This is a genomic window from Franzmannia pantelleriensis, from assembly GCF_900102875.1.
Classification (GTDB): domain Bacteria; phylum Pseudomonadota; class Gammaproteobacteria; order Pseudomonadales; family Halomonadaceae; genus Franzmannia; species Franzmannia pantelleriensis.
The window spans coordinates 1-55,119 of sequence record NZ_FNGH01000005.1 but is presented as its reverse complement, the minus strand read 5'-3'; the positions used below and the strand labels follow the sequence as shown (position 1 = coordinate 55,119).

56 protein-coding genes (1 of these 56 only partly in view) are annotated in these 55,119 nt (G+C 65.2%); 13 read left to right on the top strand and 43 right to left on the bottom strand.

The annotated features are described in order from the left end of the window. Together gdhA and BLT16_RS07425 are read right to left on the bottom strand one after the other, a co-directional pair. A protein-coding gene (gdhA, locus tag BLT16_RS07430; RefSeq protein ID WP_089657908.1) for an NADP-specific glutamate dehydrogenase crosses the window boundary here: on the bottom strand, positions 1-864 show its 5' portion. It extends 489 nt beyond the left edge of the window; only the first 864 of its 1,353 coding nucleotides appear in the window; its start codon is at positions 862-864; its stop codon lies off the left edge, out of view. Between the two features lie 235 nt (positions 865-1,099). Next, entirely contained in the window at positions 1,100-1,828 is a 729-nt protein-coding gene (locus tag BLT16_RS07425) for an ABC transporter substrate-binding protein (protein ID WP_089657907.1), read from the bottom strand. A gap of 165 nt (positions 1,829-1,993) precedes the next feature. Between BLT16_RS07425 and BLT16_RS07420 the strand changes: the two genes are divergently transcribed. Beyond that, positions 1,994-2,800 (top strand): sulfite exporter TauE/SafE family protein, encoded by an 807-nt coding sequence (locus BLT16_RS07420; protein WP_089657906.1) that lies wholly within the window; start codon positions 1,994-1,996, stop codon positions 2,798-2,800. On the opposite strand, the gene BLT16_RS07415 is transcribed toward BLT16_RS07420, so the two are convergent. From BLT16_RS07415 to BLT16_RS07355, 13 genes are all read right to left on the bottom strand, one after another. Continuing rightward, a complete protein-coding gene (locus BLT16_RS07415; protein ID WP_089657905.1) occupies positions 2,792-2,998 on the bottom strand; it encodes a DUF3820 family protein in 207 nt (68 codons plus the stop codon). The two genes, BLT16_RS07420 and BLT16_RS07415, sit on opposite strands and share 9 nt — an antisense overlap. 78 nt (positions 2,999-3,076) lie before the next feature. Continuing rightward, positions 3,077-3,793: an ABC transporter ATP-binding protein gene (locus BLT16_RS07410; RefSeq protein ID WP_089657904.1), complete on the bottom strand. Its 717-nt coding sequence runs from the start codon at positions 3,791-3,793 to the stop codon at positions 3,077-3,079. Then, positions 3,786-4,550: an ABC transporter ATP-binding protein gene (locus BLT16_RS07405; RefSeq protein ID WP_218124425.1), complete on the bottom strand. Its 765-nt coding sequence runs from the start codon at positions 4,548-4,550 to the stop codon at positions 3,786-3,788. Before BLT16_RS07405 ends, BLT16_RS07410 begins: the two co-directional genes overlap by 8 nt. After that, complete coding sequence (locus BLT16_RS07400; RefSeq protein WP_089657903.1) at positions 4,543-5,790, bottom strand: ABC transporter substrate-binding protein; 1,248 nt, start codon at positions 5,788-5,790, stop codon at positions 4,543-4,545. Before BLT16_RS07400 ends, BLT16_RS07405 begins: the two co-directional genes overlap by 8 nt. Beyond that, a complete protein-coding gene (locus BLT16_RS07395) occupies positions 5,787-6,761 on the bottom strand; it encodes a branched-chain amino acid ABC transporter permease (RefSeq protein ID WP_089657902.1) in 975 nt (324 codons plus the stop codon). Before BLT16_RS07395 ends, BLT16_RS07400 begins: the two co-directional genes overlap by 4 nt. Further along, positions 6,758-7,615, bottom strand: coding sequence for a branched-chain amino acid ABC transporter permease (locus tag BLT16_RS07390; RefSeq protein ID WP_176817185.1), 858 nt, complete (start codon positions 7,613-7,615; stop codon positions 6,758-6,760). Before BLT16_RS07390 ends, BLT16_RS07395 begins: the two co-directional genes overlap by 4 nt. 70 nt (positions 7,616-7,685) lie before the next feature. After that, positions 7,686-8,492 carry a phosphoenolpyruvate hydrolase family protein gene (locus BLT16_RS07385; protein ID WP_089657900.1) on the bottom strand — a complete coding sequence of 269 codons (807 nt, stop codon included), beginning with the start codon at positions 8,490-8,492 and terminating at the stop codon, positions 7,686-7,688. Positions 8,493-8,515: 23 nt separating this feature from the next. After that, a complete protein-coding gene (locus tag BLT16_RS07380; protein WP_089657899.1) occupies positions 8,516-9,736 on the bottom strand; it encodes a Tm-1-like ATP-binding domain-containing protein in 1,221 nt (406 codons plus the stop codon). Between the two features lie 9 nt (positions 9,737-9,745). Then, the gene (locus tag BLT16_RS07375) at positions 9,746-10,180 is read right to left on the bottom strand and encodes an SRPBCC family protein (RefSeq protein ID WP_089657898.1); all 435 of its coding nucleotides are present in this window, start codon (positions 10,178-10,180) and stop codon (positions 9,746-9,748) included. Positions 10,181-10,205: 25 nt separating this feature from the next. Next, positions 10,206-11,033 carry a phosphoenolpyruvate hydrolase family protein gene (locus tag BLT16_RS07370; RefSeq protein WP_089657897.1) on the bottom strand — a complete coding sequence of 276 codons (828 nt, stop codon included), beginning with the start codon at positions 11,031-11,033 and terminating at the stop codon, positions 10,206-10,208. 34 nt (positions 11,034-11,067) lie between these two features. Continuing rightward, positions 11,068-12,066 (bottom strand): branched-chain amino acid ABC transporter permease, encoded by a 999-nt coding sequence (locus tag BLT16_RS07365; RefSeq protein WP_089657896.1) that lies wholly within the window; start codon positions 12,064-12,066, stop codon positions 11,068-11,070. A 2-nt stretch (positions 12,067-12,068) separates the two neighbouring features. Beyond that, entirely contained in the window at positions 12,069-12,956 is an 888-nt protein-coding gene (locus tag BLT16_RS07360; RefSeq protein WP_089657895.1) for a branched-chain amino acid ABC transporter permease, read from the bottom strand. 83 nt (positions 12,957-13,039) lie between these two features. Further along, positions 13,040-14,272 (bottom strand): ABC transporter substrate-binding protein, encoded by a 1,233-nt coding sequence (locus tag BLT16_RS07355; RefSeq protein WP_089657894.1) that lies wholly within the window; start codon positions 14,270-14,272, stop codon positions 13,040-13,042. 121 nt (positions 14,273-14,393) lie between these two features. Between BLT16_RS07355 and BLT16_RS07350 the strand changes: the two genes are divergently transcribed. After that, positions 14,394-15,239 (top strand): helix-turn-helix transcriptional regulator, encoded by an 846-nt coding sequence (locus tag BLT16_RS07350; protein ID WP_245701524.1) that lies wholly within the window; start codon positions 14,394-14,396, stop codon positions 15,237-15,239. Between the two features lie 6 nt (positions 15,240-15,245). On the opposite strand, the gene BLT16_RS07345 is transcribed toward BLT16_RS07350, so the two are convergent. The 5 genes from BLT16_RS07345 to BLT16_RS07325 form a co-directional block, all read right to left on the bottom strand. Next, positions 15,246-15,974, bottom strand: a complete 729-nt coding sequence (locus BLT16_RS07345) for an ABC transporter ATP-binding protein (RefSeq protein WP_089657892.1) — start codon at positions 15,972-15,974, stop codon at positions 15,246-15,248. Next, positions 15,967-16,722 carry an ABC transporter ATP-binding protein gene (locus BLT16_RS07340; protein ID WP_089657891.1) on the bottom strand — a complete coding sequence of 252 codons (756 nt, stop codon included), beginning with the start codon at positions 16,720-16,722 and terminating at the stop codon, positions 15,967-15,969. The genes BLT16_RS07345 and BLT16_RS07340 overlap by 8 nt, the downstream gene beginning before the upstream one ends. A 193-nt stretch (positions 16,723-16,915) precedes the next feature. After that, positions 16,916-17,854, bottom strand: a complete 939-nt coding sequence (locus tag BLT16_RS07335) for a 5-oxoprolinase subunit C family protein (RefSeq protein ID WP_089657890.1) — start codon at positions 17,852-17,854, stop codon at positions 16,916-16,918. Beyond that, on the bottom strand, positions 17,851-18,555 hold the full coding sequence (locus BLT16_RS07330; RefSeq protein WP_089657889.1) for a 5-oxoprolinase subunit B family protein: 705 nt from the start codon (positions 18,553-18,555) through the stop codon (positions 17,851-17,853). The genes BLT16_RS07335 and BLT16_RS07330 overlap by 4 nt, the downstream gene beginning before the upstream one ends. Next, complete coding sequence (locus BLT16_RS07325; RefSeq protein WP_089657888.1) at positions 18,552-19,304, bottom strand: 5-oxoprolinase subunit PxpA; 753 nt, start codon at positions 19,302-19,304, stop codon at positions 18,552-18,554. Before BLT16_RS07325 ends, BLT16_RS07330 begins: the two co-directional genes overlap by 4 nt. Positions 19,305-19,634: 330 nt before the next feature. Here BLT16_RS07325 and BLT16_RS07320 point away from each other — a divergent pair, with 330 nt between their 5' ends. From BLT16_RS07320 to BLT16_RS07305, 4 genes are all read left to right on the top strand, one after another. Beyond that, positions 19,635-20,621: a LysR family transcriptional regulator gene (locus tag BLT16_RS07320; RefSeq protein ID WP_089657887.1), complete on the top strand. Its 987-nt coding sequence runs from the start codon at positions 19,635-19,637 to the stop codon at positions 20,619-20,621. A 17-nt stretch (positions 20,622-20,638) separates the two neighbouring features. Then, complete coding sequence (locus BLT16_RS07315; protein WP_089657886.1) at positions 20,639-21,628, top strand: TRAP transporter substrate-binding protein; 990 nt, start codon at positions 20,639-20,641, stop codon at positions 21,626-21,628. A gap of 77 nt (positions 21,629-21,705) precedes the next feature. Further along, positions 21,706-22,269, top strand: coding sequence for a TRAP transporter small permease (locus BLT16_RS07310; RefSeq protein WP_089657885.1), 564 nt, complete (start codon positions 21,706-21,708; stop codon positions 22,267-22,269). 30 nt (positions 22,270-22,299) lie between these two features. Next, a complete protein-coding gene (locus BLT16_RS07305; RefSeq protein WP_089657884.1) occupies positions 22,300-23,604 on the top strand; it encodes a TRAP transporter large permease in 1,305 nt (434 codons plus the stop codon). Here the strand turns inward: BLT16_RS07305 and BLT16_RS07300 are convergent. Further along, entirely contained in the window at positions 23,601-24,173 is a 573-nt protein-coding gene (locus BLT16_RS07300; RefSeq protein ID WP_089657883.1) for a hypothetical protein, read from the bottom strand. The genes BLT16_RS07305 and BLT16_RS07300 overlap by 4 nt on opposite strands. Before the next feature lie 226 nt (positions 24,174-24,399). On the opposite strand from BLT16_RS07300, the gene BLT16_RS07295 reads away from it, so the two are divergent. From BLT16_RS07295 to BLT16_RS07280, 4 genes are all read left to right on the top strand, one after another. Continuing rightward, the gene (locus BLT16_RS07295; protein ID WP_089657882.1) at positions 24,400-26,100 is read left to right on the top strand and encodes a methyl-accepting chemotaxis protein; all 1,701 of its coding nucleotides are present in this window, start codon (positions 24,400-24,402) and stop codon (positions 26,098-26,100) included. Between the two features lie 89 nt (positions 26,101-26,189). Beyond that, on the top strand, positions 26,190-26,618 hold the full coding sequence (locus tag BLT16_RS07290; RefSeq protein WP_089657881.1) for a hypothetical protein: 429 nt from the start codon (positions 26,190-26,192) through the stop codon (positions 26,616-26,618). Positions 26,619-26,711: 93 nt separating this feature from the next. Then, positions 26,712-27,962 (top strand): zinc metallochaperone GTPase ZigA, encoded by a 1,251-nt coding sequence (zigA, locus tag BLT16_RS07285; RefSeq protein ID WP_089657880.1) that lies wholly within the window; start codon positions 26,712-26,714, stop codon positions 27,960-27,962. Positions 27,963-28,321: 359 nt separating this feature from the next. Next, a complete protein-coding gene (locus BLT16_RS07280) occupies positions 28,322-29,650 on the top strand; it encodes a D-alanyl-D-alanine carboxypeptidase family protein (RefSeq protein WP_245701523.1) in 1,329 nt (442 codons plus the stop codon). Positions 29,651-29,660: 10 nt separating this feature from the next. On the opposite strand, the gene BLT16_RS07275 is transcribed toward BLT16_RS07280, so the two are convergent. From BLT16_RS07275 to BLT16_RS07250, 6 genes are read right to left on the bottom strand one after another with little or no spacing between them, the layout of a single operon-like run. After that, positions 29,661-31,118, bottom strand: coding sequence for an ABC transporter ATP-binding protein (locus tag BLT16_RS07275; RefSeq protein WP_089657878.1), 1,458 nt, complete (start codon positions 31,116-31,118; stop codon positions 29,661-29,663). After that, positions 31,115-31,945: an ABC transporter permease gene (locus BLT16_RS07270; protein ID WP_089657877.1), complete on the bottom strand. Its 831-nt coding sequence runs from the start codon at positions 31,943-31,945 to the stop codon at positions 31,115-31,117. The genes BLT16_RS07275 and BLT16_RS07270 overlap by 4 nt, the downstream gene beginning before the upstream one ends. Next, positions 31,942-32,925, bottom strand: coding sequence for an ABC transporter permease (locus BLT16_RS07265; RefSeq protein ID WP_218124421.1), 984 nt, complete (start codon positions 32,923-32,925; stop codon positions 31,942-31,944). Before BLT16_RS07265 ends, BLT16_RS07270 begins: the two co-directional genes overlap by 4 nt. Further along, positions 32,922-34,454 carry an ABC transporter substrate-binding protein gene (locus BLT16_RS07260; RefSeq protein ID WP_089657876.1) on the bottom strand — a complete coding sequence of 511 codons (1,533 nt, stop codon included), beginning with the start codon at positions 34,452-34,454 and terminating at the stop codon, positions 32,922-32,924. The genes BLT16_RS07265 and BLT16_RS07260 overlap by 4 nt, the downstream gene beginning before the upstream one ends. A 29-nt stretch (positions 34,455-34,483) precedes the next feature. Next, positions 34,484-35,353, bottom strand: coding sequence for a metal ABC transporter permease (locus BLT16_RS07255; RefSeq protein ID WP_089657875.1), 870 nt, complete (start codon positions 35,351-35,353; stop codon positions 34,484-34,486). 10 nt (positions 35,354-35,363) lie between these two features. Continuing rightward, complete coding sequence (locus BLT16_RS07250) at positions 35,364-36,032, bottom strand: DUF1826 domain-containing protein (protein WP_089657874.1); 669 nt, start codon at positions 36,030-36,032, stop codon at positions 35,364-35,366. Between the two features lie 180 nt (positions 36,033-36,212). Here BLT16_RS07250 and BLT16_RS07245 point away from each other — a divergent pair, with 180 nt between their 5' ends. Then, the gene (locus tag BLT16_RS07245) at positions 36,213-37,088 is read left to right on the top strand and encodes a DMT family transporter (protein WP_089657873.1); all 876 of its coding nucleotides are present in this window, start codon (positions 36,213-36,215) and stop codon (positions 37,086-37,088) included. 11 nt (positions 37,089-37,099) lie between these two features. Here the strand turns inward: BLT16_RS07245 and BLT16_RS07240 are convergent, their stop codons facing one another. The 10 genes from BLT16_RS07240 to BLT16_RS07195 all read right to left on the bottom strand — a co-directional run bounded on the left by BLT16_RS07240 (position 37,100) and on the right by BLT16_RS07195 (position 47,993). Next, entirely contained in the window at positions 37,100-38,797 is a 1,698-nt protein-coding gene (locus tag BLT16_RS07240) for an ABC transporter permease (RefSeq protein WP_089657872.1), read from the bottom strand. Further along, positions 38,797-39,762: an ABC transporter substrate-binding protein gene (locus BLT16_RS07235; protein ID WP_176817184.1), complete on the bottom strand. Its 966-nt coding sequence runs from the start codon at positions 39,760-39,762 to the stop codon at positions 38,797-38,799. The genes BLT16_RS07240 and BLT16_RS07235 overlap by 1 nt, the downstream gene beginning before the upstream one ends. Before the next feature lie 36 nt (positions 39,763-39,798). Next, a complete protein-coding gene (locus BLT16_RS07230; protein ID WP_089657870.1) occupies positions 39,799-40,899 on the bottom strand; it encodes an ABC transporter ATP-binding protein in 1,101 nt (366 codons plus the stop codon). Between the two features lie 127 nt (positions 40,900-41,026). Then, positions 41,027-42,493 carry an OprO/OprP family phosphate-selective porin gene (locus BLT16_RS07225; protein WP_089657869.1) on the bottom strand — a complete coding sequence of 489 codons (1,467 nt, stop codon included), beginning with the start codon at positions 42,491-42,493 and terminating at the stop codon, positions 41,027-41,029. A gap of 333 nt (positions 42,494-42,826) precedes the next feature. Next, on the bottom strand, positions 42,827-43,627 hold the full coding sequence (phnE, locus tag BLT16_RS07220) for a phosphonate ABC transporter, permease protein PhnE (protein ID WP_089657868.1): 801 nt from the start codon (positions 43,625-43,627) through the stop codon (positions 42,827-42,829). Then, complete coding sequence (phnC, locus tag BLT16_RS07215; RefSeq protein WP_089657867.1) at positions 43,584-44,387, bottom strand: phosphonate ABC transporter ATP-binding protein; 804 nt, start codon at positions 44,385-44,387, stop codon at positions 43,584-43,586. Before phnC ends, phnE begins: the two co-directional genes overlap by 44 nt. 11 nt (positions 44,388-44,398) lie before the next feature. Beyond that, positions 44,399-45,253 (bottom strand): phosphate/phosphite/phosphonate ABC transporter substrate-binding protein, encoded by an 855-nt coding sequence (gene phnD, locus BLT16_RS07210; RefSeq protein ID WP_089657866.1) that lies wholly within the window; start codon positions 45,251-45,253, stop codon positions 44,399-44,401. 146 nt (positions 45,254-45,399) lie between these two features. Then, positions 45,400-46,266, bottom strand: coding sequence for a metal ABC transporter permease (locus BLT16_RS07205; protein WP_245701533.1), 867 nt, complete (start codon positions 46,264-46,266; stop codon positions 45,400-45,402). 43 nt (positions 46,267-46,309) lie between these two features. Next, positions 46,310-47,089, bottom strand: coding sequence for a metal ABC transporter ATP-binding protein (locus BLT16_RS07200; protein WP_089657864.1), 780 nt, complete (start codon positions 47,087-47,089; stop codon positions 46,310-46,312). Beyond that, positions 47,082-47,993 (bottom strand): metal ABC transporter substrate-binding protein, encoded by a 912-nt coding sequence (locus BLT16_RS07195; protein WP_089657863.1) that lies wholly within the window; start codon positions 47,991-47,993, stop codon positions 47,082-47,084. Before BLT16_RS07195 ends, BLT16_RS07200 begins: the two co-directional genes overlap by 8 nt. Before the next feature lie 147 nt (positions 47,994-48,140). Between BLT16_RS07195 and mntR the strand changes: the two genes are divergently transcribed. Continuing rightward, positions 48,141-48,620, top strand: coding sequence for a manganese-binding transcriptional regulator MntR (mntR, locus tag BLT16_RS07190; protein WP_089657862.1), 480 nt, complete (start codon positions 48,141-48,143; stop codon positions 48,618-48,620). Here mntR and BLT16_RS07185 read toward each other — a convergent pair. After that, positions 48,617-49,117 (bottom strand): C40 family peptidase, encoded by a 501-nt coding sequence (locus BLT16_RS07185; RefSeq protein ID WP_089657861.1) that lies wholly within the window; start codon positions 49,115-49,117, stop codon positions 48,617-48,619. The genes mntR and BLT16_RS07185 overlap by 4 nt on opposite strands. 86 nt (positions 49,118-49,203) lie before the next feature. On the opposite strand from BLT16_RS07185, the gene gloA reads away from it, so the two are divergent. Further along, positions 49,204-49,737 (top strand): lactoylglutathione lyase, encoded by a 534-nt coding sequence (gloA, locus tag BLT16_RS07180; protein ID WP_089657860.1) that lies wholly within the window; start codon positions 49,204-49,206, stop codon positions 49,735-49,737. Between the two features lie 65 nt (positions 49,738-49,802). On the opposite strand, the gene BLT16_RS07175 is transcribed toward gloA, so the two are convergent. From BLT16_RS07175 to BLT16_RS07155, 5 genes are all read right to left on the bottom strand, one after another. After that, positions 49,803-50,147: a DUF6482 family protein gene (locus BLT16_RS07175; protein WP_089657859.1), complete on the bottom strand. Its 345-nt coding sequence runs from the start codon at positions 50,145-50,147 to the stop codon at positions 49,803-49,805. Between the two features lie 155 nt (positions 50,148-50,302). Beyond that, positions 50,303-51,325 carry an asparaginase domain-containing protein gene (locus BLT16_RS07170; RefSeq protein WP_089657858.1) on the bottom strand — a complete coding sequence of 341 codons (1,023 nt, stop codon included), beginning with the start codon at positions 51,323-51,325 and terminating at the stop codon, positions 50,303-50,305. Next, on the bottom strand, positions 51,310-52,728 hold the full coding sequence (locus tag BLT16_RS07165) for an aspartate ammonia-lyase (protein ID WP_089657857.1): 1,419 nt from the start codon (positions 52,726-52,728) through the stop codon (positions 51,310-51,312). The genes BLT16_RS07170 and BLT16_RS07165 overlap by 16 nt, the downstream gene beginning before the upstream one ends. Positions 52,729-52,794: 66 nt before the next feature. Continuing rightward, positions 52,795-54,270, bottom strand: coding sequence for an alanine/glycine:cation symporter family protein (locus BLT16_RS07160; protein ID WP_089657856.1), 1,476 nt, complete (start codon positions 54,268-54,270; stop codon positions 52,795-52,797). Positions 54,271-54,504: 234 nt separating this feature from the next. Continuing rightward, the coding region (locus BLT16_RS07155; protein WP_281243296.1) for a tripartite tricarboxylate transporter substrate-binding protein at positions 54,505-55,119 on the bottom strand (615 nt) is incomplete at its 5' end.

Genomic DNA, 55,119 nt, shown 5'->3' with positions numbered 1-55,119 from the left:
CTCCAGGGAGACGCGCTTGACCTCCTTGAGCTCCTTGAGCAGTTCGAGATCGATGCCGCGCGGGTCGTGGAGCGTGCCACGCGAGTCGGAGCAGGTGACCGGGGTGGCGCCCAACTCATAGAGCTTCTCGATGGTGTAGATGGCCACGTTGCCGGCCCCCGACACCAGGCAGGTCTTGCCTGCGATGCCCTCGCCGCGGGCCTCGAGCATATTCTGCGCGAAGTAGACCGCGCCGTAGCCGGTGGCCTCCTTGCGACCAAGCGAGCCGCCCCAGCTCAGGCCCTTGCCGGTGAGCACGCCCTCATAGCGGCCGGTCAGGCGCTTGTACTGGCCGTACAGGTAACCGATCTCGCGGGCACCCACGCCGATATCGCCGGCCGGCACGTCGGTGGCGGGGCCGATATGGCGATAGAGTTCGGTCATGAACGACTGGCAGAAGCGCATGATCTCGGTGTCGGACTTGCCCTTGGGATCGAAGTCCGAGCCCCCCTTACCGCCGCCGATGGGCAAGCCGGTCAGGGCGTTCTTGAAGATCTGTTCGAAGCCGAGAAACTTGATGGTGCCGGAGGTCACGCTGGGGTGGAAGCGCAGCCCGCCCTTGTAGGGTCCCAGCGCCGAGTTGAACTGCACCCGATAGCCCTTGTTGACCCGTACCTTGCCGGCGTCATCGGTCCAGCAGACGCGGAACATGATCTGGCGCTCGGGCTCGACGATGCGCTCGATGATGGCGTGGTCGTGGTAGTGGGGGCTGCGCTCGAACAGCGGCCTCAAGCACTCGAGGACCTCTTCGGCGGCCTGGTAGAGCTCGTTCTGGGCGGGGCTGCTCTTGCGTAGGCGGGTAATGGTGTCGTGGACGTAGGGCATTGGACGTTTCCCTCATGCGTAACATTCATTGACAGGGTAGTGGCTAATTGCACCATTATGCGGCACGCGCATGACCCATGTTGAAAATGAACGTCGATATGAGGCGAAATTCTGAAAAATAGAGGCAAGTCGAGCACCAAGACGGTGCAGAGCAAATGTCGGACAAACGCTTAATAAGCGCCCTGGAGGTTGTCTTCCTCCAGGGCGACCATGGGCTGTGGCAACGCATGGCGTGTCAGGGGGCGACGCTGGCGCCCTCGATGCCGTGGCGTTGAAGGGCCTGTTCGACGAAGCCGCTGGCCTTCATCTCCTCGACGAACTCGCGCAGGCAGTCGGCGGCCTGCTCACCGCGGCCTTTGGGCAGTCCCATGGCCTGCTGAATCACCATGAAGCGGCCCGGCAGCAGGCGCAGGCCGCCATGCTGCTGGCTGTCCTGTTCCAGCTGCTGCTTGACCCCGGCGGCAACCTCCAGCTGCTGCTCGACGAACTGCGCCACCACCGCGGTGGAGGTCGGCGCGCGGACGATCTCGGCCTGCTGTAGCTCGCGGCTAAGGTAGAGATCGTAGGCGCTGCCCTTGCCGACCACCACCCGATTACCGGCACGGTCGACCTGGTCGTTGTCGGTCAGCGGCGAGTCGTCGCTGACCAGATAGCAGCCTTCGATCAGTACATAGGGGGCGGTGAAGTGGATACCTTCGCCGCGCAGCGGATCGACGGCGAAGAAGCCGATATCGGCGCGCTCGGCGGTGACGGTCTCCACTGACTGGCCAGCGGAGTCGAAGGCCAGCAGTTCGATCTCGACGCCCAGCCGCTCGGCAAAGGCCCGCGCCAGGTCGACCGAGACGCCGCAGGGCTCGCCACTTTCAGGGTCGCGGCCAGCGAGGATCGGGTTGCCCAGGTTGATGGAGGCGCGCAGCACGCCGGTAGGGGCAAGGGTGTCGCGCAGGGAGGGAGAGATCTGCATGGAAGCCTCGTGGGTCTGTCAGTGGTCGATAAGCGTTACGTTAAGCAATCCGCGTCGCAGGGGGAAGTCAGACGTTGTGCGAGGGTGTTGGGGCCCAGCGCGGGGCGGTTTTGCTCTACACTAGCCGACTTTGGTCATGTGTGATGCGACAGAAGGAGTGAGACCTTGGATCTCGTTTGGTGGTTGGCCTATATGGCGCTGGGCGGTTTCGTCGGCCTGATGGCAGGGCTGCTGGGTATCGGCGGTGGCGGCATCATGGTGCCGGTGCTGACCTCGCTGTTCGTGCTGCAGGGCGTGCCCCACGAGCACCTCGCCCACCTGGCGCTTGGCACCTCGATGGCCGCCATCGTGCCGTCGTCGCTGTCGAGCCTGCGCTCGCACCACCGCCATGGGGCGGTGCGCTGGCAGGTGGTGCGCTATATCACCCCGGGCATCCTGGCAGGTACCTTTCTGGCGACCTTCGTCGCGGCACTGATTCCGACCCGGGGGCTGGCGATCTTCTTTGCCTGCTTCATGCTGCTGATGGCGGCGCAGATGATGATCAACCTCAAGCCCCAGCCGTCGCGTGGCCTGCCGGGCCCACTGGGGGTCAGCGCGGCGGGGGCCGGTATCGGCGGTATCTCGGCGCTGGTGGCGATCGGCGGCGGGGCGCTTACCGTGCCGTTTCTCACCTGGTGCAACATCAAGGTCCAGCACGCCATCGGCACGTCCGCAGCGGTGGGGCTGCCGATCGCGCTGGCCGGGGCGCTGGGCTACCTGATCAACGGCTGGAGCGTCAGCGGTCTGCCGAGTGCTGCGCTGGGCTATGTCTACCTGCCGGCGCTGCTGCTGATGGCGCCGCTGAGCATTGTCACCGCCCCGCTGGGGGCGCGGCTCGCCCACCGCCTGCCGGTGGCGACCCTCAAGCGGGTGTTCGCGGTGATGCTGGTGATTCTGGCCATGCAGATGGTCTACACGGTTTCCTCAGCGTAGCGGGTCGAGCAGTTCGCTAAGCCCGTTATGGTCGATCTCGTGCATCAGCGCCAGCAGCCGGCCCAGTTCGCCCTGGGGGAATCCCTCGCGGGCGAACCACGCCAGGTAGGGGCCGGGCAAGTCGGCGATTAGGCGCCCGGCGTACTTGCCGTAGGGCATCTTCATGCTGACCAGGGTCTGCAGATCTTCGGGGTGCATCGGCGGCGTTCCTCTACGGGCAAATCGCCGCTACTCTACGATGCCTGCCGCGCCAAGACCATTGCATCAGCGGCCTGTTTAAACCGAGACGCCCAAATAGCGGCCTAGCGTCGCTTCATCGGACATCGACTCGCCGTCGGCGGTCTCATGCACGATCTGCCCCTCCGACATGAAGTAGGCGCGGTCGGCCGCCAGCATCGCCGCCTTGACGTTCTGCTCGATCAGCAGCACGGCGACCCCCTCGCGGCTCAGCTCCTTCAGGCTCGCAGCGACATCCTCGACCACCGCCGGGGCCAGGCCCTCGGTAGGTTCATCGAGTATCAGACAGCCCGGGTTAGTGACCAGGGCGCGGCCGATGGCCAGCATCGAGCGCTCGCCACCGGAGATCTGATCGCCGTAGGCCCGGCGGCGTCGGCCCAGCGAGGGGAACAGCTCGAACACGCGGCTGGTCGTCCAGCGCTGGCCGGTGGGCCCCTTGCGGGTGTTCAACTGCAGGTGCTCGTCGACGCTGAGCGAAGGAAACAGACGCCGCCCCTGAGGCACATAGCCCACTCCCAGGTGGGCGATACGCTGCGGTGACCAGCCGAGCACCTGCTGCCCGAGCAGCGTCACCGAGCCGCTTGCTCGGGGAGGGGTAAGTCCCATCAGCGCCCGCGCCAGGGTGGTCTTGCCCACCCCATTGCGGCCCATGATCGCGACGCACTCCTTCCCGACGCTGAAAGTCAGATCCTGTAGCGCCAGGCCCAGCCCGTAGTGGGCCTCGAGGCGCTCGACGCCTATCATCGTGTCAGCCATTGGCACGCCCCAGATAGATATCGCGTACGCCCTGGTGGGCGGAAATTTCCTCAGGCGTCCCTTCGGCGAACATCTCGCCCTGATGCAGCACCGATATGCGATCGCTGAGTGCCAGCACCATCTCCATATCATGCTCGATCATCAGCAGGGTCACCTCCTGTGGCAGATCCTGCAGAATGCCCTGTAGCACTTGGCGCTCGGCATGGGAGAGGCCTGCAGCGGGCTCATCGAGCAGCAGCAGCCGCGGTTTCTGCGCCATCACCATGGCCAGTTCCAACTGACGCAGGGTGCCGTAGGAGAGATTGGCCACCGCCTCATCGAGCACGGGCGTCAGCCCCAGCTGGTCGGCGGTGGTCATCAGGTCGTCGTCGAGGCGAGACTGCCAGGGCTGCCACAGCGACGGCAGTCGGCCGTCTCCCCTGGCCAGCGCCAGGTTCTCCCGGACGGTGACCGAGGGTACCAGCGTGGATACCTGATAGGTGCGGCCGAGCCCCTTGAGGGTACGCTGGATGACCGAGTCGCGGGTGATATCCTCGCCGAAGAAGCCGATAGATCCACGGTCGGGCTTGAGCTCGCCGGCGATCATGTTGAACAGCGTGGTCTTGCCGGCGCCGTTGACGCCAATCAGCCCGCGCCGCTCTCCGGGCGTGACGCGCAGATGGACATCGCTGGCCACCATCAGCGAGCCGAAGGACTTGGCCAGGCCGGCGACCTCCAGCGCCGGCACAGGGCTCATCTCGGGTTGTGCGTCAGTCATAGTAGGGGTCCGCACAGCTGCCCGGCGGGAAGTCGCGGCTGTCGGGTTCGCCGGCCAGGTATGCCTCGGCCTCGAAGGGGCCGAACTGGCTGACGCTCTCGTAGGTCTTGATCGGCACGTTGACCAGCCGGCCGTCCACCTCCTGCACCTCGTTGATGTAGATGTTCTGTACCGGGTTGCCGTAGTCGTCGAGGTGGAAGGGGCCGCGCGGTGCGTCCGGCATTTCGGTGGCGCGCAAGGCGGCAATCACCGCGTCGCGGTCGCCGCCGTTGGCACTCTCGAAGGCATCCACCGCCATCTTGAAGGCCACGTAGCCGTGCTCGGCCGGGGCCAGCGGCATCACCTCATCGCCGTGCATCGCCCAGAAGGCATCGCGGAAGGCCAGGAAGGTGTCGCTCTCCAGGCCTTCGGCATACTGTAGCGCCGAGAGACCGCCGATGGCCTGCTCGCCCATCTCCGGCAGGTCGCCTACGGCGAAGAAATTGGAGCCCCCCAGCAGCGGCATGCGCGCGTCGATACCGAAGTCGTGATACTGCTGGAAGAACGCCAGGCCATCGCTGCCGGCGCCGTTGTAGAGCAGCGCATCGCCATCCGGGAGGGTGGCCAGAATGGAGCTGTAGTCGGAAGTGCCGGTGGGGTGCCAGATGCGCTCCACCGATTCCCCGCCCGCGGCGCAGAAGCCCTTGAGGAAACCGCCCAGCTGGTTGTAGGGGAAGGAGTAATCCTGCCCCACCATGACGATGCGCTGGTGGCCCAGCTCCTCGGCGACGTATTCGCCGAAGGCGAACATCGGCTGTGCCCCGGTCCAGCCGGCACGCACCACGTTTTCGGCGCGGTCGCGCATGGTAATGTCCTCGGGTGCCGAGTAGGAGATCACCGTCGGCATGCCCGAACCCTTGGCCCACTCCAGGCCGGCCAGGCCGGTGCCGCCCAGCACCGGTCCCACCACCAGATCGACGTTATCGCGGGACTCCATGGCCCGCAGCCGGTCGACGGTGGTCTCGGCATCGCCCTGGGAGTCGTAGAACTCGACCTCTAGATTGAGTGCGTCGAGGCGCTCGGCAAGTTCCTCCATGGCCAGCTCAACGCCCATGCGTTGCTGTTCGCCAAAGAAGGAGAATACTCCGGTGGTGGGGCCGATCACCCCGATACGCAGCGTGTCGTCGGCTTGCAGGTGGGCAGTGGCGCCTACCGCCAGGGCGGATACGCTGCCTATGATGAGCGTCTTGGCGTACTTCATGGCTCTTCTCCTTGGGTTGTTGTTGTCGCGGAAGCCTGTGGCTTCGATTTGCGTTTGAAACGCTGCTCGAGCACGTCTGCCAGCCCCCGGGGCATCAGCAGAATCGAGAGCAGCAGGACCAGGCCGATCACCATCATGTGTCGGTCGGTGTACTGGGCTACCAGAGTTTCCAGGGTGATCAGGACGGCCACCCCGAGAGCAGGGCCCAACAGGCTGCGATAGCCGCCCAGTACCGCGGCGGTCAGCACCCACACGGCGTGCCCCAGGCCCAGCGGTGACGGCGACATGATGCCCATGTCGTAGACCAGGAAGACCCCCGCCACCCCGGCGATGGCCCCGGCCAGCACGAAGGCGCTGAAGCGGGCCAGGGCAACCGGATGGCCCAGGGCGCGCATGCGCTGCTCGTTCTCCTGTATCCCCAGCAGCAGTAGCCCGAAGGGCGAACGATACAATCGCCACACGGCGAGGAAGATCGCCACCGTGACCGTCGTGACCAGTACGTAGAAGACCCGGGTAGCATTGAAGTCGATACCGCCATACACCGGCATGCGTACCCCGGCGATGCCGTTGTAGCCGCCGGTGACGTCGACCCACTGGAACGACAGCGCCCAGACCATCTGCCCCAGAGCCAGCGTCAGCATCAGGAAGCCCACCTTGCGTGAGCGCACGGTCAGCAGGCCGAAGATCACGGCGCTCAGCGTGGTGAGCAGCAGTGCCAGCGTGACCACCAGCGGAAAGGGCAGGCCGAAGCGCACTCCCAGAATGGCGACGGTATAGCCGCTGATGCCGGCGAAGGTGGTCTGGCACAGCGAGAACCAGCCCAGCCGACCTGCCAGCAGCGAGAAGCTCAGCGCCGCCAGGGCATAGATCATCGCCCGGTTGGCTTGGGAGACCGCATAGTTGCCCATCAGCAGCGGCCATGCCACGAGGACGGCGAGTAGCGCCAGAATGATCAGGTATTCGCGTTTCATGCAGCCCTCCCGAACAGCCCTTGAGGGCGGAAGACCAGAATCAGCGTCATCGGCAGGAACAGAAAGAACAGCGCGAACTGCGGCAGATAACCGGTGGCGAAACTCGACACCATGCCGGTGATCAGCGCACCGACCGCGGCGCCCTTGAGTGAGCCCATGCCGCCGATGATGATCACCACCAGCGACAGCATCAGCACCCGCACGTCGAGCCCTTGGGTCAGCGACATGTAGGAGGTACCCACCACGCCGGCCACGCCGGCCAGGAAGCTGGCCACGGCAAACACGCCGCCGAACAGCAGCGGCACGTTGATGCCCTGGGACATGGCGGTTTCGCGATCATCGACGCCGGCGCGGATGGCGGCACCGAGGCGGGTATAGGTCATCACCAGCCACAGCGCGATGCCCAGCAGCACGGCAAAGACCATGATCAGCACCCGGAAGTAGGGGTACATCATCACGCCGAGGTCCACCGGTGCACGCAGCTCGCGGGGCAACGGCAGGCTCACCGGCTGCCCGCCATACACCACCAGCAGGGCGTCGGCGATGATCAGCCCCACGGCAATGGTCAGCAGCGCCTCGGAGAGATCCAGGCCGCGCACCCGCTGCAGCAGGAAGCGTTCCATCAGCAGGCCGACCAGCAGGGCGATGGCACCGCCGGCCAGCAGGCCCAGCGTCAGACTACCGGTGTCGCGAATCACCTGGACCCCGACATAGCCGCCCAGCAGATAGAAGGCGCCGTGGGCCAGGTTGACCACGCGCATCAGCCCGAAGGCCAGGGTCAGGCCGCTGGCCATGATGAACAGCAATGCCGCCATGGTCAGGCCATTGAGGGTCAGAAAGTAGAAGGTGTGCACGGACGCACCTCCCATTTGATCGAGCGTGGCGTTGCCAGTCGGCTGTTATTATCGTTACAACACATGGCGATCAGCCCCGCCGGACGTTCTTGAAGGCTCGGGTCTGTTCGGTCAGGGCGCGCTCGGTGGGCAGGCGCTCCATGCTCGAGGCACCGTAGAAGCCATGGCAGTCGCGGCAGCGGGCCAGGATGTACTCGGCATCCTGTGGGTCGGCAATCGGGCCGCCGTGGCAGAGTATGATGACGTCGTCACGCACGGCTCTGGCCGCTGCCGCCCAGTCATTGATCGCCGCCACGCAGTCGTCAAGGCTCATGGCGGTCTCGGCGCCAATGCTGCCCCCGGTGGTCAGGCCCATGTGGCAGACGATGATGTCGGCACCGGCTTCCGTCATGGCACGTGCGTCGTCGGCGCTGAACACGTAGGGGGTGGTGAGTAGCCCCGCCTCCCGCGCTTGCCGGATCATGTCCACTTCCTGGGCATAGCGCATGCCGGTCTCTTCCAGGTTGGCGCGGAAGGTGCCGTCGATCAGGCCCACGGTAGGGAAGTTCTGCACGCCGGCGAAGCCCATCGCCTTGAGCTCGGCCAGGAAGGGCTCCATGAACACGAACGGGTCGGTGCCGCATATGCCCGCCAGCACCGGGGTGTTCTGGGTGACCGGCAGTACTTCCCGGGCCATCTCCTTGACGATCTCGTTGGCGTTGCCATACGGCATGATCCCTGCCAGCGAGCCGCGCCCGGCCATGCGGTAGCGCCCGGAGTTATAGATCACGATCAGGTCGATACCGCCGGCTTCCTCGCACTTGGCCGATAGGCCGGTCCCGGCGCCACCACCCACGATGGGCTCGCCGCGTGCCACCATGGCCTGGAAGTGCGTCATCAATGCTTCTCTATTCCAATGTCTCAATTGTCTTTCCTCGGAGCTGTCGTCATGACGTCCTGAAAGTGCTCGACCAGGGCGGCGGCAAACTCGGGATCGTTGATATTGAAGGGGTAGCGGATCAAACGGCGCTCGGGGGTCTGCTCGACGGTGGCTTCGAGAGCCTCGAACAGCGCCGCGTCGGCCTCGGGGTCGTGGAAGGGCTGGCCCGGCGCGTCGAGCGCCGAGACGCCGCCTTCAGGAAGTAGAAAACGCACCGGCCCGCGGCTGCGGTTGAGCTTCTCGCCGATCCAGCGGCCCATGCGCGCATTCTCCTCGGCGGTGGTGCGCATCAGGGTGATCTGCGGGTTGTGCTCATAGAACAGGCGCTGGCGATAGGCCGCCGGCACCGTGTCCGGTGCGCCGAAGTTGACCATGTCCAGCGCCCCCACCGATCCGACATAGGGCAGTGCTTTGCGGGCGATGACGTCGAGGCGCTCTGCGCCGGCGCTGAATACGCCGCCCATGAACAGATCACAGATCTCGGTGGTAGTGACATCGAGCAGGCCTGCGATCATGCCGCTGTCGGCGAGCTTCTCCAGCGAGCGACCGCCGGTGCCGGTGGCGTGGAACACCAGGCAGTCATAGTCGGCCTCGAGAGCACTACTGAGTTGATTGACGCAGGTCGTGGTCACCCCGAACATGCTCAGGCCGATGGCCGGCTTGTCCTCGGCGACCTCGGGCACCTGGCCTTGCAGCATGCCGGCCAGGGCATGGGCGGCGTTGCCGAGTACCCGCCGCGAGATGCGGTTGAGGCCAGCCACGTCGGTGACCGAGTAGAGCATGGCGATGTCGCTGGGGCCGACATAGGGCGCCACGTTGCCGGAGGCGATGGTCGAGACCAGCAGCTTGGGCACGCCGATATCCAGCTCGCGCAGCGCCGGGGCGATCAGCGCGGTACCGCCGGAGCCGCCGATCCCCAGCGCGCCACCGAGATCCTGACGGCCCGGCAGCCAATGGCGCAGTGCTTCTGCCATGGCCGCCACGGCGCGGCCGCGGTCGTCGACGAACACCGCGGCGGCCCCCTCGGGGTGGCAGGTAGCCACCTCGGCGGCGCTTACGTCGGCGACCCCTTGGGCGTCGCCTCGGGTGCCGACATCGACGACGCAGCTGGCGACGCCGGCGGCCGTCAGGCGCTCGCGCAGGTAGCGTAGTTCGCCGGCCTTGGTGTCGCAGGTGCCGATCAGATAGGCGATGGGTTGCATGAGTGCCTCCTAGCTGGCGCGCTCGGCGGCCCCTTCGAAGGCCAGGCGGAAGGTGTCGCCGACGCGCTGGACCACGTCATCATGGTCAGCGTCGTCGACCTCGAACTCCGCCCACCACTCGCCGAAGCAGTGGCCGCTGGTGGTGATCGGCTTGAGGCGCATCTCCGACACATAGCCACGCACCGGCAGCGCCGGGGCGTCGAGGATCCGATAGCAGCACAGATGCTCGCGGTCGGAGAGCGACAGCAACTCCTCGCGGATGGCGTTGCCGTCGTGGTCGTGGAAGTGGCGCACGCAGCCCACCTGGTCGGCGGGCTTGCCGTCCTCGATATAGCTCTTGGCGAAGAACGGGTGGTAGTCGGGCAGGCCGTTGAAGTCGCGCAGTACGCGCCAAGCTTGTTCCAGGCTGATCGGCATGACGGCACTGACATAGACGCGGGTCATGGTGTGCTCCTTGTTATGGTGTGGCTTATGAGATGGCCTTGAACTGGCGGATCTGCTCGGTGAGCGCGATCTCCGTAGGCAGGCGCTCCATGCTCGAGGCGCCGTAGAAGCCATGGCATAGCTTGCTCTCGCGCATCACATAGGCGGCGTCTTCGGGGGTGGCGATGGGGCCGCCGTGGCACAGCACCAGCACATCGTCGCGTACCTCGCGCGCCGCCGCCGCCCACTCATCGATCAGCCGCACCGACTCGTCGAGTGTCTTGGCCGAGGCGGCGCCAATGGTGCCGCCTACCGTGACCCCCATATGCGCGACGATGATGTCGGCGCCGGCCTCGGTCATCGCCACTGCCTCCTCGGCGGAGAACACATACGGCGTGGTCAGCATGTCCATCTCATGGGCCTGGCGGATCATCTCCACCTCGTCGGCGTAGGTAATCCCGGTCTCCTCCAGGCTGATGCGGAAGGTGCCGTCGATCAGGCCCACGGTGGGGAAGTTCTGCACCCCGGAGAAGCCCAGGTCCTTAAGCTCGCGCAGCAGCTTGGGCATGATTACGAAGGGGTCGGTGCCGTTGACCCCGGCCAGGACCGGGGTGTGCTTGACCACCGGCAACACCTCCAGCGCCATCTCCTGGACGATCTGGTTGGCATTGCCGTAGGCCAGCAGGCCGGCAGAGGATGCGCGGCCGGCCATACGGTAGCGCCCGGAGTTGTAGATCACGATCAGGTCGATGCCGCCGGCCTCCTCGCACTTGGCCGAGATGCCGGTGCCGGCGCCGCCGCCGATGATTGGCTGGCCGCGTGCGGCCATGTCGCGAAAGCGGGCCATCAGGGTGGTTCTATCGAGCTGGGCCATGCTGGCCTCCTTGGTTGTGAGGTTCGAGTAGGGTTCAGCGGTGGCTATCGGCATGCGCGCTGGCGTGAGGCGTCGTGTCAGGCGGCGCTGTGGGCGACCGACGTGACGCCAACAGCTTGCCTAGCTCGCCCACCACGCCCTGGCGGAACATCAGTACGCAGGTCATGAACACCACGCCGATGATCACCGTGACCCAGGCACCGAACGGGTCCAGGTAGTGGTTGAGGGTGGAGACGATGGCCGCGCCCACGGCGGGGCCAAACACGGTGTTCATGCCGCCCAGCAGGGTCATTAGGATGACGTCGCCGGAGGTGTGCCAGTGGACGTCATAAAGTGCTGCCAGCTGGAAGATGATCGCCTTGAGCGAGCCGGCGATGCCCGACAGGCCTGCGGAGAGGGCAAACACCAGCACCTTGTAGCGGGCCACCGGATAACCCAGCGAGATGGCGCGCGGCTCGTGTTCGCGGATCGCCCGCATTACCTGGCCGAACGGCGAGTTGACGGTGCGCCACACGACCCACAAGCCGGCGCCGACGATGCCCAGCACCACGTAGTAGAGGGCGGTATCGTTGTTGAGGTCGAGTACCCCCAGAAAGGTGCCGCGTGGAATCCGCTGCAGTCCGTCCTCGGCGCCGGTGAAGGGCGCCTGTAGAAAGAAGAAGAACACCAGCTGTGATATCGCCAGGGTGATCATCGCCAAATAGATGCCGCTGCGGCGAATCGCCAGGGCGCCGATCACTGCCCCCAGAAACGCAGCCACCAGGCCGCCGGCAAGAATCCCCAGTTCGGTGGGCACGCCATAGGCCTTGACCAGCTGGCCGGTGACATAGGCGCCGCTACCGAAGAAGGCGGCGTGGCCGAAGGAGAGAATGCCGGTATGCCCCAGCAGCAGGTTGAAGGCGCAAGCGAACAGCACGAAGCACAGCGTCTTCATGATGAACACCGAGTACACCAGCTGTGGGAAGAAAGGCACCGCCAGCAGCGCTAGCAGGCCGACGATCAGCAGCGGCCAGGTCAGGGAGCGAAGTTGCATGGTCAGCCCTCCTCTCGGCCGAACAGACCGGCCGGGCGTAGCAGCAGTACCAGCACCATGACCAGAAACACGATGGTCGAGGAGAACTCCGAGTAGAACACCCGGGTGAAGCCCTCCACCACGCCCAGCCCCAGGCCGGTGACAATGGCGCCCATGATCGACCCCAACCCGCCGATGACCACTACCGCGAAGATGATGATCACCAGGCTCGAGCCCATCGATGGATTGACGTGAAAGATCGGCGCGGCGAGCACCCCGGCAAACGCTGCCAGGCCCACGCCGACGCCGTAGGTCAGGGTCACCAGACGCGGCACGTTGATGCCGAAGGCCTGGGTCAATTCGGCGCGCTCGGTGGCGGCGCGCAGGTTGGCGCCCAGCGAGGTGCGTTCGATCACGAACCAGGTCACCAGGCACACCAGTAGTGCCGCGACGATCACGAACCCGCGATACATGGGCAGGATCATGAAGCCAAGGTTAAGGGTGCCGCGCAGCGCTTCCGGAGTGGCAAAGGGTTGGCCGGAGGAGCCGAAGGCGACCCGGAAGCCGCCCTCCAGCACCAGTACCAGGCTGAACGTCAGCAGCAGGCCGTAGATCGGGTCGAGCCCGTACAGCCGGCGCAGGAACAGCCACTCGAACAGCATGCCGAACAGTGCGACGGCCAGCGGTGCCACCAGCAGGGTGGTCCAGTAGTTGGCGCCAAGGTGCTGGGCCAGCAGGAAGGCGGTGAAGGCACCCAGCATGAAAAAGGCACCGTGGGCGAAATTGACGATCTTGAGCACGCCGAAGATGATCGCCAGGCCGAGGCTCAGGACGGCATAGAAGGAGCCGTTGACGATACCCAGCATGAGCTGACCCATCAGGGCCTGAATGGGTACACCGAAGATATCCATGATTGACTGCTCACAGAGAGAACAAAGGGACGACGGTCGGTATCACGGTGCTGCCCGGGGGAGTCCCCGGGCAGCGGCGTCACTTACTGGTCGTTGTCAAGCAGATGGCAGGTGCTGTTTTCCAGCGGCTGGAAGGCTTCCTCACCGGGGATGGTGGTCAGCAGGCGCAGGAAGTCGTAGTCATACTCCGACTCGTCTGGCGACTTGACCTCCCACAGGTACTGGTCGTGGACCATGCGGCCATTGGGGCGGATATAGCCGCCGCTGGCGAAGAAGTCGTTGATTTCCAGTTCGCGCATCTGCTCGGAGACCGCGTCCGGGTCGTCCGTTCCCGCGGCTTCCACGGCGTTGAGGTAGTGCATGGTGGAAGAGTAGTTGCCGGCGTGAGCCATGTTGGGCATGCGCCCGGTGCGCTCGTAGAAGCGCTCGGAGAACTCGCGGGTCTCGTCGTTGGCGTCCCAGTAGAAGGCATTGGTGAGCATCAGGCCTTGAGCGGTCTCCAGGCCGAGGCTGACGATGTCGTCGTACCACAGCAGCAGGGCCGCCGGGCGCTGGCCGGGCGTAACACCGAACTCGGCCAGCGCGTTGATGGCGTTGATGGCATCGGCGCCGGTCGAGGCGATGCCGATGATCTCGGCGCCCGAGGCCTGGGCCTGCAGGGCGTAGGAGGAGAAGTCGGTGGTATCCAGCGGGTGGCGGGCCGCCCCCACGACTTGACCGCCGGCCTCGCGCACCACCTCCGAGACCTGTTCTTCGAGCCCGATGCCAAAGGCGAAGTCGACGGTCAGGAAGAACCAGGTATCGCCGCCGTCCTCGACGATCGACTTGCCGGTACCGTGGGCCAGCGAGTGGGCGTCGTAGGTGTAGTGGGTCACATAGGGCGAGCAGTAGTCGTTGGTCAGACCGATATTGGAGGACGAGTTGACGATGGCGTGGCGCTGGCGCTCTTCGGCAACCGCCGCTACCGCCAGGGCAACCCCGGAGTTGGAGAGGTCGTTGATCATGTCGACGCCGTCGCTGTCGTACCATTCACGGGCGCGGCTGGCGCCGGTATCGGCGCGGTTGCGGTGGTCACCGTAGATGACGTCGATGGGGACGCCACCGACCTCGCCACCGAAGTCCTCGACGGCCATGCGTACCGCCTCGACCGCGGCTTCGCCGGAGAGGTCGGTGTAGATACCGGACATATCTGTCAGCACGCCGATACGCACTACGTCGTCGGAAAAGCCGTTGCTGGCCATGGCACCGGATGCGGCGCCCATGGCGAGCACCATCGACGACAGGGCGAAGGTTTTAAAAGGGATCTTGGCTGGCATTGTATTCTCCTGTGCTCTGAGAGCTATTGTTGTGTGGCGTTGTTGTTATAGTTGGCGTTAATCAACCGGTTTCTGTTATGTGTTGCTGTTATCAGTAAGGGCCAAAATGAGTGATCCCGCCATGGCGTCAGAGCACGACTACCTATCCGAAACCCACATTGTTGGCGGCGATACTCGGCAGTGGATCGTGCGCGTGGATGACTGCCAGGCGCTGCGCGATCGGCATATCTCCCACGTCGGCGTCGGCGATGCCGCCGTGCCTTACCGGATCGTGCGCACACGACTCAGCGGCGCCTATATTCACGGCTCGCTGGGCGGCGAGGGGCGCATGCTGCTCGACGGCGGCTGGTGCACCATGCGCCGCAACATGATGTCCTTCGCCCCTGCCCATGGCCTGCATGCCTTCCACGCCGTCCCCGGTAGCCGCTGGCAGTACTGCTGGGTGCGCTATCTGCCCAGCGCGCCGCGCTCGGTGGTAGGCACCATTGCGCCGATCATGCAGCATTTCGATCCCGAGCCGATGAAACATGCCATCCTGGGGCTCTACAGTGAGGTATTTCACGGCCAGGGCGATGCTGCCAGCTGCGAGATGTGGGGGGACACCATCGAGCGCTATATCTCGCGCTTCGCCGATCCCTGGCGGCGGGACACGCGCATCGTGGCGGTGTTCGATGCGGTGATACCGACCCTGGAAAAGCACTGGACCATCGAGGAAATGGCCGAGATAGCCCATGTCAGCAGCGAGCATCTGCGGCGCATCAGCCGCAAGGTATTCGGCCGCAGCCCCATGCAGCAGCTGACCCAGCTGCGCATGCAGCACGCCGCCCATCTGCTGGCCACCAGCAGCTTGCCGGTGGAGGAGATCGCGGTACGGGTCGGCTATCAGAGTCCGTTCGCTTTCTCCAAGACCTTCAAGCGCATGAAGGGCGTTTCGCCGTCGCACTTTCGACACCACAGCCAGGAGTGATGGCGGTCACACGCCGAGCTGGGCCAGTAGCGCATCGGCATTCTGCTCGATGCTCTGGCGGTCGTAACTGGCTACCACCTGGCCGTGGTCGACCAGATAGTGGTGGTCGGCCAGCGACATCGCGAAGCGCAGGTTCTGTTCTACCAGCAGGATGGTGTAGCCCTGTTCCTTGAGGTGGCGGATGGTGTTGCCGATCTGCTCGACGATGGCCGGCGCCAGGCCTTCGGTGGGCTCGTCGAGGAGCAGAAAGCGCGCCCCGGTGCGCAGGATGCGGCCAATCGCCAGCATCTGCTGCTCGCCCCCGGAGAGCTTGGAGCCGGGGCTGTGCAGGCGCTCACGCAGGTTGGGAAACAGGTCCAGGATCTGCTCGGTGGTGAGACCGTTGGCATTGATGCGCCGCGGCAACTCGATATTCTCGCGTACGTCGAGGGTGGCATAGATCCCGCGGTCCTCGGGGCAGAAGGCGATCCCCTGCCGGGCGATCTGAAAGGGCGGCTGGGCGATGGTCTCGGCGCCTTGCAGGCGGATATTGCCCTCACGCCGGGGCACGAGGCCCATGATCGACTTCAGGGTGGTGGATTTGCCGGCGCCGTTGCGCCCCAGCAGGGTTACCACCTGACCTTCGGGCACCTCGAGGTCGATGCCGTGGAGCACGTGACTCTCGCCGTACCAGGCGTTGAGGTTACGAATACTGAGCATCGTGGCGGGTTGCGAGTCGCGGGCTGGCTCAGCCATGGGCGGCACCTCCGATATAGGATTCGATGACGCGCGGATCCTTGGACACCGTGGCGTAGTCACCCTCCACCAGTATCTCGCCGCGCGCCAGCACGGTGATGCGGTCGCACAGCTCGGCCACCACCCCGAGATTGTGCTCCACCATCAGCACGGTACGGCCCTCCGCCACTCGTCGGATCAGGGCGGCGATACGGCCTACGTCTTCGGTGCCCATGCCGGCCAGCGGTTCGTCGAGCAGCATCACCTGCGGGTCCAGCGCCAGGGTGGTGGCAAGCTCCAGGGCGCGCTTGCGGCCGTAGGGCAGCTCGGCGGCAGGGGTGTCCACTACATCGCTCAGACCGACGTCGTCGAGCAGCGCTTCGGCGCGCTGACGCTGGTGGTCGAGACGGCGGTGCGACCCCCAGAAATCGTAGGATTCGCCGCGGTGACGCTGCAGCGCCAGCTTGACGTTCTCCAGCACGGTCAGGCGGCCGAACACCGCCGAGATCTGGAACGAGCGCACCAGGCCCAGGCGGGCGATCTGATCGGGCTTGAGGGTGGTGATATCGCGACCCTTGAACAGGATCTGGCCGCTGGTGGGGCGCAGGAACTTGGTGAGCAGATTGAAGCAGGTGGTCTTGCCGGCGCCGTTGGCGCCGATCATGGCGTGAATGGTGCCCGGCAGCACCTGAAAGGAAATGTCGTTGACCGCCCTGAACCCCTTGAAGCTCTTGGTCAGGCCGGTGGTCTCGATGATTGCCTCTGGCATCGCAGGCTCCGCCGCTGTTGTCGTTATAAGGTGCATACTGGCTGCCGAGACGTCTCGCCCGGCTAGTCAGTTATGGGTCATAGACGGCCTTCACGCCATGACCATAGCACACGACAAACTATCCAGAACCCACATCCATATTGTGAGCCGTCTTTCTCTCTATCCTCTAACTAATTGAAAAGTTGATAAGATTTCAGTCTTGCCAAGCTGCCAGCTGGCGCAGATGCGCTTCCTGTGCCTGGCCGGGACTCTGGGGCGCCAGGCGCACTTCGGTACCCGGCAAGCACTGGGCGAGGGCGGCGCAGGCGCTGGGGGTGAGGGCGCCAAGGCGCGGATAGCCGCCGATGGTCTGGCGGTCGTTGAGCAGCACGATAGGCTGGCCGTCGGCGGGCACCTGAACGGCGCCCAGCGGAATGCCCTCGGAGACCATGCCGCGCAGCGAACAGCGCAGTGCAGGTCCGGTGAGCCGCACGCCCATGCGGTCGGCGCGGTTGTCGACCTGCCACGGCAAATTGAAAGCGCGGTAGAGGCTGACGCCGCTGAAGTGGGCGACCTGCGCGCCGGGCACCAGCGACAGGCGGCAGCCTGATTCGGGCATGCGTGTCCCCTGGCCCTTGGTCAGCCGACGCTCAGCGGGTGCCTCGCCGGGCCAGGTCAGGCGATCGTCGGCGATCAGCGGCTGGCCATCGTCGTGTAGGCCACCCAACCGTTCGCGTGCGGTGCAGGCGCGGCTACCCAGCACCTGCGGCGCGTCGAGGCCGCCGGGGAACGCCAGATAGGCACGCAGCCCGGCCAGCGGCTGGCGGAACACCAGCCGCTGGCCGGCGCGCACGCTGAAGCTGGTGCCTGGCGTCAGGGGCACATCGTCGAGGGTCGCGGCGAGGTCGGCGCCGGCCAGGGCCAGGCGCGTGGCGCGCTCCACCTCGAGGGTCAGGCCGCCGCCCATGACGATCTCCAGTGCGGCGCTGTCGAGAGGGTTGCCGAGCAGCCAGTTGGCCCAGCGAAACGAGATCCAGTCGGCGGCGCCGCCCTGGGTCACGCCCAGGTGGCGGATACCGAAACGTCCGGCGTCCTGGACCAGCGCCAGCGGGCCGGTCTGTTTGACGACGATACCGGTCGTGGCCTGGCTCATGGGCGCTCCTCCAGCGGCGTAGTGTCGCCACCGTCGGCTTCGAACTCGGCGCGCGAGATGGCCTTGAAGCGGACCTTGTCGCCGGGAAGCAGCAGCGGTTCGCCGCGGCGGGCATGCTCAAACAGCGGTACTGCGGTGCGGCCGAGAATATTCCAGCCGCCGGGTGAGAGCAGCGGATAGATGGCCGTCTGGCGATCAGCGATACCCACGCTGCCGGCGGCGACCTTGCGCCGCGGCGTTTCCAGCCGCGGGGTGGCCAGGTCCTCGTCAACCAATCCCATGAAGCCGTAGCCGGGCGCAAAGCCCAGCGCGAACACGCAGTAGTCGTGGCTGCAGTGGCGCGCGATCAGGGTCTCGACATCGAGCCCGGCGCGCTGTGCGACCCGCGGCAGTTCAGGACCGACGCTCTCGTCGTACCACACCGGGATCTCGTGCAGCTGTCCGCTCTGGGTATCGGCCGGCTGCAGGCCATCGAGGGCCTGCAGCGTGCGTGCGCGTGCCGCTGCGTGACCCAACCGTTGGCAGTCGTAGTGCACCAGCAGGGTAGTGTAGGAGGGCACCAGATCGATCAGTGCATCGCCAAAGGCGTCGCGCAGGGCGCGGTCGGCGGCCATGATCCAGGCCATGTTGCGCTCGTCGATGGCGTCGAACAATCGCACCATCAAGGCGTCCATGGCGGTGGTGTCGATACGCGGGGTCACGCCTTCTCCAGCGCCTGGAAGGCCTCGCGGATGGCGCGCACTGCCGCCACTGACTCGGGGTTGTCGCCATGTACGCAGAGGGTGTCGCTGGGCAGCTGCAGCACGGTGCCGTCCAGGGCGGTGAGCGGCTCGCCCTTGGCCAGTGCCACGGCCTGGGCAACGATGGTCGCCTGGTCGTGATGCACGGCATTGGGCAAGCGCCGCGAGGCGAGGTGGCCGTTGGCGTCGTAGGCGCGGTCGGCGAAGGTCTCGAACCAGATCGTTACGCCCACTTTCGCGGCCAGCTCGCGGCTTGGCGCGGGGTCGGCGGTGGACATCAGCATCAGCGGCAGCTCGGGGTCGTAGGCATGCACGGCGCGCATCACGCCCTCCAGCAGGGCCGGATCTCCAGCCATGTCGTTATAGAGCGCACCGTGGGGCTTGATGTAGTGCAGATGGGTGCCTTCGGCCTGACAGATGCCGGCCAGTGCGCCGACCTGGTAGAGCACCAGGTCTTCCACTTCGGCAGGCGTACAGGCCATGGAGCGGCGGCCGAAGCCCATCAGGTCGGGGTAGCCGGGATGGGCGCCGATCCTGACGCCATGCTTGGCGGCCAGCGCTACGGTACGGCGCATCACATGGGGGTCGGAAGCGTGGAACCCACAGGCAATGTTGGAGCAGTCGACGTAGGGCATGACATCGGCGTCCATGCCCAGGCGCCAGTTGCCGAAGCTCTCGCCCATGTCGCAGTTGAGCAGGGGAATGGCCATGAGGACTCCTATTATTATTGAAGAGGGATGTTTCTTGCGGCGCGAGTTCCAATATATTTACTCGCCCTGTTGAGTGCCAATCGTTTTTGGCGATATTGAATATCGGTATCTCCTATCATGTTGTTATTGAGTGGAAAAATGGTTGACGTTGCAATGCAATAGGCTTATCAATTTACTGGCGTGAGTGTTCACAAGACCAACAACAAGCGCGAGCGATGAGGTGTCAGTCAAGTATCCTCTTGTTTAGCGCTAGCCATGGAGTGACAGATGAATTCAGTAGGCTCTCCCTCTCCAAATTCATACCCGAAGGCCTGAGACGAGCCTGCGATTATGCTCGACTTCAAGGAACTCGAGGCTTTCGTCTGGGCGGTCAGACTAGGCTCCTTTCGCAAGGCGGCCTCACGGCTGCACCTGACTCAGCCCTCCGTCTCGGAACGTATTTCACGCCTTGAGAGCACGGTGGGCGAGTTGCTGCTGGAGCGCTCGATGCGCCCCATTCAGCCTACCATGCGCGGTCGCGAGTTCTTTCTGCATGCCGAGCACATGCTCGAGCAGCGCGACGAGGCAATGAAGCTGTTCGATAGCGAAGAGGCGTTCTCCGCGCCGCTGCGATTGGGCACCATCGAGACCATCGCCCACAGCTGGTTTCCCGACTTCATGCGTCAACTCACTGAGCGCTATCCACGCTTGACCATCGAATTGACGGTGGATTATTCACCGGCGGTCAATCAGCGCCTGATCAACAATGAGCTGGATATTCTATTGGCGATGAACGGCTATCTGGCGGCCGATCAGATCGACCAGATGCCACTCAACCCCTATGAAATGGGTATGTTCGTATCGCCGCAGCATGCCGAACGGCTCGGCAGCAATCCCGAGGATTGGATGACTTGCCTGCCGTTCATTTCGTTCGGAAAGCGGGCTAGACCCTACGAGGAACTGGTCGATTACCTCGCCGACCGCGGTCTTGCTCAGCCACGCATTCACAGCGTCAATACGCTGATGACCATCGCCCGAATGACCATGGAAGGTCTGGGCATCGGCGCCCTGCCGGTGTCCACGGTGCTCGACGAATGGCGCCGCGGCGCGCTGTATCGCCTGGCGCTGCCGGTCCCGCTGCCGGCCATGCACTACGATGTGATCTGGCGCACGGCCAATCATCCGCGCTTCTGTCGCGGCGTCGGGCAGCTGGCTCAGCAGTGCGCTGAGGCCTACGCCGAGGGTCGTCGCAAGGACATGGCGGATCCCGCCTTCGCGGTACGCTGGGTGCATCCCGCTCCGGCGTCCAACACTCACCCCGTACGACCATCAACATGAACAAGAGGTCTTTCATCATGCGTAAGACAATCGCTACCCCGCTACTGCTGGTTACCGCCTGCAGCCTGGCCGCTGCAGCCACCGCCCAGGCCGCCGAGTGGACCATGGCCACGCCCTACGGTGATGCCAGCTTCCATACCCAGAATACCAAGCAGTTTGCCGAGGACGTGGCCGAGGCCACCGATGGCGAGTTGACTATCAACGTGCACAGCGGTGGCTCGCTGGTCGCCCACGGCGAGATCAAACCGTCGGTGCGCCGCGGCACCATCGAGGCCGGCGAAGTCTTTATGTCGGTGCTTTCCAACGATGACCCGATCTTCGAGATCGACACCCTGCCGGGGGTGGCCGGCAGCTATGACGAGGCCTTTGCGCTGTGGGAGGCCACCAAGCCGCTGATCACCGAGCTGTTCGCAGAAGAAGGCATCATGCCGCTCTACGCCGTGTCCTGGCCTGCCCAGGGCATCTACACCGCCGACGAGCTGACCGACCCTGAGCAGTTCGAGGGCTTGCGCGTGCGAGCGCCCAACATCAACACCCAGCGCTTCGTACAGAACCTTGGCGGCAATCCCACTGAGACCGAGGAGTCGGACATCCCCACCGCCTTCAGCACCGGTCGCGTGGACGCCATGATCACCTCGGTCTCCACCGGCAACTCGATGACCGCTTGGGACTACGTCGACCACTACACCGACGCCAACCTGTGGCTGCCCAAGAACATCATCTTCATCAACCAGCGCGCCTTCGATCGTCTCGATGAGGCGACCCAGGAAGCCGTACTCGAGGCCGCGGCACGTGCCGAGGAGCGCGGCTGGCAGATGAGCCGTGAGGATGGCGATAACAGCGCCGTGGTGCTCGAGGAGAACGGCATCACCATCTCCGAGCCCAATGAGGCGGTGGCGGCGGCACTGCAGGCGGCCGGTGACCAGCTGTTCGAGGACTGGCTGGAGCGCGCCAGCGACGAGGCCCGGCAGGTACTCGAGGAGTATCGCGCCGGGCTCGACAACTAAGCCTTAGCCAGTCTGCCTGCCGGGGCGGCGGCGCAGCCGTCGCCCCGCTCGCCAATGACGTCTGCGAGACCGCAATCATGACCTTCAAATTCGACAAGCTCTACCGCCTCGGGGCCTGGGGCGCGGCGGCGTGCATGGTGACGATCTGCACCCTTGTCGCGCTGCAGGTCACCTTCCGGGTGGTCGACGCGCTGCTGGTGCTGGTTGGCCTGAGCCGACTGGGGTTGAGCATCACCGGGGTCTCCGAGATCGCCGCCTACCTGCTGGTCGGAGCCACCTTTCTCGGTCTGGCCTACACCTTCGTGCATCACGCGCATATTCGCGTGACCCTGCTGATCTCGCGCCTGCCCTCGGCCATCCGGGTGTGGTTCGAAGTGTTCGGCTTGATCGTGGCGCTGGCGATCAGCCTGCTGCTCGGTTACGGCCTGATCGAACTGGCCCGCGAGAGCCTGCAGTTCAATGATGTCTCATCGGGCTTCCTGTCGATCCCGCTGTGGATTCCCCAGACGGTCCTCGCCACCAGCGTGGGGCTGCTTTGCCTGGCCCTCGCCGAGGCTCTGGTCATGGCGCTGCGCATCGCCGCCCGCGACCCCGCGAGCTTCCGCGACGCCACCGCCACCGATGACAGCGAAGTGCGCTGAGCTCATGCCCTCTATTCTGGAGACACTCTCGTGTTGATACTGAGTCTGGCTACCATTTTCACCCTGGCGGTGCTGCTCGGCAGCGGGGTGTGGATCGCCTTCGCGCTGATCGGTACCGCCTGGGTCGCGCTGGAATTCTTCAGCCCCTTCTCGCCGGGGCCGATCCTTGCCTCGGATTTCTGGGGGGCGAGCTACGGCTGGGATCTCACCGCCTTGCCGATGTTTATCTGGATGGGCGAGATCCTGTTTCGCTCCGGGCTCGCCGACAACATGTTTCGCGGCCTGTCACCGTGGCTCAACCGCATGCCGGGCCGGCTGCTGCATACCAACATCATCGGCAGCGGCATGTTCGCCGCGGTATGCGGTTCGTCGGCGGCGACCTGCGCCACGGTAGGCAAGATGACGCTGCCGGAGCTGGAGCGTCGCGGCTACGACAGCAACATGGCCATCGGCACCCTGGCCAGCGCCTCGACTCTGGGGCTGCTGATTCCGCCGTCGATCGTGCTGATCGTCTACGGCGTGGTCACCGAGCAGTCGATCTCGCGGCTGTTCATGGCCGGTATCGGCCCGGGGCTGATGATCCTGGCGCTGTTCATGTCCTATCTGGTGCTCTGGGCGCTGCTCAAGGGCAAGCGTGCGGGGCTCACCGGCCACGACGAGTCATCGATGAGCTTCGCCGAAAAGCTGCGCAACACCTGGGCGCTGGTGCCGATTCTGCTGCTGATCGGCGGCATTATCGTGTCGATCTACGGCGGGCTGGCTTCACCTACCGAGGCGGCGGCGGTCGGCGTGGTGCTGTCCATCGTCATCGCACGCCTGACCGGCAGTTTCGGCATGGCCACCCTCAAGGACTCGCTGTTTGCGGCGGTGCGCACGGCTTGCATGATCGCCTTCATCATCGCCGGGGCCTCCTTCCTGACCTCGGCGATGGGCTTTACCCAGGTGCCGATGCAGCTGGCCCGTACCATTGGTGAGATGGGCTTGTCGCCGACCATGCTGCTGGTCATGTTGACCTTGCTGCTGCTGGTGATGGGCTGTTTCCTCGACGGCATCTCGCTGATTCTGCTGGTAACGGCCATTCTGATGCCGCTGGTCAGCGCCGCCGGCTTCGACCTGATCTGGTTCGGTATCTATCTGGTGGTGGTGGTGGAGATGTCGCAGATCACCCCACCGGTCGGCTTCAATCTGTTCGTGATCCAGGGACTGACCGGCAAGGACATCCTCACCATCACCAAGGCAACGCTGCCGTTCTTCCTGTTGATGATGCTATCCATCGCCCTGATGCATCTGTTTCCGGAGATTGCGCTCTATCTGCCCCAGGCGATGAATCGCTAGTCAAAGAAATCCTCTGGCTGCTGGCTGGTGCGACGGCACTGGTCGGCGGCCAGCGGCAGGGCCTGGTCGGCGCCGTACAAGCTGAACTCCATGTACCAGTAGTTCTCCTCCTCCCCCTCGAAGCGCAGCCGCATCACCTCGCCGCGGCGCATCTCACGCAGTAGCTCGGCCTGATCCTCGACGTAGAAGCGCGCGTAGAAGCCGTCATCACCGGCGCGAGTCGCAAACTCTGCGGCGGCGTTATGGGTTTGCAGGCGGTCGATGCGGATCTCGGTCGGCGCCAGATTGACGACCTCCGTCTCCTGCTGGGTCTCCTCCAGCGTCACGCGCATCTGCAGGTCCGGCAGGTCGCAGACCCCTGCCCGGTAGTTCACCGCCAGATAGGCATCACTGTAGTCGCTGGCATTGAGCGCGCGGTAGATGCGCTGGTCGCCATCGCCGAGGGTGGCCACGGCCCAGGCGTCGATCACCTGCAGGCGCTCATCGACGAGGTCGGCATTGGCGGTGCCGCTGAAAGCGAGCAGAGACAGCAGAGCGGCTGCCGAGAGAGAAGGAGCGAAGCGGGGCATGGCGGGTTCCTGAAAGTCATGGCCGGGAGCAGCGAGCAGACTATCAGAATCGTCAGTGATCAGCCCAGCAGAGGGTTGGAGAAGCGCTGTCAGTAAAATTTTGTACAGAGCTCAATTAAAATTGTACAGAATGAAGTTAGTCGTATAACTTTGTTCGGGCGTCGACACCCCGAGCGCTAACAACAACGACACCAGATCCCGATAACACCGCATAAGGAATACCGCCATGCAGGGCCGCCTCTCACTCCTGAAAGGACGCAGTATCAAGACGCGTCTACTCGCCTGTTTCGCTGTCATCATCGTGCTGATGATTGCCCTGACCGCGGTTGGCGTCGGGCAGGTAAACAGCATCGACACCAGCCTGACCCTGATCAACGACGTCAACGGCGAGAAGCAGCGCCACGCCATCGACTTCCGCGGCAGCGTCCACGACCGCGCTATCTCCCTGCGCGATGTCACTCTGGTCGACAGCAACGCCGCGTTGGACACCGCGCTGGGTGAGATCGCCAGCCTGGAGGCGGATTACCAGCAGGCCGCTGCCGGTATGGCCAGCATGTTTGCCAGCCGCGATGACATCACCGCCGAAGAGCGCGCCGCTCTGGCTGATATCGAGGCGGTAGAAGCACGCACCATGCCGCTGGTCGAGGCGGTCGTCGAGCGTCGTCTCGATGGCGATGTCGCCGGTGCACGCGAGCTGCTGCTCGAGCAGGCCAGCCCGGCCTTCAGCGACTGGCTCGCCAGCATCAATACCTTTATCGACCTGCAGGAGAGCATGAACGCCGCCGAGGCGAGCGAGGCCCGCGCGCTGGCCGGTGGTTTCCAGATCCTGATGCTGGTGCTGTGCGGTGGGGCGGTGATCGTTGCGCTGCTGCTGGCCGCTGGCCTGACGCGTCAGCTGCTGCGTGAGCTGGGTGCCGAGCCCCATGAAGTACGCGCCTTCGCCGAGGCGGTGGGGCGTGGCGAACTGGTCAATACCCGTCAGCTGCGTAAGCATGACACGCGCAGCATCATGGCCAGTCTGGTGGTGATGTCCCAACAGCTGCAGAGCACCGTCTTCAACGTGCGGCAGGCGGCGGAAGAGGTGGCCAGCAACAGCGAACAGATCGCTGAAGGTAACAATGAACTGGCCTCGCGTACCGAGCAGCAGGCCAGCGCGCTGACCGAAACGGCCACCGCCATGGAGCAGCTCAGCAGCAGCGTTAAGCTCAATGCCGATAACGCCCGCCAAGCCGATACGTTGGCTGACGAAGCCAACCGTGTGGCCGGTGAGGGCGGCGAGTCGGTGCAGCAGCTGGTTGCGACCATGCAGGATATTCGCGAGCGCTCTCAGGAGGTGTCTGAGATTATCAGCATGATCGACGGGATCGCCTTCCAGACCAACATCCTGGCGCTGAACGCCTCGGTGGAAGCGGCGCGGGCCGGCGAGCACGGCCGAGGTTTTGCCGTGGTGGCCAGTGAAGTGCGCAATCTGGCACAGCGCAGTGCCGACTCCGCCAAACAGATCGAGGCGCTGATTTCGGCCAACGTCGAGCGCATCGAGCAGGGCGCCGAACTGGCCGGCGACGCTGGTCGCAGTACCCAGGAGATCATTGCCGCGATCGATAAGGTGACCCAGTACGTCAGCGAGATCAGCCATGCCACCGCCGAGCAGAGCGTCGGCGTGACCCAGGCGGGTCAGGCGGTTTCCGAGATGGACCATGTGACGCAGCAGAACGCCGGTCTGGTGGAGGAGAGCGCCAGTGCTGCCGATAATCTGCGCCGGCAGGCGCGGCGACTGGTCGACTCGGTGGCGGTATTCACCCTGGAGGCGTCGAGCGATCGGCAGTCCGGTGCCCGCGTGGCAGCTGGCGAGCACAGTTCGCCGCTGGCCGCGGCACCACGCAGCACCGTACCGGGACAGCCGATGCTGGCCGCACGCATGCGCTAAGCGGGTCTACATTGCTTGGAAAAGACGTCACGGGAGCCTTTCGGGGGCTCCCGTTGTCGTTATAACGTGTACCTCAAGGAGAACCTCAGATGCCCTATTACCTGCGAGCCCTGACGGTCATGACCCTGCTGGTGCTGCTGGCGGGCTGCGCCGCCTCGGCGCCCCATGAGCAGCGTGCCATCAGCCTGCAGGACGGCGACGAGATCGAGATCGTCTCGGCAGGCGCGCGCTACATTACCTTTACCCTGGAGAACCCCGCCACGGTCGTGTTGGAGAGTCATACCCACCCCGGCCAGCAGACCCAGGTGATTCCCAATGCCCGACTGTTGGACGCCGAGGGCCAGCAAGTGGCTCGCGACTGGGACGGCGGGCGCGGGCATAACTTTCGCCTCGAGCAGCAGCTCGAGCCGGGGGTGTGGTTCCTGCACGTGATGAACCCCTTCGCCTGCAATGGCGAACGTCGCTGCAGCGATCTCGACTATCGCTACCGCATCAGCCTGGATGTCATCCCCGACTGAGCTATCGCCACCGATAGGTGGCGAGGGCTTGATATGTGTTATGATATAACATATTTTGTTTGGCATTTCCTGTGACGCTCTAGGAGACGCGCCATGTCCACGCCTGCCACATCCCACCGCCTGCCGGTGACGGTCCTGTCAGGATTTCTCGGCGCTGGCAAGACCACGCTGCTCAATCACATCCTGACCAATCGCGATCAACGCCGTGTAGCGGTGATCGTCAATGACATGAGCGAGGTCAATATCGATGCGGCCTCGGTGCGCGGCGCCGCCGCCGACAATGCCCAGGGTGAGATCGCCCTCAATCGCGTCGACGAGTCGCTGGTCGAGATGAGCAATGGCTGCATCTGCTGCACGCTGCGCGAGGACCTGCTGATCGAGGTGGCGCGGCTGGCCCGCGAAGGCCACTTCGATGCGCTGGTGATCGAGTCCACCGGCATCTCCGAGCCGCTGCCGGTGGCCGAGACCTTCACCTTCGAGGATGCGCAGGGCCAGAGCCTGTCGCAGCTGGCGCGACTCGACACCCTGGTCACGGTGGTCGACGGTGCCAACTTCCTGCACCAATACTATGAAGCCCAGTCGCTGGCCGAGGCCGGTGAGAGCCTGGGCGACGAGGACGAACGCAATGTCGCCGATCTGCTGGTCGATCAGATCGAGTTCTGCGATGTGTTGCTGATCAGCAAGACCGATCTGATCGACGCGTCCCAGTTGGAAGAGCTTAAGGCGGTGCTGCGTTCGCTCAACCCCGAGGCCGAGCTGATCGCCATGTCCCACGGCCAGGTGCCGCTGGAGCAGGTACTCGACACCGGGCGTTTCAGCTTCGAGCGCGCCCAGCAGTCGCCCGGCTGGCTCAAGGAGATGCGCGGCGAACATGTGCCCGAGACCGAGGAGTATGGCATTTCCAGCTTTGCCTACCACGCGCGTCGGCCGTTTCACCCGCAGAAGTTCCACGACTTGCTGCATGGCGACTGGTTCGGCGGCAAGTTGCTACGCTCCAAGGGCTTCTTCTGGCTGGCCACGCGCCCCCAGTTCGCTGGCCAGTGGAGTCAGGCCGGCGGTATCGCTCATCACGGCTATGCCGGGATGTTCTGGAAGGCGGTGCCGGAGTCACGCTGGCCGGAAGACCCGGAGTACCGCGGCTACATCATGGAGAAGTGGCAGGAACCGTTCGGCGATATGCGCCAGGAGCTGGTGTTCATTGGTCAGAATCTGGACAAGCAGCGCCTGCGCGAGGCGCTGGATGCCTGCTTGCTGAGTGACGATGAGCTGGCCGCGGGGCTCGAGGCGTGGCGGCGCCTGCCCGATCCCTTCCCGGCCTGGGACGAGCAGCCAGCAGTGGCGTAGGCCCGGAGTTTGGTCAGGTAATTAAAGGGGAAAATGTCATTATTTCCCGTCTTTGTACGGGATAAAACACTGCTTTAATAACTGACCGGCATGCCTGCATTGTTTCTTTGGCGGCCAGCGAGGTCCTTGTCACAAGGCCTGCAGCCTAGCGGAGCAGGTAATGTCATTGGCCAAATACCGGTGATGCTACTGGACAGATGGCGGAGATAGGGCATAAATTCCTGTATGGAGCCGCCTGGCACAGGTAGCAGGGATAGTCAGCGACGTAGATAGGGCTCATTGTGAAAACAACTCTCGTGACCATAACCACAATAATCGGTCGCCGTAGTCTCTGGGGAATGGCTACCCTGGCGCTTGGCATGCTGCTAGTGGTCTCCTCGGCCCAGGCCAACCCCCGCTATGCAGCGATCGTGGTCGACAGCCAGAACGGTGAGGTGCTGCACTCGGCAAACGCCGATGCTACCCGCTATCCGGCTTCGCTAACCAAGATGATGACCCTCTACCTCGCCTTTGAAGCAGTGGAAGAGGGACGCTTGAGCCTCGACCAGCCGCTGCCGGTCTCCTCCTATGCGGCGTCGATGCAGCCTTCCAAGCTCGGCGTCAAAGCCGGCGACAGCATCACGCTGCGCGATGCCATCCCTGCCTTGATCATCCGCTCGGCCAATGATGTCGCCGTGGTAGTGGCCGAGGCCCTGGGAGGCACCGAGAGCCAGTTCGGCGACATGATGACCGCCAAGGCGCGCAGCCTTGGCATGCACAATACCTACTTCCGTAATGCCTCGGGCCTGCCCGATTCGCTGCAGACCTCCACCGCCCGCGATCTGGCCACCCTGTCGGTGCGGCTGATGAACGACTTTCCCGGCTACTACCACTATTTTGCCAATGCCAGCTTCACCTACCGCGGCCAGACCATCAACGGTCATAATCGCCTGCTGCGCAACTACCCCGGTGCTGATGGCCTCAAGACCGGCTTTATTCGCGCCTCGGGGTTCAATGTTGCTACCTCGGCGGTGCGCGACGGCCGGCGTATCGTCGCCGTGGTGATGGGCGGCTTCACCGCCCAGTCCCGCGACGACCACATGATGACCCTGCTCGATCGCGGCTTCATGCGTGCCGCGCTAAATGATCAGAACGGCTGGGTCGCGGAGACCAATATCGCGCAGCCGATGGAGACCCTGGTCGCCTCGGTGCAGGGTGCATCGAGCGACCTTCCCAGCCAGCCGCCGACCACGGCGCTGGCCGACCTGCAGACCCAATCGGAGGCGGCCAGCGAGCCGCTGCGGCTGATCACTGCCCTGGACGCCCGGCCGCGTACCAGCGAGGCCAGTGCGGCCGCCGATGCGCTGGCGGATACCGCGCCAGCGTCTGTCTATCGCGACGACGACGACCCGATCCTGGCCGTGCTGAGTGCCTCCGGCATCGCCTCCGAGGGCAGCATCGAACAGGGCAGCTGGGCCATACAGGTTGGTGCCTACCAGGACTTCGACAAGGCGCGCGCCTCGGCGTCGCGTGCCGCCGACTATCTCTCCGCCGATCAGGCGCTGTCGCGGGTGGCGGTCACCGAAGTGGAGTCCAGCGACCGCACGTTCTTCCGCGCCCGCCTGGTCGACTTGCAGGAGAACCAGGCCCGCGAGACCTGCCACCGCCTGGCTCAGAGCGGCATGGACTGTCAGGTAGTGACGCCCTGAGCCTAGCTGCCTAAGCTGATGCAGTTTCCAACGGCCTCGCACTCGCTGCGGGGCCGTTGACGTTGGTGGCCTCGCCCAGTGCCAGTTGCCGGTCGCAGACGCGGGCGATCAGCGCCGGGTCGTGGCTGACCAGCATCACCCCGCAGTGCCGCTCCCGGGCAAGCTCCACCAGCAGGCTCAGGGTCTGCTGCTGGGTGATGGGGTCGAGGCGCGAGGTGGGCTCGTCGGCGAACAGCAGGCGCGGCTTGAGCAGCAGCACGCGCAGGATGGCGAAGCGCTGCAGCTCGCCACCGGAGATCTCGCCGGGGCGTCGCACCAGCAATCGGCCATCGAGTCCCAGGCGTTCCATCAGCGGCGCAATGGCGCTGCGCTCGAGATCGTGCCGGCGCACCAGGTCATCGAGCAGTCGTGACAGCCGCCAGTGCGAGGAGAACGCCGCCGGCGGGTCCTGGTAGAGCTTCTGCAGGCCCAGTCGATGGCCTGGTGCATGCTCGATCTCGCCGGCATCACAGCTGGCAAGGCCGAGCAGCATGTCGCCCAGGGTGCTCTTGCCGCAGCCGGAGGGGCCAACCACGCCGACGATCTCGCCGGGCCCTACGCTGACGTCGAGATCCTGGAACAACAAGCGCCCACCGCGGGACTTGGCCAGGCCGCGTGCCGTCACTACCGGCGTAGCGTCGGCGGCGCTGGTGAGCGGCGGTGGGGCCGGCCAGCGCGAAGGCTCGGCGCCCAGCAGGCGCCGTCCATACTCGGTCTGCGGGTCGCTGAGCACCTGCTGCGCCGGCCCGCGTTCGACCACCTGCCCCTGGCGCAGGATCACCACCTCACCGCCCAGGCGTCGGGCGACATCGATATCGTGGGTGATGGTCAACAGCGCACCGCCAGCCCTTGGCGTCCTGGCCAGCAGTTCGACCACCGCGTCACGGCGTGGGGCATCGAGCCCCTTGGTGGGCTCGTCGGCGATCACGATGGGGGCACCACCGGCGCTGGCGGCGGCGAATGCCACGCGTTGCGCCATACCACCGGAGAGCTCGCCGGGCAGTTTGCCGCCGGCGTCCTCCAGGCCCAGCTCGGTTAGGTCATGCTGGGTGGCCTGGCGGGCATCGGCACGCGCCAGCCCGGCCACATGGCGATGGCTCTCGGTGATCTGGGCGGCGGCGCGCATGGTGGGGTCGAGGGCATGCCAGGGCTCCTGGGGCAGCAGCGCCAGGCGCCGCCCCCACAGGGTACGGCGGGCGGCGACATCGGCGGCAGCGTAGCGTGTGCCGTCGATGAGCAGCTCGCCGCTGGTGGTAAGGCCGCGCGGCAGCGTGCCCATGATTGCCTGGGCAATCAGGCTCTTGCCTGAGCCGGTCTCGCCGAGCAGGGTCAGCCGCTCGCCCGAGCCCAGGTTGAGAGAAAAGGGCGCAATGGTGACACCGTCGCCCTGGATGGTCAGGTCGGTAGCCTGGAGGAGAGGGTGGCTCATCTTGGATCCTTCCCGGCGAGCAGGTTGAGACTGAAGACCAGTATGAACAGGGCCAGGATCGGCTGGGCCATGGCCCAGGGTGCCTCGTGGTAGTAAGGCAGCAGCTCGATCATCATCAGGCCAAGTTCGGCGGTGGGCGGGCGCAAGCCGACGCTGACGAAGCCCAGCGCCGCCATTGCCAGGATCGCGCTGGCGGCACCGAAGGCGGCCAGGGTCAGTACCTGGGGGGCCAGCTCCGGCCATAGGTGGCGGCGGAACAGGTAGAGCGGGCCGAAGCCCAGCAGGCGACTCGCCTCGAGCTGGGGCGAGGTGACCAGCACCCGAGTGCGCGCCCTCACCACCCGGAAGTACTCGATCCATAGCACCAGTGAGATGCCCACGTAGAGGGCCCAGAAGTTGCCCGGAGCGATGGCCACCAGCAGCAGCACCAGCAGCAGGCCCGGCAGCGCCAGGCAGGCGTCGGCGACGCTGCCCAGGATGCGGTCCAGCCAGCCACCGCGCCAGCCGGCGATCACGCCGAACAGCAGGCCCGGCACGGCGGCCGTGACCACGCTGAGCAGGGCCATGCCGAGTGACAGGCGAATCGCCGCCGCGGTGCGTGCCAGCAGGTCGCGACCCAGGTGGTCGGTGCCCAGCGGGGTGGCCAGCGAGGGCAGCTCGAGGATACGCACCAGCTGCTGGCGGGCCGGGTCGGCGCTATGCCACAGCGGCACCAGCCAGGCGAAGGCTAGCAGTAGGGCCAGCAGCAGCGCCCCCACCCACTGGCGCTGGCTGAGGGCAGGGAGCGATAGTTGCCGCCTCGGCGCGGAAAGTGTCACTTGCTTCATGCCTCACGCCTCCTCGGGTCGAGCCAGTGGCAGATAAGATCCACCACGGTGTTGAGGGCCACGAACATCAGGCCCATCACCAGCGCGGTGCCCTGGATCATCGGCACGTCGCGGGCGACGATGGCGTGGACCAATGCGTGGCCGATGCCGGGCCAGGCAAACAGCGTCTCGACCACCACCACGCCCTCGATCAGGTAAACGAACTGCACGCCCAGGTAGGCCACCACCGGCAGCGCGGCATTGCGCAGTCCGTGGCGCAGGAAGCTGAGCCGCGCGCCCAGCCCCTTGGTGTGCGAGAAGGCGTAGTAGGCGGACTGCGAGACCTCGGCCATGGCGTTGCGCGCCACCCGGCTGGAGACCGCCGCCAGGGCCAGCGCCAGGGTCAGCGCCGGCAGCACGCTATGCGCGAAGCGGCCGTGGCCGGCGGCGGGCAGCCAGCCCAGCGCCACCGAAAACAGCATGATCAACAGCAGGCCCACGGCGAAGGGCGGCAGCGCCCGCAGCACGCTGGCGGCGAGTTCGCTGCCACGGTCGAGCAGGCCGGCCGGCTTGCGGCCGGCCAGCAGACCCAGGGGCGGGCCGATCAGCAGCGACAGCAGCACCGCCATTACCGCCAGGCCCAAGGAGTGGCCGAGCTGATGCCAGAGTTCGTGAATCACCGGCTCGCCGCTGACCAGCGAACGCCCCAGATCGAGCTGCAGCAGGTCCCATAGCCAGCCGAGGTAGGCGCCCAGCGCCGGCTGATCGAGGGCCAATTCGGCGCGCACTGCCTCGGCGGCGGCGCTGTCGACCATATCGTGGCCGTAGCGGCCGGCGGCGATGCGGTAGGCCATGTCGCCGGGCAGGGTTCGGGTCAGCACGAAGGTCAGGGTGCCCACCATCCATGCCACCAGGCCGGCCTGGAACAGGCGCTGTAGCAGAAGGCCGCGCAGCCCACTGCGCCAGCGCGACGGGGCACGGCTCAGGGTCAGGCTGGTCATTCGGCCCACCTCAGCGCCTCGATGCGGTAGCTGCGCTCCAGCGGATCGATGGAGAAGCCTTCCAGGTGGGTGCCGACGGCGGCGGTTTGCTGGTACCAGGCCACCGGGATCACCGGCATGGCCTCGTTGAGGCGGGTGGCGATACGTCCGGCCAGCTCGCTGCGCACCTCGGGATCGGTGTCGTGGCGCAGGGTGGCCAGCCAACTGGCGACATCGGCATCCGACCAGCCCATGGCGCCCCAGTCGCCGCCCATATTGTCCGGGTCGCTGCCGAAGTCATCCAGCAGGGTGCCCAGCGGGTCGGGCACCAGGCCGTAGTTGCGAGCCATCAGGCCCACCTCCAGACTGCCGTCTTGATGGCCGGAGGGAATCTCGCTGGCATTGCCCACCGCGACCTCGAGATCGACACCCAGGTCGCGCCACTGATCCTGCAGCGCGGTGGCCACCAGCGGCAGCTCCGGGCGGTCGGAGAAGGTACGCAGGGTCAGGCGGAAGGACTCGCCGTCGCGTTCGAGGATGCCGTCGCCGTTGGCCTCCCAGCCCAGCTCGGCGAGCAGCTCGCGGGCGCGCTCGAGATCCTGGGCCTCGCTGGCATCCAGGCCCAGGTGCCAAGCGCCCAGGGCCTCGGGGAAGAGCTCGGCGGCAGCGGCTTCGGGGTGGCGCAGCAGGCCGGCCGCGATGCCGCTGCGGTCGATCGCCAGGCTCAAGGCCTGACGGGCACGCTGATCGTCGAGGAAGCGGTGGCCGGCATTGACCTTGAGCACGATGGTACGTGGCAGTGGCTCGGCGTGAATGCTCAGCCGGTCGTTACGCGTCAGCCTGGCGCGGCTTGCCGGATCGAGCGTAAAGACGATATCGGCGTCGCGGCTCTCGGCCATCAGCGCGCGGGTCTCACCGCGGCCCACTGCCAGGTAGCTGGTCTGTTCGATGGCCGGGGCGTCGCCCCAGTATTCGTCGAAACGCTCGGCGGTGAGGCGCTGCGGCGGGGCCAGGGATGCCAGCCGGTAGGGGCCGGTGGCGATCAGCTCACGCACGTCGCCGTTTTCGCCGTAGGCATCGGGGGCGAGAATCAAGGTGGTGGAGTGGGCGAGCAGCGCCGGCAGCGGTGCGAAGGCTTCGTTAAGGTGGAACACCACCTCGTCAGCGTCGGCCTCGATGGCAGTGATCGGCGCCGAGTCGAGCATGCCCGGCTTGCGCCAGGCGTGTTCCAGGCTCTTGGCTGCGGCCTCGGCGGTGAGCGGGCTGCCATCGTGGAAGGTCACGTCGTCGCGCAGCCTGAAGCGCCAGGTCAGGTCGTCGTCGTCGACCTGCCAGTCAGTGGCCAGGCCAGGGCTGAGCTGGTCGTCGTCATCGGTGTCGACCAGTGTTTCGGCAATCCCCATGCGGCCGAACACATAGCCGGAGGTAGAGGGGTCCAGGCCGGTAATTTCCCAGGGGGCGACGACATCCAGGGTGCGGTCGTCGGCGCTGGCGGTCAGCGGTAGCAGGCCAAGCAGCAGGGCTAAACCGAGGGATCGTGGTGCAAACATCGTAACGTCCTTTGACATTGATGATGGAATCAAGAAGAGGGCAAGCGGCGCCAGCGCGACAGCAAGCTGTCGTGGCGGCCGCCGATTACCGAGAACACATAGCCGGCGCCGAGCAGCAGCACGATGGCGGGGCCGGACGGCAAGGCATAGTGATAGGAGAGCAGCAGACCCAGCAGGCTGGCAGCCATGGAAGCGCTGGCCGCTACCACGACCATGCCTTCCAGGCGACGACTCCAGAAGCGTGCCAGGGTCGCCGGCAGGATCATCAGGCCTACTGCCATCAGCGTGCCCAGGGCCTGGAAGCCGACCACCAGGCTAAGTACCACCAGGGTCATGAAGGCGCCTTGGATCCAGGCCGGGCGAGCGCCCTGAACGCGCAGGAAATCGGGGTCCAGCGCCTCGACCATCAGCGCCCGCAGGCCGATGGCGAGGCCGGCAACCACCACGCTGGCGGTGCTCACGATGGCCAGCAGGTCATCGTGGCCGACCGTGAGGATCGAGCCGAACAGCAGATGGCTGAGGTCCAGGGCACTGCCCGAGGCAAAGATCAGCAGTACGGCCAGCGCCATGGCGGTAAGAAACAGGCTGCTCATCGAGGCGTCCGACTTGAGGCCGCTGACCAGAGTGATGCCGCTGGCCATGAATACCGTGATCAGCCCGGCGCTCAGCCCGCCGAGCATGATCCAGGGCAGCGATAGCCCGGTCAGCAGGTAGGCGATGGCCACGCCGGGCATGATGGCGTGGGAGAGCGGCTCGCCGATCAGGCTCAGGCCGCGCAGGCTCAGCAGCACGCCGATCACCGGCGCCGTCAGCGACAGCGCCAGGCAGGCCACCAGCGCTCGGCGCATGAAGCCGTAGCCAAACGGCAGCAGCAGCCAGTCGGCGATCACTGCGAGCATTCGGTACGCCTCAGCCTGGATCCAGCGCTAGCAGCAGCCGCCGCTCGCCGGCTGCGGGCTGGGGGCTTCGGTGTACCAGGCCATGGCCCTCGTTGCCGATCCAGCCGCCGCCCTTGAGCAGCGCCAGATCGCCGATGCTGAGCTGCCGAATGGCCTCAGGGTCGCGCAGCGGCTCGGGCTTGTCGGGGTGCGGGGCACCCAACCCGGCGCGGTTCACCGCCGACTCCGGCAGCCACTCGCTGGCCGGACCGGCGTAGGTGGTGATCATCCGCACGGCGAGGTTGTCGACGTGGAAGCGGGGGCACATGGCCCCCTCCAGGGTACGCAGGCGTACCCCGACGGTATCGGTATCGAACAGGTAGGCCATGGCCTCAGCGATGGTGCGTATATCCTCGACCAGTGCCGCCCCCTGGTCCGCTGCGGGCAGGTGGCGCAGCAGGTCGTCGCCGAGGCGCTGATCGACGCCGCCACGCCAGTGCCACGAAATGCCACGTGTACCATTGAGCTGTGCGGCAATGCTGGCCTGGAGAGCGGCATCCAGGCGCCGAGTCATCACCGCCAGGGTGATGCCAGGTTCGAAGATACGCGGTAAGACGCTGATATCGTCGCCGCAGGCCCAGTGGGTACTGTCGGTGTCCCACTGGGGGGCGGCCAAGGATGGAGCGGCAGCGGTGGACATGCAGGATCCTCCCGTCGAGAACAGTGAAGTTACTATATAACATAACAGGCCAATCGGGAATAAGAAGAGTTCCGCCTGTTGCGCCGATACGGCATCGCCCCGCGGCGGCGACTCGGTTATGTTAGGAGGCTTGGACGTTGCACCCGATTGGTGCGCTGAATGGGGGCTAGAGGAGGGCGAATGTCACCATCGCTGCAGGGGATTCTATGGATGTGTGCCGGGGTATTCTGCCTGTCGGTGGGCGATGCCATCTCCAAATGGCTAGGCGAGGTGCATTCGCCGATCCAGATCATCTTCTTCCGCACTCTGATCTCGCTGCCGCTGATCGCCCTTATCGCGCACTTCAACGGTGGCCTGCGCAAGCTCACCACCCGGCGGCCCGGGGTGCATCTGCTGCGCGGCCTGCTGGCCACCGGCACCATGCTGTGCTTCGTGTTCGGGCTGGTGCTGCTGCCGCTGGCCGAGACCACCGCGATCGCCTTTGCCGCGCCGCTGTTCGTCACTCTGCTGTCGGTGCCGCTGCTGGGCGAAAGAGTCGCGCGTCTGCCGCTGATCGCGGCCATCGTTGGCTTCATTGGCGTACTGGTGGTGGTGCGTCCGGGCGGCGCCGGCTTCCAGCTGGGAGCCCTGGTGGTGGTAGCGGCGGCGATGTTCTATGCCCTGGTGATGATCACCGCCAGGCGCTACGGCGTGCGCGAATACCTGTGGGCAATGGTGTTCTACGTCACCCTGGTGCCACTGCTGGTGACTGGCGCGCTGCTACCCTGGGTATGGCAGACGCCCTGGCCGGCGCACTGGTGGGGGTTCATCGGCGCCGGCATCTTCGGCATCGGCGCCATGGCCTGCCTAACCCTCGCATTTCGCCACGCCCCGGCGGCACTGGCCGCGCCCTTCGACTACACCGGTATGTTCTGGGCGGTGCTGCTGGGCTGGTGGTTCTGGGGCGAAATGCCCGACCTGTGGGTGTATGTCGGCACCGCGATCATCATCGGGAGCGGCCTGGCCATCGCCTATCATGAGCGGCGCACTACCATTAAGCGCCGTCCCACGGCGTAACACACCTGATGTCAGCCGGCGATCGGCAGCTTCTTGCGACTCACCGCGGTTAGGCCCACCAGCAGGCCCGTGGTAGTGAAGATCGCCACCACGCTCATGGCCATGCCGACGCCCGGCGAGCCCTGCTCGAATTGGCCGAAGACGAAGGTCGAGACGGTGCTCATGCCGGCGGGGGCGACCATCAGCGAGGCCACCAGCTCCCGCGAGGCGATGGCGAACACCAGCAGCATCGAGACGATCAGACTGGGGGCCAGTGCCGGCAGCAGGATGCGCCGAAAGGTGGTGAAGAAACCCGCGCCGCAGACCCTCGCGGCGGCTTCCAGGCTCTCGCCCATCTGGCGAAAGGCCGCCGAGGCGTAGCGCACCGGGTAGGGCAGCAGCAGGCAGGCGTAGGCGAGCAGCAGCATGGCGCCGGTGTTGTAGATCTGGATCGGCCACCAGCTCTGGTTCCAGGCCAGGATCAGACCCACCGCGACGACGATGCCCGGCATGGTATTGGGCAGCAGCGACAGTACGTCGAGCACCCCTTTGCCGCGCAGCCTGGCGCGCACCACCAGGTAACCCACCAGGGCGCCGAGCACGCCGGTTACCAGGGCCGCACCGCTAGCCAGGGCGAGGCTGGTGCCGAGGGCCTTGAGGGCACCGCTGCGGTTGGCAAGTAGCGCTTCGAAATGGCGCGTTGAGAGGTTGTCCCAAGCCAGCCCGCCGGACAGCGTGGCGGTAGAGGCGGTGGCCAGTACGGCAAGTATCGGGACGGCCACGGCGGCCAGCGCCACCAGGCTGAACAAACCCACAACCGGCCACTTCCAGGCGCCCAGCGTCACTTGCTCAGCCATCGCTGGTTTGCCGGTTTGGCTGACGAAGGAGCGACGCGTGACCAGCCAGTGCTGAAGGTAGAAAGCGGCCATGGCCAGGATCACCAACAGCAGCGACAGCACCGCGGCGCCGGGGATGTCGATGGGCCAGTCGGCGAAGCGCTCGTGAATACCGGTGACCAGCACCTTGTAGCCGGCCTGGGCGCCGAGGGTCGCCGGCGTGCCGAATTCCTCGATGGTCAGCGCGAACACCAGCAGCAGGCTGGCCGCGATGCCCGGTGTGGAGAGCGGCAGGGTAATGCGCCAGAAGGCCCGCCAGCCACCGGCGCCGCTGACCCGCGCGGCGGCGGCATAGCGACCGCCGACGCTCATCATGGTGCGCGAGACGGCGAAATAGACCACCGGGAAGACATTGAGCACCATCACGAACACGATGCCCGAGAAGGAGAACAGAAAGCCACTGGCCGAGACCCCGGTCAGCTGTTGCGCATAGCCCTGAGGTTGCAGCGTCATCATCCACGACAGCGCGGCGATATAGGGGGGGATCATGAACGGGATCAGAAAGATCAGATCCCAGGCCGCGCCGCCGGGTACCCGGGTCAGGGCACGCAGCGCCCCCAGCGGGATGGCCAGCAGGGCGCAGATCACCACTACGGCGATGCCCAGGCGCAGCGTATTGCCCAGCAGGCCGAGCAGCGCCGGATCCGAGAGCAGCGGGATGAACAGGCCGAAGGCACCGCTCAGTTCGCCCCGTGACCAGCCGGGAAAGATCGCCTGCAGCAGTACATAGAGCAGCGGCAGCCCGACCAGCAGCAGCAGGGTCGCCGCCGTCAGCAGCATGACGACACCCGCCCCGGTGAACCGGGGCAGGCGCAGAGCGAGACGCACCGCCATCAGCTACCCGTGGCCTCGCGGAAGCGGTCGAGAATCGCCTCGCGCTGGGCGCTCATGGCCTCGCTGTCGACCTCGATCAGGGTCAGCTCCTCGATGGTCGGGCGCAGCGCTTCGATGTCGGTGCGCGACGGCATCAGGTAGCGCTCGGCGACCCGCGCCTGGCCCTGCTCTGAGAGTACGAAGTCGACGAACTGCTCGGCCTCGCTGGGCATGTCGGTGGAGGCGAGGATCATCATCGGTCGCGGCGCAATCACCGTGCCGCTGGCGGGGAAGATCACCTCGATCGCCTCGCCCTCGGCCTGCTGGCCCAGGGCGATGTAGTCCACCGCGCCGAATACCACCGACTTGGCGCCCTGCAGCACCGGGTTGAGCGCCCGGGCATTGGGGCCGGGGACCAGCATGCCGTTGTCGGCGAGTGCCTCCATCAACGACCAGGTTTCCTCGTCGCCCATTGCGGTCAGCAGGCCGGTGACCAGTTCGAAGGCGGCGCCGGACTGCGCCGGGTCGGGCATGGTCACCTGGTCGCGATAAGCTGCGTCGGTGAGGTCGCTCCAGTCGGCCGGTTGTGGCACATCGCTGTTGCGGTTCCACACCAGGGCCAGCGCCGAGACCCCCTGGGCGACGTAGTGGTCGGTCTTGAGAAAGTCGGGCACCGTCTCGGCATTGGGCGAGAGGTACTCATGCAGCAGACCCTCCTCGTGCAGCGACTCGGCGCTGTCCCAGGAGGCGGAAATCACCACGTCGGCCAGCGGATTGGCCTGCTCGGATTCCAGGCGAGCCATCACCTGGCCGGTCGTGCTCTGGAAAACGTTGACCTCGATGCCGGTCTCCTCAGAGAAGTCGGCGGCGAGATGCTCGATCAGTGCGCCGGGGCCGGCGGAATAGACGGTCAGGGCGTTGGCCGAGGCCAGGCCGGGCAGGGCGACGAGACAGGCACCCAAGACAAGGGGTTTCACGATAGGCATGGCAGACTCCAGATGTCAGCAATGGTCGAGGTGGATTCAGGCAATGGCGCTAGCGGTCACGCTGGCGCCAGGTACCAGGTCGAGCAGATGCGCGCCGTCACGCCACGCGCGAAGCGCACTGATGTCGATGTCGACGCCGGCCTGGCAACCACGCTCAGGGGCATGGGACGCATGCAGCTTGAGCGTGGCGCCATCGGCCAGGGTGAGCTGTAGTGACAGGTGCTCGCCCTGAAACAAGCGTCCGCTAAGATGGCCGCGCAGCTGGCCCGCGTCGGGTGCGCAGAGTCGCAGCGCGCGACGCGGCAGCAGCACGCTCACCTCGCCGCGGTGACCGCAGGCGGCCGCCAATGGCAGGCAGGTATCGGCGATCACCAGGCCTTCGGCCTCGAGCCGACCCTCGAGCAGAGTACCGGCGTCGACGAAGTCGGCGATCTCCGGCGTGGCCGGGGTATGAAAGAGCGCCTCCGGGGAGTCGATCTGCTGCAGGCGGCCCCGCTGGAGCACGGCGACCCGATCAGCCAGGGCAAAGGCTTCGTGCTGGTCGTGGGTGACGAACACTGCCGTCAGGTTGAGCTCTTCGATCAGACTGCGAATCTCGAGGGCCAGGTTTTCGCGTAGACCCTTGTCGAGGTTGGAGAGGGGCTCATCCATCAGAAGTAGCCGCGGCTTGGCGACGATCGCCCGGGCCAGCGCCACCCGCTGCTGCTGGCCACCGGAGAGCGCCCCGGGCGAGCGCTCGGCGAAATCGATGAGCCCCACCAGGGAGAGCGCCCACTCTACCTGAGGGCGTCGAGCATTGGCCTTGACCCCCTGCATCTCCAGCGGGAAGGCCACGTTCTGGTAGACGCTCATGTGCGGCCACAGGGCGTAATCCTGGAAGACCATGCCCAGGCGGCGATCGTCGGGGCTCAGCTGGCGCCCCGGCGCAGCCACGCATTGACCGTCGAGGTGGATGTCACCGTCGTCGACCTCGGCCAGGCCGGCGATGCAGCGCAACAGGGTGGTCTTGCCACAGCCGGAAGGACCGAGCAGCGCTAGCACCTGGCCTCTCGGTAGCGTGAGATCGATACCATCGAGGGCTACGGTGTCGCCGAAGCGCTTGTGCAGGCGCTGAAGGGAGAGTGCATGAGTGGACATGTCGGGGTGCCTCTCTTGCATGAAGGACACAACCTAGCGGGAAAAGATGTCAGCGATGTGACAAGAGAGTGACGGCTGTAGCCGGGCACCTCCCTGTGCCCGAGCCGTCATGTATGGAGTTCAGAGCTTAGAATTCGTACTGCAGCCGTGCGCCGAGTACCCAGCTATCCCACTCCTTGACGCCATCGTCCAAGCTTTCGTCACCGGCTTCGGCGTCGATATACATGACGTTGAACTTGGCGATGATCTCGGGCTGGAGGTACCAGTTGAGCCCCAGTGTCCAGTGATCGACCTGCTGTCTGCCGCGGGGCGCATGGTGATCGGTGTGATCCGCCGTAGCATAGCGTCCGAGCAGTTCAAAGGCTCCCCAGTGCCCCTGGGACGGATTGAAGGGGCGGTGCGGTGTAACGCGCCCAAAATCGCCGCTAAACGCGCGATAGTTACGCGATTCACCGGTCAGGAAGACGCCGGCCTGAGCATACCAGCCGTCCATGGTCATGCTGTCGACTTCACCTGGGGAGAAGTTGGGATCGTTAGCGTCACGGTTGAGATCCTGGCGAATATACTCGGCCTGCACCGAGAACGGGCCGTGACCGGCGGCGAACTCCAGGTTGGTGGTAGTGAAATCGCTGACGGCTTCCATGTCGCGACGGCCAATGATGCGCCCATCGATGGCTCGAGTGCCCAGACGGCTGCGCATGCGAACGTCTTGATACTCTCCATCGTCTTCGTCGCGGGCATTCTTTCGATAGTTGCCAGAGACACCGAGGTGCACGAAGGCATTGTCTTCGTTGATGGGGGCAATGCTGGCACGGCCAGAGATCGCATAGCCCTCGGATACCTCACGGTTTCGGCCAACACCATCACCACCGAATAGCCCCAGTGCTGCGTACCAATCCGGTTGCAGGGTCTCGTACATAACGCCAAGGTTACGGCTTGGGCGATAAGCATCAATCGGCGTGGCACGTTCGAGGAAAGAAATGCGACGCGAGCTGGTGGAGCTTTCGAGGCTGAAAGGCTCCTTGAAATGGCCAAATGCCAGGCGACCAGTCTCCATCAAATAGGCGATGTAGGCATTGGCAAAGCGTACCTCCTCGTCGCGGAAATCCACTTCGAGTTGCCACTCCCAATTGTCATGAAATAGGCCTAGTGCACCTAGCCTAGCGCGTCGAATGATAGTGCCCGTATCGGCAAGATTACCTTCACCAACGCGATGATCATCGGTCGTATCTAAATTATTGTCGAGATGAGCGGCATCGAGCATCAGACGGCCACGTATCCGGAATCTGTCACTGCCGTCTGTTGTCTCTACCCCGAAACGCCGTACCTGCACGTTGACATCATCCTGCTGCAGGCCCTCCTGGGGCTCGTATTGCAGTCCATCGTCACGGGTGGGTTGCTGAGTAGCGACCCGACTGGCCTGAGCCTCGGTGCGTAGTTCATCCACGTCCTGCTGAGTGAGTACACCTCGTTCCATCAGCCGCTCGAGCAGAGCATCTTCACTGGCCATGGCCATCTGAGAGGCGGAAGCACCCGTCACAGTTGCTATCAGAGCTATGGAACGAGCCAAGGGCATAATCTTCAAAAAATTCATGAGTATTGCCTGTCGTTATGGGATCGTATTCACCTGTCCTTGGCGAGGGATTAAGTCTCAGTATGAAGTCGGGCTATTCGACAGAGATAAGGCTAATGCCTGGGTGTTACTTTCTTGTTTCCCGTTTATTAATATCGTTTTTACGTGTTTTTTTATGAATTTATTGTCAGGCATTTTGGCTGTTGATGTGTTTTTATCGGACCACGGTTGGCCAGGGTTAGGTGTGGTTGTGTCAGACATTCACGCCGTTTCTTAATAAGAAGGTCGTGCTAAAGTGCGTGGGTAATACAAAAAAGGCCGCCGGTTGGCGGCCTTGGGAGGAGGGGGCGTCGCTCAGATGACCCGCTTACGGATCCAGGCACTGACCTGCTCGACGCCGATCACCACCACCAGGATGGCGAGGATGACGGTGAGAGCCTGGTCGTAGCGGAACAGGTTCATGGCGGCGGAGAGTTCCACGCCGATGCCGCCGGCGCCCACTAGGCCTAACACCACTGCGCTGCGGATGGCCTTCTCTACTGAGAACAGGCTGGTGGCCACGAACGATGGCGTGCATTCGGGGATGATCGCGCCGCACACCACGCCACTGCGCGAGGCGCCGGTGGCGGCCAGGGCCTGACCCGGGCCGGGGTCGACCTCTTCGATTCGCTCCGAGAAGAAGCGCGCGCAGAAGCCGATGGTGTCCATGATGATGGCCAGGATCCCGGCCAGCGGGCCGAGGCCCACGGCGACCACGAAGATCAACGCCCATACCAGGTCGGGCACGGTGCGCAGGGTGGCCACCAGGTTGCGGGCGACTACCCGGATCGCCGGATGGGGGCTGGTGTTACGGGCGCACAGCAGGGCCATCGGCAGGCTCAGGATCACCCCGAATACCACGCCGACGATGGCCATCTGAAAGGTCTCCAGCATGGCCACGGCGATCACGTCCCAGCGGGAAAAATTGGGTGGCATCGCTTCGCCGAAGAAGGTGCCCAGGTTCACGACGCCGCTCAGCAGCCGGTCGGGATGGATATCGGCGCTGGAAAAACCGCTGATGAAGAAGGCAGCGAATGCCAGCAGCAGGATGAAGGCGACGGGGGAGGGGCGTTCAAGCCTGGGCGGCGCGGCGTGGCGCGGTGATGACTCGCTCATCGGTATCGGCCTCCTGGGGTGTGTCGGTCTGGTAGAGCGCCGTGATGTCGGCGTCGCTGACCTCGGCGGTGGGGCGATCGAAGGCCAGGCGGCCGGCATGCAGGCCAACCAGGCGTTCGCCGAACTCGCGGGCAAGCTCGATCTGGTGCAGCACGCAGAGCACCGTCATGCCACGCTCGCGTACCACCGACCAGAGCAGCTCCATCACCTCGCGGCCCGCGCGCGGGTCGAGGCTGGCCACCGGCTCGTCGGCGAGTACGATCTCGGCGTCCTGCATCAACATGCGGGCGATGGCCACGCGCTGCTGCTGCCCGCCGGACAGGGTGTCGGTACGGCGGGCCGCCAGGTGCGCCAGGCCGACCCGCTCGAGTGCCTGCATGGCGGCCAGGCGTGATTCGCGGCTGGCGGTCAGCGCATGGCTGGCCAGGATGCCGTGGCGGCCCATCAGGCCGAACAGCACGTTCTGCAGCACCGAGAGGTTGCCGACCATGTTGAATTTCTGGAAGACGCAGCCGATGCGCTGGCGCAGCGGCCTCAGCTCACGGCGGCTGGCGCTGGCCAGGTTGATGCCATCCAGCACCAGGCGCCCCGACGTGGGGCGCTCGAGACCGGTCAGGCACTTCATCAACGTCGACTTGCCGCAGCCGTTATGGCCAAGAATCACCACGCCTTCCCCGGGACTGACGTCGAACGACAGCCCGCTCAGGGCGCGGGTGCCGTCCGGGTAGACCTTGGTCAGATCGTCAACGGTCAATTGCATGGGAGCACCACTCAATCGTTGAGGCCCAGTAGCGAGTAGGACTCGCGGACCATGTCGTACTCGCTGTCATCGACGTAGACCATCTCCGCCCCTACGTACTTATCGCGTTCGCCGGGGGCGAGGATCGCCTGCAGCAGGCCGTCGGGGTCCGCCATGAAGGCCTCCTGAATCTCGGCTACGCAGTCGGCCGCGATGTGCGGGCCGGCCACCATGGGATCGCCCGGCATGTCCTGGCCTCGTTCGATGATGCGATACGCGCCCTCCTCGTGCTGCGCGGCGAAGGGGGCGAAATCGCGTACGCCGGTACCCACCGCATCGACTTCTCCCGAGGCCAGTGCCTGCATGCGGGCACCATCCAGCAGGGTGATCTGCAGGTCGCGGTCGATGTCCAAGCCGGCCTGGTGCAGCATGTAGCTGGGCATGATGTGGCCGGTGGTGGAGCCGTGGTCCTTCATGGCAACGTGCTTGCCGCGCAGGTCCTCAAGGCTCTCGATGTCGCTGTCAGTGGGGGCGATGAACACCGAGTAGTACTCGGGGCGCACGATGGCGCTGATCGGCTGGATACCCTCGACACGCTCGGCCATCAGCACGTATTCGGAGGGGCCGGCCAGCACGATGTCGACCTGCTCGAAGCGCAGGGCGTTGATGGCGGTGGTGCGGTTGCCCACCGGGAAGAACTCGACCTCGACGCCGAGGCGCGACTCGACTTCGTCGACGAACTCCTGGAAGGCTCTCTGTAGCTCCTCGGTGCCTTCGATGCCGGTATCGGCGAAGCGCAGGGTGGTGGGGCAGGACTCGGCGGCCTGGGCCTGACCGGCGGTGGCCAGCGCGATGGCGGCGGCCAGGGAAAGAAGCGGCTTGTTCATGATCACACCTCGGCAGGGGGATGGGTAATAAGCGTCCATACCCTCTCAATGCCAGGTGACAGAGGCGTGTCTTTCAGGTGACGTTGGGATTACGGCGCGATGACGCCAGTGGCGGGCGAATCGCCGCCACTGGCATCACCAGCGCGTTACTCTGCTGCGCGCCGCTGCCAGAGGCGCACCAACAAGCCGTGCTTGGGAGCGGCGATCAGCGCCAGGCAGAACAGCGCGGTGGCAACCAGCACGATGGCACCGCCGGAGGCAACGTCGAGGTGGAACGACAGCAGCAGCCCGGCCACCGCCGAGACGATACCCACCAGCACCGCAATGACCAGCATCGGTTTGAAGCGGTCGGTCAGCAGGTGGGCAGTGGCGCCCGGGGTGATCAGCATGGCCACTACCAGGATGATGCCCACGGTCTCCAGGCTGGCGACGATGGTCAGGGTCAGCAGCAGGATCAGCCCGTAGTGGATCAAGGTGATGTTGAAGCCCAGCGCCTGGGCCTGCTGCGGGTCGAAGGTGTAGAGCAGCAGTGGCCGAAAGGCCAGCCAGATCACCAACACCGCGATCACCCCCGCCAGCAGGGTGAGCAGCAGCGCCGAGGTCTGTACCCCCAGCACATTGCCAAACAGGATATGCATCAGGTGGGTGCTCGAGGCGATCTGGCTGATGATCACGATGCCCAGCGCGAAGGCGGCGGTGAACATCAGGCCCATGGCAGCGTCCGACTTGATGCGGGTGTGGCGCTCGATGGCGCCGATACCCAGCGAGGTCAAGGCACCGGTGATGAAGGCGCCGATGAAGAATGGCCAGCCGAGCAGGTAGGCGATAGCGACGCCTGGCAGCACGGCGTGGGAAATGGCATCGCCCAGCAGCGACCAGCGCTTGAGCACCACGAAGCTCGATAGCAGCCCGCAGATGCCACCCACCAGGATCGAGGTGAGCAGGGCGCGCTGCATGAAGCGGTACTCGAACGGCTCCGCCAGGCTGGCGGGCAACAAGCCAACGCCATGCATCAGCAGCGCGAGCAGGGCATCGATCAGGCCGCTGCCGAGCCCCTCAAGCAGCGACACGCAAGCCTCCCGCGGTCGAGCCGCCGACGGCCAGCCGGGCCAGCATGGCATCGCTGAGCATCTCCGTGGGAGAGCCCATGCCGACCAGCGTCTGATTGATCAGCGCGACCTGATCGGCGTGGCGGCGGGCGCTGGGCAGATCGTGGGTCACCATGACGATGGTGCGACCGGCCCTGCGTTCGCCTTCGAGCATGTCCAGGATCAGCCGCTCGCTAGGCGGATCGACGCCGGCAAGGGGCTCGTCCAGCAGCAGGATGTCAGCTTGTTGGGCCAATGCCCTGGCCAGCATCACGCGCTTCTTTTGGCCGCCGGAGAGCTCGCCAATGGGGCTGGCCGCATGGGCCTGCATATCGACCGCCTCAAGGGCTTCATCAACGGCAAGGCGGTGCAGCGGATTGGCCCAGCGCTCGGGCAGCATGCGCTGCCACCAGGCATCATGACGCATCAGGCCGTAGCGCCCGGTCATCACGGTTTCCTGCACCGATACCGGGAAGTCCCACTCCATCTGCTCCTGCTGGGGCATATAGGCGACCTTGCCGGCACGCCGCTGGTCTCTGGCGTTGCCGCCTAGTACCCGGAGCTCACCGCGCAGTGGCTTCAGGCCACCGGTTACCACCTTCAGCAGGCTCGACTTGCCGGCCCCATTGGGGCCGACGATGGCCGTCCACTGGCCGGCGGGCAGCGTCAGGCTGATGTCGCTGAGTACCGGCTGGCGGTGGTAGGCCACGGACAGCTGGCGAGCCTCGATGGCGGGGATCTCAGTCACGACCTGCTCCCAGGGTCGCCTTCAACAGCGCCGCGTTATGGCGCAGCATGGCGGAGTAGTCGGGTGCCTCGGCATCTGCTTCACTGACCGAGTCGACGTAGAGCGGCCCGGCGATGGCGATATCGGTCTCGTCGGCGACGCTGCGCACGTGGCGGTCGGAGATGGTGCTTTCCCAGAAGATGGCGGCCGGCTGACGTTCCTCGATCAGGTCGACGATGCGCATCAGCTGGCGCGGCGTGCCCTCCTCCTCGGCGTTGGTGCCCCAGATGCCGTCATGTTCGAAGTCGAAGGCATCGGCGAAGTAGATGAACGCCGCCTCGCTGGTGACCAGCAGGCGCTGTGCGGTTGGAATCTCGGCCAGCATCCCCTCGATCTCAACGTGCAAAGCCTCGAGCGACTCGGCAAGTGCTTCACCGCGTGCTTCGAAGCCCTCGGCGGCCTCCGGCCTTGCCTCGCTCAGGACGTCGGCGATCACCCTGGCAAATTCGGCGCTGGCGCGTGGGTCCATCCACAGGTGCGGATCAGGCTCCCCGGCCTGCTCGCCGGTGACGATTGGCTGGGTGGGGTAGTCCGACGCCTCGGCCACGGCCACCAGGGGCACGCCGTCGCGGACGCTCGATTCGACCTGGGCGAGCCACTGTTCGAGACCGTAGCCGTTGTAGAACACCAGGTCGGCTTCCTCGAGATCGATGAAATTGCTCGGAATCAGCTCCCACTCATGCACCTCAGCGCCCACCGGGGTCAGGGTGCTGACCTCGGCGTCGTCGCCGGCGACCTGCTCGACCAGATCGCCGAGTACCGAGAAGCTGGCGACGACCTTGAACGGCTGGGGCTCGGCGTGAGCGACGTTTGCAATGCCAAAGGCCAGTACGCCCAGCAACGCGACAGGCTTGCAAGATTGCATCGGTATCTCCTATTGACGAGGCGCCGTCGAGCATTGAGCAGCAGCGATTGGATATCGTGTAAATAACTTAGCAAAGGCTAACTGTATTGTGCAAGGCATTAATGATGTGAGGTTGCTGCGCCGCGGCAGGTTGGCTATATTCGTCGCATGATTGAGACCCCAGACGACACGCCCTCCCCGAGTTTGAGCGAGGCGGATGCGCTACCGCCGAGTGAACAGCACGCCCAGCAGTACGCGGCGGTGCGCAATGCCCATGAGACGGAGTTGCTCGAAGATTATGTCGAACTGATCGGCGATCTGATCGCGCATCAGGGAGAGGCGCGCTCGGCGGATATCGCGCTGCGCATGGGGGTCAGCCAGGCCACCGTCTCCAAGATGGTCGGGCGCTTGAAGAGCCTCGGCCTGGTGGCCAGCAAGCCCTATCGTTCACTTTTCCTGACCGAAGAAGGCGAAGCGATGGCGAGGATGTCGCGCCAGCGGCATGCCATCGTGCTGCAGTTCTTGCGTGCCCTGGGCGTCAGCGACGATACCGCACGCATCGATGCCGAGGGCATGGAGCATCACGTCAGCCAGGAAACCCTCGACGCCATGCAGCGCTTCACGCGGCTGCAGAGCGGAGAGGGCTAGGGCGCCGGCCCCGCGGCGCCCAGAAAGCGATTCTGCCAGTAGTCGATATCCAGCGGTACGCTGACGACCTCGCGCCCGCGTCCCGGGGCGTGAATCATCTGTCGGTCACCCTGATAGATTCCCACGTGGGTTGCCTTGCGCCCACTGCCGAAGAACAGCAGGTCGCCGGGGCGTGCCTCATCCACCTGTGGCAGCTGGCGGAATTGATCGTCGGCGGTGCGCGGCACGCGGATACCGGCGGCGCGATAGGCCATCTCCACCAGTCCCGAGCAGTCGAGCCCTTCCCGGGTATTGCCCCCGAAGCGATAGGGCGTGCCCAGCGCCTGCTGGGCGTTGGCCAGGATCATGGCACGCTCGATGGAAAGTCCGGTGGCGGCGACCGGCGCGTCGCGGGTAGCGATATCGCGACTGGCGCAGCCGGAGAGCAGTGCCAGCAGCAGCAGGGCCCAGCACAGCGGCAGGATACGCCAGTGGGTGAAAGCGTAGGGTGTCGTCATTGGCTCAGGCCTTGAATTCGCGTTGCTGCGCACGCAGTTACGCTAGTATTCGTTAATACACCCTTTGATTAATAGAGGATTTTCGGATGAGCTTCAACGGTGAGCAGCATCCCGGCGTGCAGGCCCCAACCGCCGAATCGCAGGGCTTCCGGCTCAATCACACCATGCTGCGGATCAAGGACCCCGAGAAGGCGCTGGCCTTCTATACCCGGGTGTTCGGCATGCAGGTGGTGCGGCGGCTCGACTTCGAGGAGATGCAGTTCAGCCTCTATTTCCTGGCCAAACTCGAGGCTGGCGACGAGGTGCCGGACGATGACGGGCAGCGCACGGTATGGACCTTCAGCCAGAAGGGGCTGCTCGAGCTGACCCACAACTGGGGTACCGAAACCCAGGACGACTTCGCCTATCACGATGGCAATGCCGAGCCCCAGGGCTTTGGGCATATCTGCTTCAGCGTACCCGACCTCGACGCGGCGGTGGCCTGGTTCGATGCCAACGGCGTCGAGTACGTCAAGCGGCCCGACCAGGGCAAGATGAAGGACGTTGCCTTCATCAAGGATGTCGACGGCTACTGGATCGAGATCGTCGAGGCGGCGCGTCTCAACCAGCTCGGCGACTAGTCACCATCGACCCATCATGGATGCGGCGCCTTGGATTCCACCAGGGCGCCGCTGTCATGTCTGGCTCAGCGAAACGAGATGCGGGTGCCGTAGGCGAGCATTTCGTCCGGGGTAATGGCGTGTCCCGGGACGCCAATCATCTCATCGCCACACTGGTCGGCCCAGGTCAGCACGCCGTGGGTGAGTCCGGTCTCGCTGAGTAGGTCGCGGATCTCGCCGGTGCCCAGGAAGGTGCGCGTCTTGCCGTGCTCGTCAGAGAGTTCGGCTACGCCGTTCGAGTAGTGCAGGCGGACGATGTAGATGCCGTCCTGGGACTCGACCTCGACGATCGGCGTGTGCCCATCGGCCACGCCGCGGCTGAGCTGCTTCAGGGTGATGTTGCCCGAGACAGGGTGGATGCTCTCGGCCATGATGTGTGCCTCACAAGGGGATGTACAAGTAATGTAGGAGAGATTGGCGCCCGGGGCGAACTTTTGCCTGCATCGGCGAAATATTCCTGATGGCAACCGAAGGCGTGCCTCACTGATATCAAAAGTTTGTACATATTTTGTACGCCGTATTTGGCTTAGCTCTCCGGTCCACGCATTTCGCCACGCAATGGCAGGCCCAGGGCGTCGCGGAGCGCCTGGCCGGACTGCCCGCGAGCGAGCAGCACCTGCAGCTTGGTGATTGCGGCTTCGGGGGTGATGTCCTGCCCTGACACCACCCCGGCATCGTGGAGGCGTTTGCCGGTGGCGTAGGTGGCCTGCTGCACCGTGCCCTGACCGCACTGTGTTACGTTGAAGACGACCAGGCCCCGGTCGGCAGCCCGCTGCAGGCAATCGAGTAATTGACCGTCGAGCCCTGGTGGGTTGCCGACCCCGTAGGTCATCAGCACCAGGCCTTGAAGCTGCTCGTCGTCGAGCTGCCGGGCGACCTGCCGCGGCGACAGCCCTGGATGGCAGTGCAGCACGCCGACGCGGCCCGCGTCGAAAGCAGGCACTACCAGCTCGGGGGTGCCGCTCGGCAGCGGGTCGTGCGCCGAGACGTGCAGCTCGATGCCCGCCTCGCCGAGCCAGGGGGCGTTGGGCGAATCGAACGCATCCAGGCCTTGAGTCCGGCACTTGCGAGCACGGTTGCCGCGTAGTAGGCGGTCGTGGAAGGCGAGGCACACCTCGCGGGGGGCAGCCGGGTGTGTGGCCGCCTGCATGGCCAGGATGATGTTATTGAGGGCATCGCTGCGCGGTTCGCCGAGTGGGATCTGGGACCCGGTCAGGACCACCGGCTTGTCGAGTGCGCCGAGCAGGAAGGAGAGCGCCGAGGCCGTATGGGCCATGGTGTCGGTGCCATGCAGGATCACGAAACCGTCGTAGCGCTCCCAGGCCGCGGCCAGCACGCTGACCATGCGTTGCCAGCATTCCTGGCTGAGGTCGGCGCTGTCGATCAATGGCTGCAGGCGGTGCAGGGTGTAATCCGGCAGTGTCCCGGCCGGATAGCTTGCCAGGACCGCGCCCAGGCGTTCGTCGAAGTCGGCCGAGGGCACGTAGCCCGCCGGTGACGCCTGCATGCCCAGGGTGCCGCCGGTATACAGTATCAACAGTCGTGGCACGGGGGCTCCTCCGGCATCGGGGCCAGCATCGCGTTGGGAAGCAACAGCGCATCGAGGCGCTTAGGATCCAGCAGCCCTTCGGCGATCACCAGCTCGCGGACCGTGGCGCCACTGTGCAGGGCCTGGCGGGCGATACGCGTGGCGTTGGCGTAGCCGATGTGGGGGACCAGCGAGGTCACCACGCCGATGCTGCGCTCGACGTGCTGGGCGCAGGTCTCGCGGTTGGCTTCGATGCCGACGATGCAGCGGGTGCGCAGCATATGGCAGGCCTCGCCCAGCATGCGCATGGCATTGAGCAGGTTGTAGATGATCATCGGTTCCATGGCATTGAGCTGCAGCTGCCCCGCCTCGGCGGCCATGGTCACGGCGAGATCGCTGGCGATCACCTGGTAGACGGTCTGGTTGACCGCCTCGGGAATCACCGGGTTGATCTTGCCGGGCATGATCGAGGAGCCGGGCTGCACCGGGGGCAGGGTGATTTCCCCCAGTCCGGTACGCGGCCCGCTGGAAAGCAGGCGTAGATCATTGCACAGCTTGCCGAGCTTGATGGCGAAGCGCTTGAGCATCCCCGACAGGAACACGAAGGCGCCCATGTCCGAGGTGGCCTCGATGAGGTGTGACGCCGGTACCAGCTGGCGCGCCGACAGCTGTGCCAGGTGCTCGACGGCCAGCGCCTGGTAGCGTGCCGGGGCGTTGAGGCCGGTGCCGATGGCGGTGCCGCCGAGGTTGATCTCGCACAGCAGCCGCTGGGCCTCGCGCAGGCGGTCGATGTCCTCGCCGAGGTTGACCGCGAAGGCCTCGAACTCCTGCCCCAGGGTCATGGGCACGGCGTCCTGCAGCTGGGTGCGCCCCATCTTGACCACGTCGGCGAACGCCACGCCCTTGTCCTGCAGGGCATCGCCCAGCTCGCTGATGGCGGAGATCAGCGGCTCCGCGGCGAACTGCAGGCTCAGGCAGGCGGCGGTGGGATAGGCGTCGTTGGTCGACTGGGAGCGGTTGACGTCGTCGTTGGGGTGCAGGTGCTGGTAGGCCCCCTTGGGATGGCCCAGCTTGGCCAGTGCCAGGTTGGCGATGACCTCGTTGGCGTTCATGTTGGTGGAGGTGCCCGCTCCGCCCTGGATCAGGTCGACGACGAACTGGTCGTGCAGCGCGCCGTCGATGATCTCCTGGCAGGCGGCCTGGATCGCTTTGGCCTTGTGGGGCTCAAGGGTGCCCACTGCCTGGTTGGCGCTGGCGGCGGCCGACTTGACCATGGCCAGTGCCTGCACCAGCTCGGGGAAGTGGCTGATCGGAATCCCTGTGATACGAAAGTTCTCCAGCGCTCGCTGGGTTTGGATGCCGTACCAGGCATCCGCCGGCAGGGCGCGCTCGCCCAGCAGGTCATGTTCGATACGAGTAGTCATGGCGTAGACGCTCTAGTGTTGGAAGAGTACGCCGACCCTGGCTAAGCGAGGGCCGGCGCGTGGCGTTTACTCCGCGACGGGACGGTGTGGCGCCTTGGCGGTGCTGCCTCGTAAATGCTCCCGGTCCTCGGGCTCGAGGTCCCAGGCTTGTGGATAGAGATTCAGGTCTTGATGCTGGCTTGCGTCGAAGACCGGCTGGCTGACGCCCTGGCGGCGCTGGTCGTCGTAGTCCTTGAGGATGCGCAGCCCTTTCTTGAACAACAGGATCAGCGCCACCAGGTTGGTGACCGCCAGCAGGCCCATGGTGACATCGGCGAAGCCGAACACGGTGTCCAGGTTGGTAGTGGCGCCCCAGCACACCAGAAGCACGATCGCCACGCGGAAGGCGTTGAACAGGTTCTGGTTGTCGCGGCTGAAGAAGTTGAGGCTGTTCTCGCCCAGGTAGTAGTTGTAAAGAATGGTGCTGAAGGCGAATAGCAGCAGTGCCACGCTGACGAAGGAGCGGCCCCACTCCCCGACGTGGTCGGCCAGGGCCGACTGGGTCAGCGCAATACCCTCGACATTGCCGCTGGCGCCGGGATCATAGGCGCCGCTGAGCAGGATCAGGAAAGCGGTGGAAGAGCAGATGATCAGGGTATCGATAAAGACCGAGAAGGCCTGCACGATGCCCTGGTTGGCGGGATGCGGCACATAGGCCACGGCGGCGACGTTGGGCGCGCTGCCCAGGCCCGCCTCGTTGGAGAACAGACCGCGCTGGAGGCCTATCATGATGGCTGCCCCGATGCCGCCGCCGATGGCAGGCTCCAGGCCGAAGGCGCTGTTGACGATCAGCATCACCACCTCGGGGATGCGCTCGAGATTCAAGCCGACCACGATCAGTGCGATCAGCAGATAGCCGACGGCCATGAAGGGCACCAGCACCTCGGAGATGCGCGCGATCCGTTTGATCCCACCGAAGATGATCAGGCCGACCAGCATCGCCAGGGCGATGCCACTGTAGAGCACCGGCACGCCGAAGGCGTCGTTGAACGAGGTGGACACGGCGTAGGACTGCAGCGCAGTGAAGGCAAAGCCGAAAGTCAGCAGCAGTAGCACCGAATAGAAGCCGGCCAGCCAGCGCCAGTTGCGGCCGAGACCCTTGACGATGTAATAGGCTGGCCCGCCGCGATAGGTGCCGTCACTCTGGGGCTGCTTGTAGGTCTGCGCCAGGGTGCATTCGAGGAAGCTCGTGGCCATGCCCATCAGGCCGACCAACCACATCCAGAAGATGGCCCCCGGGCCGCCCAGGGTGATCGCCACGGCAACGCCAGCGATATTGCCGCCGCCCACGCGGCCAGCGACGGACAGCACCAGCGCCTGGAAGCTGCTGAGGTGGCCGTGCTTGTCATGGCGGAAGGCCTGGCGAGATCCCAGTATCTGGAACATGCGGCCGAAGTAGCGAAACTGGACGAAGCGTGAGGTAACGGTGAAGCCGATGCCCACGCCTACCAGCAGGACGATAAGGATTTTGCCCCAGAGGAGCTCGTTGAGCAGATCAAACATGAGGGTTCTCCGCTGTTGTCTTGTTGATAGCGCTTCTCGATTAAATCAGTTGATATGACGGGAAAAACTTGGCGCAACGATGCACTGCGTCGCATTTCCGGCGCCACCAAGTGCAGCAGACTGCACCACCCGCCTGATGCATTGGGTGCTATCGTCAAAAAAACGCCCGAGGCCGCTTTTCGCTGGCCTCGGGCGCGGTGTCACTGCTTGCTTACACTGGGCAGTGTGTGTCGATCACTCCTCGTCTTGCGGCAGCCCGCCGAGCTCTTCGAGCAGAGCTTCGTAGCCTTCGACCTGATCGCTGAGGGTCTGGGTGACCTCGTCCTCGGGCATCCAGGTCACCGGCATCAGGATGCGCTCCTCGGTGATCTCGATGAAGCGTTCGTCCTGGGTGGCGGCCTCGAGGGCCTCGGCGAGGCGCTCGACGTGGCTGTCCGGGGTGTTCTGCGGCACCATGGCCACGCGGATCTCGGCGGCGTTGATGTCGTAGCCGGCCTCCTGCAGGGTCGGGGCGTCGGGGAAGGCCGCCAGGCGATCCTCGGCCAGGCTCAGCAGCACCGGCATCTCGCCGGAGTCGGCATAGCCGGAGTGGGTGCCGCCGCTGTAGGCGAAGTCGACGTCGCCGGAGAGGATCAGCGGGGCCATGCCGGCGCCACCGGAGGTCGGCACGATGCGCAGGTCGAGGCCTTCCTGCTGGGCGATGTATTCGATGATCATGCGGTCCAGGGCGGTCTGGGTCGCATAGCTGGTGCCGGGGTTCTCCTTGGCGTAGTCGATCAGGCCTTCCCAGGTGTCGCCGAAGGGACGGTCCTCGCCGGTGACCATGGCCGACTGGCCGAGGGTCACGCC

Coding starts and splice junctions, on each gene's coding strand:
- BLT16_RS07425 (WP_089657907.1), bottom strand. CDS start 1,828: ATGCAGATCTCTCCCTCCCTGCGCGACACCCTTGCCCCTACCGGCGTG.
- BLT16_RS07415 (WP_089657905.1), bottom strand. CDS start 2,998: ATGCACCCCGAAGATCTGCAGACCCTGGTCAGCATGAAGATGCCCTAC.
- BLT16_RS07410 (WP_089657904.1), bottom strand. CDS start 3,793: ATGGCTGACACGATGATAGGCGTCGAGCGCCTCGAGGCCCACTACGGG.
- BLT16_RS07405 (WP_218124425.1), bottom strand. CDS start 4,550: ATGACTGACGCACAACCCGAGATGAGCCCTGTGCCGGCGCTGGAGGTC.
- BLT16_RS07400 (WP_089657903.1), bottom strand. CDS start 5,790: ATGAAGTACGCCAAGACGCTCATCATAGGCAGCGTATCCGCCCTGGCG.
- BLT16_RS07395 (WP_089657902.1), bottom strand. CDS start 6,761: ATGAAACGCGAATACCTGATCATTCTGGCGCTACTCGCCGTCCTCGTG.
- BLT16_RS07385 (WP_089657900.1), bottom strand. CDS start 8,492: ATGACGCACTTCCAGGCCATGGTGGCACGCGGCGAGCCCATCGTGGGT.
- BLT16_RS07380 (WP_089657899.1), bottom strand. CDS start 9,736: ATGCAACCCATCGCCTATCTGATCGGCACCTGCGACACCAAGGCCGGC.
- BLT16_RS07375 (WP_089657898.1), bottom strand. CDS start 10,180: ATGACCCGCGTCTATGTCAGTGCCGTCATGCCGATCAGCCTGGAACAA.
- BLT16_RS07370 (WP_089657897.1), bottom strand. CDS start 11,033: ATGGCCCAGCTCGATAGAACCACCCTGATGGCCCGCTTTCGCGACATG.
- BLT16_RS07365 (WP_089657896.1), bottom strand. CDS start 12,066: ATGCAACTTCGCTCCCTGACCTGGCCGCTGCTGATCGTCGGCCTGCTA.
- BLT16_RS07360 (WP_089657895.1), bottom strand. CDS start 12,956: ATGGATATCTTCGGTGTACCCATTCAGGCCCTGATGGGTCAGCTCATG.
- BLT16_RS07355 (WP_089657894.1), bottom strand. CDS start 14,272: ATGCCAGCCAAGATCCCTTTTAAAACCTTCGCCCTGTCGTCGATGGTG.
- BLT16_RS07350 (WP_245701524.1), top strand. CDS start 14,394: ATGGCGTCAGAGCACGACTACCTATCCGAAACCCACATTGTTGGCGGC.
- BLT16_RS07345 (WP_089657892.1), bottom strand. CDS start 15,974: ATGGCTGAGCCAGCCCGCGACTCGCAACCCGCCACGATGCTCAGTATT.
- BLT16_RS07340 (WP_089657891.1), bottom strand. CDS start 16,722: ATGCCAGAGGCAATCATCGAGACCACCGGCCTGACCAAGAGCTTCAAG.
- BLT16_RS07335 (WP_089657890.1), bottom strand. CDS start 17,854: ATGAGCCAGGCCACGACCGGTATCGTCGTCAAACAGACCGGCCCGCTG.
- BLT16_RS07325 (WP_089657888.1), bottom strand. CDS start 19,304: ATGGCCATTCCCCTGCTCAACTGCGACATGGGCGAGAGCTTCGGCAAC.
- BLT16_RS07320 (WP_089657887.1), top strand. CDS start 19,635: ATGCTCGACTTCAAGGAACTCGAGGCTTTCGTCTGGGCGGTCAGACTA.
- BLT16_RS07315 (WP_089657886.1), top strand. CDS start 20,639: ATGCGTAAGACAATCGCTACCCCGCTACTGCTGGTTACCGCCTGCAGC.
- BLT16_RS07310 (WP_089657885.1), top strand. CDS start 21,706: ATGACCTTCAAATTCGACAAGCTCTACCGCCTCGGGGCCTGGGGCGCG.
- BLT16_RS07300 (WP_089657883.1), bottom strand. CDS start 24,173: ATGCCCCGCTTCGCTCCTTCTCTCTCGGCAGCCGCTCTGCTGTCTCTG.
- BLT16_RS07295 (WP_089657882.1), top strand. CDS start 24,400: ATGCAGGGCCGCCTCTCACTCCTGAAAGGACGCAGTATCAAGACGCGT.
- BLT16_RS07290 (WP_089657881.1), top strand. CDS start 26,190: ATGCCCTATTACCTGCGAGCCCTGACGGTCATGACCCTGCTGGTGCTG.
- zigA (WP_089657880.1), top strand. CDS start 26,712: ATGTCCACGCCTGCCACATCCCACCGCCTGCCGGTGACGGTCCTGTCA.
- BLT16_RS07280 (WP_245701523.1), top strand. CDS start 28,322: ATGCTGCTAGTGGTCTCCTCGGCCCAGGCCAACCCCCGCTATGCAGCG.
- BLT16_RS07275 (WP_089657878.1), bottom strand. CDS start 31,118: ATGAGCCACCCTCTCCTCCAGGCTACCGACCTGACCATCCAGGGCGAC.
- BLT16_RS07270 (WP_089657877.1), bottom strand. CDS start 31,945: ATGAAGCAAGTGACACTTTCCGCGCCGAGGCGGCAACTATCGCTCCCT.
- BLT16_RS07265 (WP_218124421.1), bottom strand. CDS start 32,925: ATGACCAGCCTGACCCTGAGCCGTGCCCCGTCGCGCTGGCGCAGTGGG.
- BLT16_RS07260 (WP_089657876.1), bottom strand. CDS start 34,454: ATGTTTGCACCACGATCCCTCGGTTTAGCCCTGCTGCTTGGCCTGCTA.
- BLT16_RS07255 (WP_089657875.1), bottom strand. CDS start 35,353: ATGCTCGCAGTGATCGCCGACTGGCTGCTGCTGCCGTTTGGCTACGGC.
- BLT16_RS07250 (WP_089657874.1), bottom strand. CDS start 36,032: ATGTCCACCGCTGCCGCTCCATCCTTGGCCGCCCCCCAGTGGGACACC.
- BLT16_RS07245 (WP_089657873.1), top strand. CDS start 36,213: ATGTCACCATCGCTGCAGGGGATTCTATGGATGTGTGCCGGGGTATTC.
- BLT16_RS07240 (WP_089657872.1), bottom strand. CDS start 38,797: ATGGCGGTGCGTCTCGCTCTGCGCCTGCCCCGGTTCACCGGGGCGGGT.
- BLT16_RS07235 (WP_176817184.1), bottom strand. CDS start 39,762: ATGCCTATCGTGAAACCCCTTGTCTTGGGTGCCTGTCTCGTCGCCCTG.
- BLT16_RS07230 (WP_089657870.1), bottom strand. CDS start 40,899: ATGTCCACTCATGCACTCTCCCTTCAGCGCCTGCACAAGCGCTTCGGC.
- BLT16_RS07225 (WP_089657869.1), bottom strand. CDS start 42,493: ATGAATTTTTTGAAGATTATGCCCTTGGCTCGTTCCATAGCTCTGATA.
- phnE (WP_089657868.1), bottom strand. CDS start 43,627: ATGAGCGAGTCATCACCGCGCCACGCCGCGCCGCCCAGGCTTGAACGC.
- phnC (WP_089657867.1), bottom strand. CDS start 44,387: ATGCAATTGACCGTTGACGATCTGACCAAGGTCTACCCGGACGGCACC.
- phnD (WP_089657866.1), bottom strand. CDS start 45,253: ATGAACAAGCCGCTTCTTTCCCTGGCCGCCGCCATCGCGCTGGCCACC.
- BLT16_RS07205 (WP_245701533.1), bottom strand. CDS start 46,266: ATGCATGGCGTTGGCTTGTTGCCCGCCAGCCTGGCGGAGCCGTTCGAG.
- BLT16_RS07195 (WP_089657863.1), bottom strand. CDS start 47,993: ATGCAATCTTGCAAGCCTGTCGCGTTGCTGGGCGTACTGGCCTTTGGC.
- mntR (WP_089657862.1), top strand. CDS start 48,141: ATGATTGAGACCCCAGACGACACGCCCTCCCCGAGTTTGAGCGAGGCG.
- BLT16_RS07185 (WP_089657861.1), bottom strand. CDS start 49,117: ATGACGACACCCTACGCTTTCACCCACTGGCGTATCCTGCCGCTGTGC.
- gloA (WP_089657860.1), top strand. CDS start 49,204: ATGAGCTTCAACGGTGAGCAGCATCCCGGCGTGCAGGCCCCAACCGCC.
- BLT16_RS07175 (WP_089657859.1), bottom strand. CDS start 50,147: ATGGCCGAGAGCATCCACCCTGTCTCGGGCAACATCACCCTGAAGCAG.
- BLT16_RS07165 (WP_089657857.1), bottom strand. CDS start 52,728: ATGACTACTCGTATCGAACATGACCTGCTGGGCGAGCGCGCCCTGCCG.
- BLT16_RS07160 (WP_089657856.1), bottom strand. CDS start 54,270: ATGTTTGATCTGCTCAACGAGCTCCTCTGGGGCAAAATCCTTATCGTC.